General features: G+C 54.3%; 56 protein-coding genes (2 of these 56 only partly in view). 7 read left to right on the top strand and 49 right to left on the bottom strand.

The genetic code is table 11. The features are described from left to right. From ffh to JFN88_RS19205, 14 genes are all read right to left on the bottom strand, one after another. Window positions 1-1,113: the 5' portion of a signal recognition particle protein gene (gene ffh, locus JFN88_RS19270; protein WP_199020897.1), read on the bottom strand. It extends 255 nt beyond the left edge of the window; only the first 1,113 of its 1,368 coding nucleotides appear in the window; the start codon lies at window positions 1,111-1,113; its stop codon lies off the left edge, out of view. Further along, complete coding sequence (gene ylxM, locus JFN88_RS19265) at window positions 1,103-1,507, bottom strand: YlxM family DNA-binding protein (protein WP_199021322.1); 405 nt, start codon at window positions 1,505-1,507, stop codon at window positions 1,103-1,105. The genes ffh and ylxM overlap by 11 nt, the downstream gene beginning before the upstream one ends. Window positions 1,508-1,699: 192 nt before the next feature. After that, a complete protein-coding gene (ftsY, locus tag JFN88_RS19260; protein WP_199020896.1) occupies window positions 1,700-2,707 on the bottom strand; it encodes a signal recognition particle-docking protein FtsY in 1,008 nt (335 codons plus the stop codon). A gap of 69 nt (window positions 2,708-2,776) precedes the next feature. Further along, entirely contained in the window at window positions 2,777-6,352 is a 3,576-nt protein-coding gene (gene smc, locus JFN88_RS19255; RefSeq protein WP_199020895.1) for a chromosome segregation protein SMC, read from the bottom strand. Between the two features lie 368 nt (window positions 6,353-6,720). Then, complete coding sequence (rnc, locus tag JFN88_RS19250) at window positions 6,721-7,425, bottom strand: ribonuclease III (RefSeq protein ID WP_199020894.1); 705 nt, start codon at window positions 7,423-7,425, stop codon at window positions 6,721-6,723. Next, entirely contained in the window at window positions 7,415-8,656 is a 1,242-nt protein-coding gene (gene fabF, locus JFN88_RS19245; RefSeq protein ID WP_199020893.1) for a beta-ketoacyl-ACP synthase II, read from the bottom strand. Before fabF ends, rnc begins: the two co-directional genes overlap by 11 nt. 248 nt (window positions 8,657-8,904) lie before the next feature. Continuing rightward, window positions 8,905-9,138, bottom strand: coding sequence for an acyl carrier protein (gene acpP, locus JFN88_RS19240; protein ID WP_028561469.1), 234 nt, complete (start codon window positions 9,136-9,138; stop codon window positions 8,905-8,907). Window positions 9,139-9,216: 78 nt separating this feature from the next. After that, window positions 9,217-9,969 (bottom strand): 3-oxoacyl-[acyl-carrier-protein] reductase, encoded by a 753-nt coding sequence (gene fabG / locus JFN88_RS19235; protein WP_199020892.1) that lies wholly within the window; start codon window positions 9,967-9,969, stop codon window positions 9,217-9,219. A 60-nt stretch (window positions 9,970-10,029) separates the two neighbouring features. Then, window positions 10,030-10,959, bottom strand: a complete 930-nt coding sequence (gene fabD, locus JFN88_RS19230; RefSeq protein ID WP_199020891.1) for an ACP S-malonyltransferase — start codon at window positions 10,957-10,959, stop codon at window positions 10,030-10,032. Between the two features lie 30 nt (window positions 10,960-10,989). Further along, a complete protein-coding gene (locus JFN88_RS19225; protein ID WP_199020890.1) occupies window positions 10,990-11,973 on the bottom strand; it encodes a beta-ketoacyl-ACP synthase III in 984 nt (327 codons plus the stop codon). Between the two features lie 11 nt (window positions 11,974-11,984). Continuing rightward, window positions 11,985-12,974 carry a phosphate acyltransferase PlsX gene (gene plsX / locus JFN88_RS19220; RefSeq protein WP_199020889.1) on the bottom strand — a complete coding sequence of 330 codons (990 nt, stop codon included), beginning with the start codon at window positions 12,972-12,974 and terminating at the stop codon, window positions 11,985-11,987. Continuing rightward, a complete protein-coding gene (fapR, locus tag JFN88_RS19215; protein ID WP_199021321.1) occupies window positions 12,958-13,554 on the bottom strand; it encodes a transcription factor FapR in 597 nt (198 codons plus the stop codon). Before fapR ends, plsX begins: the two co-directional genes overlap by 17 nt. A 367-nt stretch (window positions 13,555-13,921) precedes the next feature. Further along, the gene (gene rpmF / locus JFN88_RS19210) at window positions 13,922-14,095 is read right to left on the bottom strand and encodes a 50S ribosomal protein L32 (protein ID WP_028561475.1); all 174 of its coding nucleotides are present in this window, start codon (window positions 14,093-14,095) and stop codon (window positions 13,922-13,924) included. Between the two features lie 32 nt (window positions 14,096-14,127). Further along, on the bottom strand, window positions 14,128-14,637 hold the full coding sequence (locus tag JFN88_RS19205) for a YceD family protein (protein WP_199020888.1): 510 nt from the start codon (window positions 14,635-14,637) through the stop codon (window positions 14,128-14,130). 159 nt (window positions 14,638-14,796) lie between these two features. Here JFN88_RS19205 and JFN88_RS19200 point away from each other — a divergent pair, with 159 nt between their 5' ends. After that, a complete protein-coding gene (locus tag JFN88_RS19200; RefSeq protein WP_199020887.1) occupies window positions 14,797-16,038 on the top strand; it encodes a nucleotidyltransferase in 1,242 nt (413 codons plus the stop codon). 60 nt (window positions 16,039-16,098) lie between these two features. Here JFN88_RS19200 and JFN88_RS19195 read toward each other — a convergent pair whose 3' ends face one another. Then, window positions 16,099-17,136, bottom strand: coding sequence for a YlbL family protein (locus JFN88_RS19195; RefSeq protein ID WP_199020886.1), 1,038 nt, complete (start codon window positions 17,134-17,136; stop codon window positions 16,099-16,101). A 110-nt stretch (window positions 17,137-17,246) separates the two neighbouring features. On the opposite strand from JFN88_RS19195, the gene JFN88_RS19190 reads away from it, so the two are divergent. After that, entirely contained in the window at window positions 17,247-18,458 is a 1,212-nt protein-coding gene (locus tag JFN88_RS19190) for a nucleoside recognition domain-containing protein (protein WP_199020885.1), read from the top strand. Between the two features lie 94 nt (window positions 18,459-18,552). Here the strand turns inward: JFN88_RS19190 and coaD are convergent, their stop codons facing one another. The 7 genes from coaD to JFN88_RS19155 all read right to left on the bottom strand — a co-directional run bounded on the left by coaD (window position 18,553) and on the right by JFN88_RS19155 (window position 22,658). Then, window positions 18,553-19,056 (bottom strand): pantetheine-phosphate adenylyltransferase, encoded by a 504-nt coding sequence (gene coaD, locus JFN88_RS19185; RefSeq protein WP_199020884.1) that lies wholly within the window; start codon window positions 19,054-19,056, stop codon window positions 18,553-18,555. 2 nt (window positions 19,057-19,058) lie between these two features. Further along, entirely contained in the window at window positions 19,059-19,637 is a 579-nt protein-coding gene (gene rsmD / locus JFN88_RS19180) for a 16S rRNA (guanine(966)-N(2))-methyltransferase RsmD (RefSeq protein ID WP_199020883.1), read from the bottom strand. 493 nt (window positions 19,638-20,130) lie between these two features. Further along, a complete protein-coding gene (locus JFN88_RS19175; protein WP_199020882.1) occupies window positions 20,131-20,889 on the bottom strand; it encodes an N-acetylmuramoyl-L-alanine amidase in 759 nt (252 codons plus the stop codon). Between the two features lie 119 nt (window positions 20,890-21,008). After that, complete coding sequence (locus JFN88_RS19170; RefSeq protein ID WP_199020881.1) at window positions 21,009-21,359, bottom strand: LytTR family DNA-binding domain-containing protein; 351 nt, start codon at window positions 21,357-21,359, stop codon at window positions 21,009-21,011. A gap of 16 nt (window positions 21,360-21,375) precedes the next feature. Continuing rightward, window positions 21,376-21,498 carry a cyclic lactone autoinducer peptide gene (locus tag JFN88_RS19165; RefSeq protein ID WP_199020880.1) on the bottom strand — a complete coding sequence of 41 codons (123 nt, stop codon included), beginning with the start codon at window positions 21,496-21,498 and terminating at the stop codon, window positions 21,376-21,378. Continuing rightward, a complete protein-coding gene (locus JFN88_RS19160) occupies window positions 21,479-22,030 on the bottom strand; it encodes an accessory gene regulator ArgB-like protein (RefSeq protein WP_199020879.1) in 552 nt (183 codons plus the stop codon). The genes JFN88_RS19165 and JFN88_RS19160 overlap by 20 nt, the downstream gene beginning before the upstream one ends. Next, a complete protein-coding gene (locus JFN88_RS19155) occupies window positions 21,990-22,658 on the bottom strand; it encodes a hypothetical protein (protein ID WP_199020878.1) in 669 nt (222 codons plus the stop codon). Before JFN88_RS19155 ends, JFN88_RS19160 begins: the two co-directional genes overlap by 41 nt. Window positions 22,659-22,790: 132 nt before the next feature. Here JFN88_RS19155 and JFN88_RS19150 point away from each other — a divergent pair, with 132 nt between their 5' ends. The 3 genes from JFN88_RS19150 (at window position 22,791) to JFN88_RS19140 (ending at window position 24,550) form a co-directional block, all read left to right on the top strand. After that, on the top strand, window positions 22,791-23,129 hold the full coding sequence (locus JFN88_RS19150) for a helix-turn-helix domain-containing protein (RefSeq protein WP_199020877.1): 339 nt from the start codon (window positions 22,791-22,793) through the stop codon (window positions 23,127-23,129). A gap of 192 nt (window positions 23,130-23,321) precedes the next feature. Then, window positions 23,322-23,708 carry a MerR family transcriptional regulator gene (locus tag JFN88_RS19145; RefSeq protein ID WP_199020876.1) on the top strand — a complete coding sequence of 129 codons (387 nt, stop codon included), beginning with the start codon at window positions 23,322-23,324 and terminating at the stop codon, window positions 23,706-23,708. Between the two features lie 107 nt (window positions 23,709-23,815). After that, window positions 23,816-24,550 carry an SDR family oxidoreductase gene (locus JFN88_RS19140; protein WP_199020875.1) on the top strand — a complete coding sequence of 245 codons (735 nt, stop codon included), beginning with the start codon at window positions 23,816-23,818 and terminating at the stop codon, window positions 24,548-24,550. Between the two features lie 14 nt (window positions 24,551-24,564). Here the strand turns inward: JFN88_RS19140 and JFN88_RS19135 are convergent, their stop codons facing one another. The 8 genes from JFN88_RS19135 to JFN88_RS19100 form a co-directional block, all read right to left on the bottom strand. After that, window positions 24,565-25,050, bottom strand: a complete 486-nt coding sequence (locus JFN88_RS19135; protein WP_199020874.1) for a YhjD family protein — start codon at window positions 25,048-25,050, stop codon at window positions 24,565-24,567. Continuing rightward, window positions 25,047-26,300: a DNA polymerase IV gene (locus tag JFN88_RS19130; protein WP_199020873.1), complete on the bottom strand. Its 1,254-nt coding sequence runs from the start codon at window positions 26,298-26,300 to the stop codon at window positions 25,047-25,049. Before JFN88_RS19130 ends, JFN88_RS19135 begins: the two co-directional genes overlap by 4 nt. 111 nt (window positions 26,301-26,411) lie before the next feature. Continuing rightward, window positions 26,412-27,965, bottom strand: coding sequence for a DUF2515 family protein (locus JFN88_RS19125; RefSeq protein ID WP_199020872.1), 1,554 nt, complete (start codon window positions 27,963-27,965; stop codon window positions 26,412-26,414). Window positions 27,966-28,102: 137 nt separating this feature from the next. Then, a complete protein-coding gene (locus tag JFN88_RS19120; protein ID WP_199020871.1) occupies window positions 28,103-28,390 on the bottom strand; it encodes a stage VI sporulation protein F in 288 nt (95 codons plus the stop codon). Between the two features lie 73 nt (window positions 28,391-28,463). Further along, a complete protein-coding gene (gene recG / locus JFN88_RS19115) occupies window positions 28,464-30,518 on the bottom strand; it encodes an ATP-dependent DNA helicase RecG (RefSeq protein ID WP_199020870.1) in 2,055 nt (684 codons plus the stop codon). Between the two features lie 10 nt (window positions 30,519-30,528). Beyond that, the gene (locus JFN88_RS19110) at window positions 30,529-31,386 is read right to left on the bottom strand and encodes a DegV family protein (protein ID WP_199020869.1); all 858 of its coding nucleotides are present in this window, start codon (window positions 31,384-31,386) and stop codon (window positions 30,529-30,531) included. 26 nt (window positions 31,387-31,412) lie between these two features. Further along, window positions 31,413-33,287 (bottom strand): DAK2 domain-containing protein, encoded by a 1,875-nt coding sequence (locus JFN88_RS19105; protein ID WP_199020868.1) that lies wholly within the window; start codon window positions 33,285-33,287, stop codon window positions 31,413-31,415. Window positions 33,288-33,301: 14 nt separating this feature from the next. Next, entirely contained in the window at window positions 33,302-33,661 is a 360-nt protein-coding gene (locus JFN88_RS19100) for an Asp23/Gls24 family envelope stress response protein (protein WP_199020867.1), read from the bottom strand. A gap of 448 nt (window positions 33,662-34,109) precedes the next feature. On the opposite strand from JFN88_RS19100, the gene rpmB reads away from it, so the two are divergent. Beyond that, entirely contained in the window at window positions 34,110-34,298 is a 189-nt protein-coding gene (gene rpmB / locus JFN88_RS19095; RefSeq protein WP_199020866.1) for a 50S ribosomal protein L28, read from the top strand. Between the two features lie 235 nt (window positions 34,299-34,533). On the opposite strand, the gene spoVM is transcribed toward rpmB, so the two are convergent. The 18 genes from spoVM to JFN88_RS19005 all read right to left on the bottom strand — a co-directional run bounded on the left by spoVM (window position 34,534) and on the right by JFN88_RS19005 (window position 55,295). Continuing rightward, window positions 34,534-34,614, bottom strand: a complete 81-nt coding sequence (gene spoVM / locus JFN88_RS19090; RefSeq protein WP_036709866.1) for a stage V sporulation protein SpoVM — start codon at window positions 34,612-34,614, stop codon at window positions 34,534-34,536. A gap of 134 nt (window positions 34,615-34,748) precedes the next feature. Then, entirely contained in the window at window positions 34,749-35,030 is a 282-nt protein-coding gene (locus JFN88_RS19085; protein ID WP_199020865.1) for a hypothetical protein, read from the bottom strand. After that, a complete protein-coding gene (gene rpe, locus JFN88_RS19080; RefSeq protein WP_199020864.1) occupies window positions 35,030-35,686 on the bottom strand; it encodes a ribulose-phosphate 3-epimerase in 657 nt (218 codons plus the stop codon). The genes JFN88_RS19085 and rpe overlap by 1 nt, the downstream gene beginning before the upstream one ends. A 3-nt stretch (window positions 35,687-35,689) precedes the next feature. Beyond that, window positions 35,690-36,619, bottom strand: coding sequence for a ribosome small subunit-dependent GTPase A (rsgA, locus tag JFN88_RS19075; protein ID WP_199020863.1), 930 nt, complete (start codon window positions 36,617-36,619; stop codon window positions 35,690-35,692). Then, window positions 36,609-38,741, bottom strand: a complete 2,133-nt coding sequence (gene pknB, locus JFN88_RS19070) for a Stk1 family PASTA domain-containing Ser/Thr kinase (protein ID WP_199020862.1) — start codon at window positions 38,739-38,741, stop codon at window positions 36,609-36,611. The genes rsgA and pknB overlap by 11 nt, the downstream gene beginning before the upstream one ends. After that, window positions 38,738-39,508 carry a Stp1/IreP family PP2C-type Ser/Thr phosphatase gene (locus tag JFN88_RS19065; protein ID WP_199020861.1) on the bottom strand — a complete coding sequence of 257 codons (771 nt, stop codon included), beginning with the start codon at window positions 39,506-39,508 and terminating at the stop codon, window positions 38,738-38,740. The genes pknB and JFN88_RS19065 overlap by 4 nt, the downstream gene beginning before the upstream one ends. A gap of 7 nt (window positions 39,509-39,515) precedes the next feature. Next, a complete protein-coding gene (rlmN, locus tag JFN88_RS19060) occupies window positions 39,516-40,562 on the bottom strand; it encodes a dual-specificity RNA methyltransferase RlmN (protein WP_199020860.1) in 1,047 nt (348 codons plus the stop codon). A gap of 110 nt (window positions 40,563-40,672) precedes the next feature. Continuing rightward, a complete protein-coding gene (rsmB, locus tag JFN88_RS19055) occupies window positions 40,673-42,079 on the bottom strand; it encodes a 16S rRNA (cytosine(967)-C(5))-methyltransferase RsmB (RefSeq protein ID WP_199020859.1) in 1,407 nt (468 codons plus the stop codon). Continuing rightward, a complete protein-coding gene (gene fmt / locus JFN88_RS19050; protein ID WP_199020858.1) occupies window positions 42,076-43,032 on the bottom strand; it encodes a methionyl-tRNA formyltransferase in 957 nt (318 codons plus the stop codon). The genes rsmB and fmt overlap by 4 nt, the downstream gene beginning before the upstream one ends. A 6-nt stretch (window positions 43,033-43,038) precedes the next feature. After that, window positions 43,039-43,524 carry a peptide deformylase gene (gene def, locus JFN88_RS19045; RefSeq protein ID WP_199020857.1) on the bottom strand — a complete coding sequence of 162 codons (486 nt, stop codon included), beginning with the start codon at window positions 43,522-43,524 and terminating at the stop codon, window positions 43,039-43,041. A gap of 159 nt (window positions 43,525-43,683) precedes the next feature. Continuing rightward, window positions 43,684-46,194, bottom strand: coding sequence for a primosomal protein N' (gene priA / locus JFN88_RS19040; RefSeq protein WP_199020856.1), 2,511 nt, complete (start codon window positions 46,192-46,194; stop codon window positions 43,684-43,686). After that, window positions 46,191-47,408, bottom strand: a complete 1,218-nt coding sequence (gene coaBC / locus JFN88_RS19035) for a bifunctional phosphopantothenoylcysteine decarboxylase/phosphopantothenate--cysteine ligase CoaBC (RefSeq protein ID WP_199021320.1) — start codon at window positions 47,406-47,408, stop codon at window positions 46,191-46,193. The genes priA and coaBC overlap by 4 nt, the downstream gene beginning before the upstream one ends. Before the next feature lie 461 nt (window positions 47,409-47,869). After that, window positions 47,870-48,079, bottom strand: a complete 210-nt coding sequence (rpoZ, locus tag JFN88_RS19030; protein WP_199020855.1) for a DNA-directed RNA polymerase subunit omega — start codon at window positions 48,077-48,079, stop codon at window positions 47,870-47,872. Window positions 48,080-48,094: 15 nt separating this feature from the next. Beyond that, window positions 48,095-48,712 carry a guanylate kinase gene (gene gmk, locus JFN88_RS19025; protein ID WP_199020854.1) on the bottom strand — a complete coding sequence of 206 codons (618 nt, stop codon included), beginning with the start codon at window positions 48,710-48,712 and terminating at the stop codon, window positions 48,095-48,097. 12 nt (window positions 48,713-48,724) lie between these two features. Next, window positions 48,725-48,985 (bottom strand): extracellular matrix/biofilm regulator RemA, encoded by a 261-nt coding sequence (remA, locus tag JFN88_RS19020; protein ID WP_005548256.1) that lies wholly within the window; start codon window positions 48,983-48,985, stop codon window positions 48,725-48,727. Window positions 48,986-49,291: 306 nt separating this feature from the next. Beyond that, window positions 49,292-51,193, bottom strand: coding sequence for a bifunctional homocysteine S-methyltransferase/methylenetetrahydrofolate reductase (locus JFN88_RS19015; RefSeq protein WP_199020853.1), 1,902 nt, complete (start codon window positions 51,191-51,193; stop codon window positions 49,292-49,294). A gap of 242 nt (window positions 51,194-51,435) precedes the next feature. Continuing rightward, a complete protein-coding gene (gene dapF / locus JFN88_RS19010) occupies window positions 51,436-52,266 on the bottom strand; it encodes a diaminopimelate epimerase (RefSeq protein WP_199020852.1) in 831 nt (276 codons plus the stop codon). Window positions 52,267-52,517: 251 nt separating this feature from the next. After that, entirely contained in the window at window positions 52,518-55,295 is a 2,778-nt protein-coding gene (locus tag JFN88_RS19005) for a calcium-translocating P-type ATPase, SERCA-type (RefSeq protein WP_199020851.1), read from the bottom strand. Between the two features lie 261 nt (window positions 55,296-55,556). On the opposite strand from JFN88_RS19005, the gene JFN88_RS19000 reads away from it, so the two are divergent. Beyond that, on the top strand, window positions 55,557-57,323 hold the full coding sequence (locus tag JFN88_RS19000) for an Rqc2 family fibronectin-binding protein (RefSeq protein ID WP_199020850.1): 1,767 nt from the start codon (window positions 55,557-55,559) through the stop codon (window positions 57,321-57,323). A gap of 85 nt (window positions 57,324-57,408) precedes the next feature. Here JFN88_RS19000 and JFN88_RS18995 read toward each other — a convergent pair whose 3' ends face one another. Further along, window positions 57,409-57,671 carry the 3' portion of a PHP domain-containing protein gene (locus JFN88_RS18995; RefSeq protein WP_199020849.1) on the bottom strand. Its footprint extends 592 nt past the window's final position, so the window shows 263 of its 855 coding nt (coding positions 593-855); the start codon falls outside the window, past its right edge; the stop codon is at window positions 57,409-57,411.

Below are 57,671 nucleotides of genomic sequence, written 5' to 3'. Positions count from 1 at the left end.
TTGACGCTCATCCACCTTCAGGTCTTTGAGACCTTTTACTTTATTCATCCCCGGCATCATATCAAGCAATTGGTCCAGGGGCCCCATCTTGCGAACCTGAGCCATCTGCTCCAGGAAATCATCGAAGGTGAACTCCGCATTGCGCATCTTGCGCTCGAGATCAGCCGCTTTCTCAGCATCAATGTTGGATTGCGCCTTCTCGATCAGCGAGAGCATGTCCCCCATGCCCAGAATCCGGGATGCCATCCGGTTCGGATGGAACGGTTCAAGCGAATCGATCTTCTCGCCCATCGCCGCAAATTTAATCGGGCAGCCCGTGACCGCTTTAACGGAAATCGCAGCACCGCCGCGCGTATCGCCATCGAGCTTCGTCAGAACGACCCCTGTCAGCTCAAGCTGCTTATGGAAGCTCTCCGCTACATTGACCGCGTCCTGCCCCGTCATGGCATCGACAACGAGCAGCACTTCATCGGGCTTTGCCAGCTCATGAATCTGCTTCAGTTCTTCCATCAACGCTTCATCAATATGAAGACGTCCAGCGGTATCGATAATGACATAGTCATTATGATTATCCTTCGCATACTGCAAGGCGTTGCGCGTAATCTCTACCGGGCTGACGCCATCGCCCATAGAGAATACCGGAGCGCCAACCTGCTCCCCGAGCACCTGCAACTGCTTGATTGCAGCCGGACGGTAAATATCACAGGCAACCAATAGCGGCTTATGGTTGCTCTTCAGCAGCAGTTTTGCCAGCTTGCCGGAGGTTGTCGTCTTACCCGCCCCCTGCAAACCCGCCATCATAATAACGGTTGGCGGCTTCGATGCCTTGGCCAGCTTGCTCTGGGTACCGCCCATCAGTTCGGTCAGCTCTTTATTAACAATATCGATGATGACCATGCCCGGAGTGAAGCTGCTCATCACTTCCTGGCCGACCGCCTTCTCCTTCACCTTCGAGATGAATTCTTTGACGACCTTAAAGTTAACGTCCGCCTCCAGAAGCGCCAGTCTGACTTCGCGCATCGCCTCAGCAACATCATCCTCGCTGACTTTTCCTTTGCCCCGAAGCTTGCTGAATACACTCTGCAGCCGGTTAGCCAATCCTTCAAACGCCATCTCCCGTCACCTCCCTGTTAGGATTTACATCTATCAAGTTCTCCGTTTGACGGATATCTTCAAGCACGCTCTGAAGCGCTGCGCGTTCCGCACTGCCAACCGGCAATTCCAGGCCGATCGCTTCCAGCCGGGCCAGTTGTTCTTGCAGCACTTCATGCCGACTCAGAAGTCCCAGCTTTTGCTCATAGCCTTCCAATGCTTGTTCCGCGCGCTTCACGTGCTCATAGACCGCCTGACGGCTAATGTCAAATTCGGCAGCAATTTCACCAAGCGAATAATCATCATGAAAATAGTATTTTAAAAATGTACGCTGCTTCTCTGTCAGCAGCGTCTCATAGAAATCAAAGAGCAAATTGATTCGGGTTGTCTTCCCGAGGGCATCCGGTTCGTTCATACTCATTCCAGCCGCCTCCTCCCGTTACCAACGCTACTTATATTATCCTAAAGGAAAACGACTGTCAAGTATTTTACCTTGTCAGTCATACCATCCAATTGGAAACGTATAAACAAACGGCTGCCTGCTTCCACGCAAGCGGCAGCCGGAAAGTCTTGAGGGACGATGTTGTAGATTACAACGAATCGGAAGCTAGTTAGCTTCCGCCTCCGCTTCCTGCTGCTCTTCCTTGAGAATCAGGCCTGCGAACAGGGCATGAACGAACTGCTCGGAATCGAACTCCTGCAGATCGCCCATCTTCTCGCCGAGCCCGACGAATTTCACCGGCAGATTAAGCTCGTTGCGAATGGCAATGACAATTCCTCCCTTGGCCGTACCATCGAGCTTGGTAAGCACAAGGCCGGTCACCCCGCTCTTCTCGCCGAACAGACGCGCCTGACTGAGCGCATTCTGCCCGGTCGTCGCGTCCAGTACCAACAGCACCTCATGCGGAGCAGTCGGAACCTCACGCTGAATTACGCGGAAGATCTTGTTCAGTTCCTCCATCAGATTACTCTTGTTCTGGAGACGGCCTGCTGTATCGCACAGCAATACATCAACGCCGCGTTGCTTGGCGGCGTGAACGGCATCGTACATCACCGCCGCCGGGTCTGAGCCTGCCTGCTGCTTGATAACGTCTACACCTACGCGCTGCCCCCATACTTCCAGTTGCTCGATCGCGCCCGCGCGGAACGTATCGCCCGCAGCCAGCATTACTTTCTTGCCCTCGCTCTTGAAGCGGTGCGCCAGCTTGCCGATCGTGGTGGTCTTGCCGACCCCGTTGACTCCTACGAACAAAATAACGGTCATGCCGCTCTCTGCCATGTTCAAACCTGGATTCTCACTGCCGTTAAGCAGCTCCACCAGTTTCTCGGAGAGGATAGGCTGCAGTTCTGCCGCATCCTCAATCTTCCGCTTCTTCACCTCGGCGCGCAATTCCTCGATCAGTTTCATAACCGTCGTCACCCCAACGTCGGCGCCGATCAAAATTTCCTCCAGCTCTTCATAAAAATCTTCGTCGATTTTTTTGCGGCGGAGAATCAGTTCCTCCACCTTTTCGACAAGCGCGGTTCTTGTTTTTTGCAGCCCTTCCTTAAATACCGATGTGACCGCTTCGGTTTTGGCTGCGATACTTTCCTTCAGCTTTTTAAAGAAACTCATGCTTTGTCTACCTTCCTTCACCATAGCTTGCCTTTATTTTACTGCTATCCGTATCCGGTTCCGGCGTTCCTATGCGGACACGGCTTCCTCGTCCTCCAGCCGCACCGATACCAGCTTGGAGACGCCGCCCTCTTCCATCGTCACGCCGTAGAGCACGTCGGCCTCTTCCATCGTTCCCTTGCGGTGGGAGACGACGATAAACTGCGTCAGCTCCGAGAATTCACGCAAGTACTGGGCAAATCGGGTTACGTTCGCTTCGTCCAGCGCTGCCTCAACCTCGTCAAGCACACAGAACGGCACCGGCTTCACCTGCAAGATGGCGAATAATAGCGCAATCGCCGTCAGCGCCCGCTCTCCTCCGGAGAGAAGCTGCAGGTTTTGCAGCTTCTTGCCTGGAGGCTGCGCCACAATATCGATTCCCGTATCCAGTACGGAGCCTGGGTCTGCCATAATGAGATCCGCCCGTCCGCCGCCGAACAGCTTCGAGAACACAACGCCGAAGTGCCCGCGAATCGCCTCGAATGTCTGACGGAAGCGTCTGGACATCTCGTCGTCCATCTCCCGGATGACCTCATAGAGCGCAGTTTTCGCTTCAACCAGATCATTTTTCTGGTCGTCAAGGAACAGGTAGCGTTCCTTGACGCGCTCATACTCATCAATCGCGCCCAGATTCACCTCGCCCAGCAGTGTAATGCGGCGCTTCAGATCACGCACCTCATTTTGTGTGGCTGGCACATCCTCCGGCACCGGGTAACGCTCCTTCGCCAGTTCGAAGCTCAGCTCATATTCCTCGCTCAGTTTGCGCAGCAGATTGTCCAGCTCGACATCGAGCCGGTTCACCGCAATCTCGGTCTGACGAATGCGCTCCTCGACCTGGCGAAGCTGAATGCGCTGCTCCTTCGTCTCGCTCTCACCCTCTTCAAGCTGCCTCAGCACCTGCGAACGCTCGGCCCGTTTGAAGTCCGTCTGCTCGCTGCATTCCTGCTTCTTCAGCCGGTAGTGGTTCAAATCCTCCAGCTGCTTGACGCTCTGCTCAGCATGGGCATCCTGTTCCGCCTGCTGCTGTTCCAGCAAACTGCGCAGCCCGGAGAGTTCCTGCTTCGAACGATTCATGTCGGCGCGGATGCGCCCAGCTTGATCCTCAAAGGATTGCTTCTCCTGCTCCGCCTTGGCAACGTGAATTTTCAGATCGGTCAGTTGGCCCTGCAGCTGTTCCTTGGCCGTCTCGCTCAGCTTGCGCCGCTCCTCCGCAGACTGAATCTCCCGCTGCAGCTTCGATTCCCGGGCAGTAAGCTCCGTAAGCCGCTCCTCGGCTTCTGTCGCAGCAGTCGAAAGATCGGTCTGCTCTGCCGCATGGCCGGTACGGTTCTCCTCGAACAGCTGGCGCTGCTCGTCCAGATGGCGGCCCTCATGCTCCAGCCTGCCAAGCTCGCCTTGCAACTGCTGCTCTGCAAGACGCAGCCGCTCGTTCTTCTCGCGCAGCTCTTCCTTGTTCTGGGTACGGATGGACAACTCCTTGCGGATATCCTGCAGTTTGTCGCGCAACTTGCCAAGCTGCTGTTCCGCCTCCTTGATCTCCTGATCAAGCGATTCAATTTGCCGGGTTCTCCCGAGCAGATTGGCCCCTTTCTTCTGCAAGCTTCCCCCTGTCATCGAACCGCCCGCATTGACGATATCGCCGTCCAGCGTCACGACGCGGTATCTGTACTGGCAGCGTGAAGCAATACGGTTCGCTTGCTCCAACGTCTCGGCAATTAGCACGCTGCCGAGCAAATTGCGGACAATCGCCTGGTACCGCTCATCGAAGGACACCAGCTCGCTGGCAACGCCGACGAAGCCTTCCATCGATTCGAACTGCCGCCGATCCTGTTCCGGAACATAGCGCGGCTTAATGACATCCAGCGGGAGAAATGTCGCCCGCCCGAGCTGACGCTGCTTCAGGAATGCAATCGCCTGCCGCGCCGAGCGCTCGTCCTCCATGACGACATGCTGGAGCGCGCCGCCAAGCGCAGTTTCAACCGCAACCTCGATCTTCTCCGGCACTCGCATCAGTTCGGCTACTGCCCCGTGTACGCCTGCAAGTCCGCCGGAAGGCTTGCGGGACGCCTTGAGCACCTCGCGCACGCCAAGCATGAAGCCGTCGAGATCTTCCTGCATCTCCTTCATCGTATCTCGCCGCGAAGTGATCGCGTCATAACGCTGCTCCCATTTGCGCAGCGTCGCCTGCACTTCCTCCTGGAGCTTGCCGAGCGATTGGAGATGCTCGCTCTCTTCCAGATATCGGGCCTGCACCTTCTCCAGTTCCGCCCGTTGTTGCTTCAACTCGCCCGTCAGTTCCTCGCGGCGAGCCTCCAGCTCCTCAAGCTGCGTGCGCCACTTGGCCTCGTCATCGCCCAGCCGCTCCATGCGCCGTTGCACCGCCTCTTGCTGCTGAACGGCATAACGAATTTCATTGCGGGCCTGGGCCATCGCGCTCAGCACCTCAAGAAGCTCTCCCTTAAGCTGCTCCTCCTCTGTGCTGCCGGCTTCCCCGGACACGCCGATCAAATTCACTTCTTCATACGAGAGACGATTGCGGAGAATCCCCAGGTCGTTATTCAGCGTAGCCGCTTTCCCTCTGAGCTCCGCTTCCTCGGTTGCCAGCGTCGCAATGCGCTCGTCCATCGCCGCTATGGAGTCTTCGAGCTGCCGACGGTTCTGCTCCAGATTGCGCTTGCGCTCCTTGAGCACCTCGCCGTAGCCCTCGCATTTTTCATACTCCTCGCTGTAGACAAGCATCGCTTCATGGAGTTTCTCGATCGCCCCCTCCAGCTCGCGGAGCTGTTGCCGCTCCTTCTCCAGATGGGCGTCATGCTTGCTGACGACAGCCGAAAGCTTGAGTTCTTCTTCCTTGAGTCCTGCCAGCTTGGTATTGGCTTCCTCCCACGAGGTATGTACCTGTTCAATCTGGTGGACGTACATGGCAATTTCCTTTTGTTTGAGCTGCTCCTTCAACTCCTTGAACAAAAGCGCCTTTTCCGACTGCTGGCGCAGCGGCTCCACCTGATCCTCCAGCTCGGAGACCAGATCGTGAATACGAAGCAAATTTTGCTCCGTATCATCCAGCTTTTTCTGTGCCTCGCGCTTGCGCGATTTATATTTAACAATGCCGGAAGCTTCCTCGAAGATGCCCCTGCGGTCCTCGGAACGCGTGCTCAAAATTTCCTCAATGCGTCCTTGTCCGATAATGGAATAAGCTTCCTTGCCGATTCCCGTATCCATGAACAGCTCGGTAATATCCTTAAGTCTGCATGCCTGCTTGTTGATCATATATTCACTTTCTCCGCTGCGATGAACACGCCTCGTCACCGTCACCTCGTTAAAATCAAGCGACAGCGCCTGATCGCTGTTATCCAGCGTCAAAGAGACCTCACCGTAGTTCATCGCCTTGCGCGTATCGCTGCCGGCAAAAATAATATCCTCCATCTTGCCGCCGCGCAAGCTTTTCGCGCTTTGTTCACCCAGCACCCAGCGGATGCTGTCTGAAATATTGCTCTTCCCGCTCCCGTTCGGGCCGACAACCGCCGTGATCCCACGCACGAATTCAAGTTCCGTCCGGTCTGCGAAAGATTTAAAACCCGATAAGTCAATTCGTTTAAGGAACATAAGCGCACCTTCACCTCAACGATATTGTACCATATGCAAAAAGCAATTCACACCGGGCTTCTGGAACCCGGCAGCCTGCCAGGACCAAGCCGGAATTTTATACATTTTTGTGTTAGAAAAAAGGAAGATTCCAATGCCCGAGCAGCAGTTGAAATCCTCCCTTATTCATCTATAGCCCTTCCAGCCGTGCTCAAGCGGAATTCCCTTGCCGAAGGGCAAGCGAGCTGCACGAGGAAGGCAAGCTTTTTTAAATGCCAGCATCATCGCTTTATAACTCTTCAAAAAAATCCAAACTCGTATACGCCTTTGCCTATGAGGTTATATGAGCTTGGATTTCACTGCGAATCCGGCTTCTCCCTTGCGCCGTTTCACCCCTGGGACTCCTTGAGAAGCTTGCGCCAGGCTTCCGAAGCCGCCTGCTGTTCCGCTTCCTTCTTCGTCCGACCGCTGCCGCGTCCCCAGCATTCTTCGCCAAGGCTGACCTCTACGACAAATTCCCGATCATGCGCCGGTCCGCGTTCTTCTACGACGCGGTATTCGACCGTGCCCAGCGAGCTGTGTTGTACACGCTCCTGCAGCTTGGATTTGAAATCCTTCACCAGCATCGGGCCGTCGTTCTCAATATGCGGGAATACGCGTGTGGACAAGAACTGTCGTACCTGTTCCAGCCCCTGATCCAAATACAACGCGCCGATGAAGGATTCGAACAAGTCGGCCAGCAACGCCGGTCGGGCCCGCCCTCCGAGCTGCTCTTCTCCCCGGCCCAGCAGAACATAAGCGCCAAAGTTCAGCAGTTCCGCAAATCTGGCAAGAGACGGCTCGCATACAATCGATGCGCGCATTCGGGTCAGTTCGCCCTCCGGACGCTGCGGGTAGGTCACATACAAATACTCGGACACGAGCAATTGCAGGACAGCATCACCCAAAAATTCAAGCCTTTCGTTATCTTCCACATGACCGTGCCGATGTTCATTGACATAGGAAGTATGCGTGAAGGCCTGTCTCAACAAAGCATATTGCTGAAAACGCAGCCCCAGCCTCTGCTGGAGCTCGTTAAATCGGTTAAGCTTCATACTTCCTCATAATGATCGTCGCGTTATGCCCCCCGAATCCGAAGGAATTGGACATCGCGGTCTTAACCGTCGTCTTCCGGGCAACATTCGGCACGTAATCCAGGTCGCATTCAGGGTCCTGGTCATCCAAATTAATCGTTGGAGCAATTACATCATTAGCCAGCGTAAGTCCTACAATGACTGCCTCTACTCCGCCTGCCGCGCCAAGCAAATGACCCGTCATTGATTTCGTGGAGCTGACGGCCAGCTTGTAAGCATGCTCGCCAAACGCTTTCTTGACCGCAGTCGTCTCCGACAAGTCACCTACCGGCGTTGACGTGCCGTGCGCATTGATATAATCCACTTCTTCCGGCGCAATATCCGCATCCTTGATGGCGCGTATCATACAGCGTGCAGCCCCTTCAGGATCAGGCTCGGTCATATGATGAGCGTCTCCGCTCATTCCGTAGCCGATTACCTCAGCGTAAATCTTGGCGCCGCGCCGCTGCGCATGCTCCAGCGATTCCAGAATAAGAATCCCCGAGCCTTCACCCATAACGAATCCATCACGTCCTGTATCGAACGGACGGCTCGCCTTCTCCGGCTCCTCATTGCGGGTGGACATTGCTCTCATCGAGCAGAATCCTGCCATTCCAGTCGGACGGATCGTCGCTTCAGCGCCGCCGCAGATCATTGCATCGGCTTCACCGCGCTGAATCAATTTGAAGGAATCGCCAATCGAATGGGTTCCGGTTGCGCAAGCGGTAACTGCTGTGCTGTTCGGCCCTTTGGCGCCTGTCATAATCGATACTTGACCCGAAGCCATATTGGCAATCATCATCGGGATAAAGAACGGACTGACCCGCTTTGGCCCTTTCTCCAGCAGGATGTTATGCTGATCCTCCCAGGTACCAAGTCCGCCGATACCGGAACCGATCATAATGCCTACGCGTTCCGCATCCACATTTTCACCGATTTGCAGGTCCGCATCCTTGATTGCATTCTGGCTGGCCACGGCGGCGAACTGCACAAAGCGGTCCATCCGGCGGGCTTCCTTCTTGTCAATGCCGAACTTCTCTGGATCGAAGTTCTTGATTTCCGCGGCAATGCGCGTTGGATAAGCGGACACATCGAATGCATCGATCAGGGAGATACCCGACTTGCCCTCCAACAGGCTTCCCCAAAATTCATTCAGATCATGGCCTAGCGAGGTCATGACTCCCATGCCGGTAACTACAACTCTTTGCTTCATACCCAATCACCTCTACGGACAGCAAAATGGTGTACACTATGCCAGCAATTTTTTATTAAAACCGGGCATATTGTTTGTGAACAACTGTGGCTGGCCGACAGTACCCGCCATGCCTCTCACGGCATTTTGCTTCTAAAATTCAAAGCATACAATCTTTTATCATCTATTTCATTCCGTTCATCGGCAATACGGCTCAACTGCTTGGAATGGAGAGAAGTCCCGTTATGTTAACGGGACTTTGCAAAACCTTACGTATGAGATTGTATGTAATTGACTACTTCTCCCACAGTGGTGATTTTCTCTGCATCCTCATCAGAGATTTCCAAGTCGAACTCGTCTTCCAACTCCATGACCAATTCAACGACATCGAGAGAATCAGCGCCAAGATCATCCTTGAAAGATGCTTCCAGCGATACTTCAGCTTCGTCTACGCCAAGGCGGTCAACGACGATGCGTTTTACACGTTCCACTACGTCTGACATCTATGTTCACCTCCTTTTGGTATTATACGAGAATCAAGGACAAATTGCCATAGCCCAAAAACAGCTGACGCAAAACCGTTATCCCATGTACATGCCGCCGTCTACATGCAGCGTCTGACCGGTCATATAGGACGATGCATCGGAAGCCAGGAATCTCACAGCCGACGCAATATCCTCCGGCCGGCCGAGCTTCGCGAGCGGAATCTGGCTTGAAAGCTGCGATTTCATGTCCTCCGAAAGCTTGTCTGTCATATCCGTCTGAATAAAGCCGGGAGCGATACAATTCACCGTAATGCCGCGAGAAGCGAGCTCGCGCGCCGACGATTTGGTCAGGCCGATAACGCCTGCTTTGGCAGCGACATAGTTCGCTTGTCCCGGGTTGCCAAGAGCACCCACTACGGAAGAAATATTGATGATGCGGCCGGAGCGCTGCTTCATCATCGGGCGTGTAACGGCTTTGATCCCGTTGAATACGCCCTTGAGATTGGTCTCAATGACCTCATCGAATTCCTCTTCCTTCATGCGCATAATGAGATTGTCTCTCGTAATGCCGGCATTGTTGACGAGAATGTCCAGCGTGCCCCATTCACTGATTACCTGGGATACCATCGCATCGAATTCCGCTGATTTGCCGACATTGCCCCGGATGACCAGCGCGCGGCGGCCCAGCGCTTCAATTGTGGCGGCAGTCTCTGCGGCAGCGGCCTCGCTGCCGGAATAGTTGACGGCTACATCAGCTCCGCCCTCAGCCAAAGCAATTGCAATCGCCCGGCCGATGCCGCGGGATGCTCCGGTAACAAGCGCCTTTTTACCTGTCAAATCTCCAAACATGCACATTCTCCTCCCGCTCACTTTATGTATATGAAGTTGAACAAATGAATGTCAATCAAGCTATTCGCCGCCCAGCTTCTCCAGCGCTTCAACGCTGTTTACGGACACGGTGGAGACGGATTTGTCGATTTTTTTGATCAGCCCTGCCAGTACGGTTCCCGAACCGATCTCGATAAACGTATCAACGCCCCGGTCGATCATCGTCCGAACGCTGTCTTCCCACAATACCGGAGAAACGACTTGCTGCACCAGCAACGAGCGGATTTCCTCTGCGGATTCGGTCTGTTCCGCCGTTACATTCGCAAGTACCGGAACAGACGCATCTTGAAGCTCTACGCCTTCCAGCACTTCAGCCAAGCCATCAGCCGCGGGCTGCATCAGCGAGGAGTGGAACGGCCCGCTTACTTCCAGCGGAAGCACGCGCTTGGCGCCAATCTCCTTCCCACGGCTTACAACTTCATTAACACCAGCCGCTGAACCGGAAACAACGATTTGACCCGGACAATTGACATTTGCCAGTTCAACCGGGCCAACGGAAGCGCTGATTTCCTGGCACAGTGCTGTCAGCGCCTCACGCTCCGCACCAAGTACTGCTGCCATGGCGCCTTGCCCGCCCGGAACTGCCTGCTCCATCAGTTGGCCGCGCGCCCGTACCGTACGGACTGCATCCTCAAAGCCGATCACACCGGAGGCCACCAAGGCGCTGTACTCGCCCAGGCTGTGACCCGCCGTGAAGTCCGGCTGAATATTTTTTTCTCTGAGCGCTTCGAGTATGGCTACACTGACTGCAAGCAGAGCCGGTTGCGTATTGATCGTCTGCTTAAGCTCATCGCCCGGTCCGTTAAAAATAATTTCGCTTAGCGAAAAGCCCAGCGCCGCATCAGCCCGCTCAATAATTGCGCGGGAGGCCGGATACTGATCATAGAAATCCTTGCCCATGCCAACCGCTTGCGCTCCCTGACCGGGAAAAACAAAAGCTATTTTACCCATATGCTGTACTCCTCCTGTCTTGGATCGCTCCTACCAAATCAGTGTAGAAGCTCCCCAGGTAAGTCCGCCGCCGAATCCGACAAGCACGAGAGTGTCTCCTTCTTTGACACGGCCTTGTTCAACCGCTTCAGCCAGGGCAATCGGAATAGAGCCTGCTGACACGTTGCCGTACTTGTCCAGATTGATCATGCATTTTTCCTCTGGCAGCTCCAGCCGGTTCAATGCAGACTGGATAATCCGAATGTTGGCCTGATGCGGGATCAACAAATCGATATCCGCCTTGCCCAGTCCCGCTTTCTCCAACGCTTCCTCTGCTGCCCCGCCCATAATGCGGACAGCAAACTTGAACACCTCGCTGCCGGCCATCTGGATGAAGTTCCCCTTCACAGCCTCAGCGCTTTCCGGCGACAGGCGTGAACCGCCGCCGCTTACCTTAAGCAGTTCGCCCCCGGAGCCGTCAGCCCCAAGCTGGAAGGAACGGAATCCTCGACCTTCAGGCACGCGCCCGAGCACGACCGCTCCAGCACCGTCACCGAACAGAATGCATGTGTTGCGATCCGTATAATCCGTAATGCGGGAGAGGCATTCTGCGCCAACGACCAGCACATGCTTGTACATGCCGGAAGCAATCATGCCGGACGCTGTCGCCAGCCCATAGATAAAGCCGGAGCATGCGGCGGACAGATCGAAGGCTGCCGCCTTGCTTGCGCCGAGCTTGTTCTGCAGGAGGCAGGCAGTTGACGGGAAGGCGGTATCCGGCGTGATCGTCGCGACGATAATCAGGTCCAGCTCTTCTGCCGAAATTCCGGCTTTCTCCAGCGCCCCGAGCGAGGCTTCATAGGCCAGATCCGAAGTTGCCTGCTCCGGGGCGGCAATCCGGCGCTCCCGTATGCCTGTCCGCGTAACAATCCACTCGTCGCTCGTCTCCACCATTTGTTCCAGCTCTTGATTGGTCAAAATGCGCTCAGGAACGTATTTTCCGGTTCCGATAATTCCGACAGTGTGCAAATTCATAGAGGTTACTCTCACTTCCCGCTTATTTCCGACGTAATAGATGGGATCAGATTGCCCTGCAGCGCAATACGGGCTTGACGCACCGCATTCCTTACCGCCATAGCGTCCGATGATCCGTGACATTTCATAATAAGTCCGTTGACGCCCAGCAGCGGCGCGGCGCCATGCTCCTTGTAATCCATCTTCCGCCTAAGTCCCTTCAGGCCCGGCATCATGATCGCCGCTGCAATCTTGGTCAGCAATGAACGGCTGAATTCTTCCTTCAGCGTCTTCATGAGAAAGCCCGCCGTTCCCTCCATCGTTTTCAGCAAAATATTGCCGACAAAGCCGTCGCAGATGAGAATATCGCAGTTGCGGTCGAGCACATCCCGTGCCTCGACATTGCCAACAAAGTTCAGAGAAGATTGCTCGATCAGATCGAAGGCCGCCTTGGTCAGCTCATTGCCTTTTCTGGCTTCCGTACCAACATTGAGCAGTCCGACGCGCGGATTTTTCATCCCGTGAACCTTCTCCCTGTAAATGCTCCCCATCAGCGCATATTGGAGCAGGTGCTCCGGCTTGGCATCCATATTCGCTCCAAGGTCCAATGCAAGCACGCCCAAGTCGTCCCTGGTCGGCATCATCGGAGCCAGCGCCGGTCGCTCGATGCCTTCGATGCGCCCGACAACGAGCAGCCCCGCTGTCATCAGCGCTCCGGTATTGCCTGCCGAAATCATCCCGTCGGCCTCGCCCTCGCGCACGAGACGGCCGGCTACCACCATCGATGAATCCTTCTTGCGGCGAATCGCCTTCACCGGCTCCTCATCCGCCTCAATCTTCTCGGCAGCATGCCTGATTTCCAAATTTGCGGGCTTCCCGCCTGCGAGCAGCGGTTCGATGACAGCCGTATCGCCAACCAGCACAATATGTGTATCCGTCCAGTCCTGCGCTGCTTTCAGCGCTCCTGCTACAAGGGCTGACGGAGCATTGTCGCCGCCCATTGCATCAATTGCGATCCGCATGTTCGTCTCCTCCTTCGAGTTTTTCGTCCCCTGCGGATCGATAGATGACAAAATGTCCTTGAAACACCATTTCCTCGCCGACATACGTAAATACATCCACTTTAGCTTTGCTGCGCCCTCCTGAGATGGAGTTGACATAAGCCTTTGCAATACACTTTTCTCCCAGCCCGACCGACCGGACGAACCGGATGTCCGCAGACGCTGTCAGCGCGATCTCGTCATTAATAACGGCTACCGCAAGCGAATTGGCTTGTGCAAATACATGATGTCCGCGGGCGATACCAGTCCGGGAGAATACATGTTCCTCCCGAATTTCAAAGATCGAGATTCCGCTCTTATCCAGTTGCAGATCAATAATGTCCCCTATCACCTCATGCAGAGGCAATGACCGGACCGAATCATAGGAGCGCTCAGCCATCAGCTTGACTCGCTCCCTAAGCTCGGGAATTCCCAGCTCCAGACGGTCCAGTCTTATCGTTTGTATACTAACTTTAAGCAGCCTGTTCAGTTCTCTGTCCGTCATGAACGGGTTCTCCTCAATCAGTCTGGAGAGCTGCTGCTGCCGTTGACGCTTGGGCAGACGCTCGATTGTCCGCACCACCTTTATACAATTATAGTAAGTGATTGACCCCGATATACACCGCTTCACCCCTGAAATCAGGCAACATAAAGCGGCCCCGCCAGGGGTGTCTTCATGCTGCGCACAGGAAGTGTCAGAGCAGGGCCGGATTCGAGCCGCGGGACTTGTCTGCCTGTGCAACTTGAAAAGGTGTGTCTATCAGCTGTTATCACCTGGTACTAATTTAGTATAAAGAAAAATGCGGCGGGAAGCAATGCCCGCCGCAGGGAATGCTTTACCGACAGCCGCTTGATGAAACAAACCAGGGCGGCTGCGGACAAAAAAATAGCACCTCACCATGGATGAAGTACTACTTTATTCGTGTCAACTACTGCTTGATGATTTCTCTTGATTTATACGTTCCGCATACTTTACATACACGGTGAGACAATTTCAACTCTCCGCATTGGTCGCATTTAACCATACCCGGCACAGCCAGTTTGAAATGCGTACGGCGTTTGTCACGGCGAGTTTTGGATGTTCTTCTTTGTGGTACTGCCATCTTTCCCACCTCCTTCACAAAATTGCATCCGGCTATTGGTCCTTGAACAGGTCCTTTAGCGCAGCAAATCGCGGATCAATCGCTTCATTCGAACACCCGCATTCCTTCTCGTTTCTGTTGCTTCCGCATTGCGGACATAGCCCCTGGCAGTCCTCCTTGCAGAGCGGCACAAAAGGCATATAAAGCAGTACAGATTCCTCGACATAAGGCGTCAAATTCAGCTTGTCTTCCTCTACAGGGATAATATCCTCATTCTCCGGCCGTTCTTCATAGGTTGCCGACGTCTGGAACTTCTCGTAAAAAGGAATCGACAGATGCTCCCTGGTGGGCTCCAGGCACCGTGAGCAGGACAATTCAACATCCAGCTCCAGTTTCCCTTCCACCACGACAACCTTGTCCTCGGCATGGGATGAAAGCTCAACAGTGACAGGACTTGCTCCCCTGACATCCTTGTTATTTCGTAAAAGCTCATCGACATTCATTGACGTATGAAACGGGACCTTAATCCCCTTAGTTAACACATCCTGCATTTTGAGCAGCATAAGATCACTCCAAACAAACAAAGATTATTATATCGACCCGCCCGGCATCTTGTCAACATTTCACACGGAACAAAACGGTAAAATTGACCGAATTCGCCTCATACGCCCCGAACATGCTATATTTTAGAAAAACAAAATTCAGCTTGGAGGAAAGGCGTTATGCGCACCGTCGGCGTCATTGTTGAATACAATCCGTTTCATAACGGACATCTCTATCATTTGCAGCAGTCGCTTGCCGTAACCGGGGCCGATGCTGTCGTCGCCGTCATGAGCGGGAATTTCCTGCAACGCGGCGAGCCGGCAATGTTCGGCAAGCGGGCGCGAACTGAAATGGCGCTTGCGGGCGGCTGCGATCTCGTCATTGAGCTGCCGGTCGCATACGCCACGCAGGCGGCCGAATGGTTCGCCTATGGCGCCGTATCATTGCTGCAGGCCACAGGCATAGTTGATGCGCTGTGCTTCGGCAGCGAGAATGGCGATCTGGACAGCCTCCGCGCTATCGCCGCCAGCCTGGCTCATGAGCCTGAAGCGTTCCGGCTCATGCTGCGTGGAGAGCTTGACCGCGGCGCAAGCTATCCGTCCGCTTACAGCAGCGCTGTACGGCATTATATGGAGACAATTGGAAACCAGCGAGCGGCGAGCCTGCCTCTGGCTCGTCCCAACAATACGCTTGGTCTTCATTATCTGCTTGCCCTGGAGCGGCTGGGCAGCTCCATTGAGCCCTTCACCATTATACGCGAGAAAGCGGAATACAATCAAAGCACCATTACCGATCAACAGATTGCCAGTGCCACCGCAATCCGCAGCGTCATTGCGGGCGGCGGCGGGATGGAGCAAATCGCCGGAGTAATTCCACGCTCCACCTACACGATCATCGCCCGCGAGTTGGCTGCCGGGCGAAAGCCTGTAAGCTGGGACAACTTCTATTCGAAGCTGTTTCATCAGCTGTTATCGCAATCGCCGCAGCAGTTGAGCGGCTATTACGAGATGAGCGAAGGGCTGGAGCATCGGCTGCATCAAGCGCTGCCTGTGCTAGAGAAACCGGATTTTGAAACGCTGATTGGCGCCTTGAAGACGCGACGCTATACCCGCACAAAGCTTCAGCGCGTGCTCCTTTCCGTACTGCTCAATCATCAGAAGGAGCAGCTTGCGCCACCGCTGCTTGCTTCCGGAATTGACTATATCCGGGTACTCGGTTTCACTGCCAAGGGCCGGGAACTGCTCAAGCGGATGAAGAGGACCGCAGGTGTTCCCATTCTGCTCAGCGCCGCCCGGAGCCAAGGCAAGCATCGCTATCTGGAGCTGGATGTCAGAGCTTCCTCCCTCTACGAACTGGCCTATCCGGATGCAGGCCCGAAAGAATTGTTCCGCGACTACTATGAGCCGCCTGTCATCATGTAACAGTTCCCCGTGAGACGAAGCTTTTGTTCGTCACAAGGCCGCAAAGCCGTTTAAGCTGCGCTATCCTGTTAAGGAGCCGTTTTGCAGCATCACGACAGCATCATGGAGTGTCGCTATCGGGACAATGCGCATCGGGGTGCCCAGCGCCTTAGCCTTCGCCCTTGCCTCTTGCGCATTGCCCGGCGGCACAAGGAATAGCTCGGCGCCGCTCCGGTGAGCGGCTGTGACCTTGAAAGCGACTCCGCCGATTGCCCCGACTTTGCCGTCCGAACTGATCGTCCCCGTCCCCGCAATGCGAAGGCCATTTGTCAAGTCGCCCTCAGTCAGAGCATCGAACGTCTGCAGGGCAAACATCAAGCCCGCCGAAGGGCCGCCAATGTCACCAGCGGCAATCGATACCTTAAATTGGTCCTGCCGGGGCGCAAGATCGCGAATTTCAGCAAGCACGATGCCGCCGAGCGCCTGCGGCAGATCCTTTCCGGTCTCGTCCTGCGGCAGCGCCTTTAGCGGAATCTTGAGCGTCAGTTCCTTCCCCTGGCGAATAATCGTCCAATCGAGTTCATCACCCGGAGCCTGCTCCCTAAGCAAAACGGCCAAAGACCGGGCCGTACTTGCCTTCTTGCCCTGCACAGCTTTGATGCTGTCGCCGGGCCGAAACCCTTCCTGATGAGGCGGCACATCCGTGACGACCAGCTCTTTGGCAGCAACTTCATAGGGAATCTTGGCTTCCTTGTATGCTGCCTCGATGGCATTGCTCTGCGAATTTTGCATGATATACAAAAGCCTTGCGGCATATTCGGATTGGCTTTTGTCTCCGAGCAGATCCTTTTTTTTCAACAACTCCAGATCATCATCCCAGACCGAACGCAGTACCGCCCAGTAGTTGGCATACGTCATCTTGACCGTTGTCAGCATAAAAACCCCTTTCCCCGGCGGGTCTCCTGCAACCACCTTGACCATCGGCGTGACAGGCTCTACAATTCCCGGTTCATATGCGGCGTAAGGGGTCGGAATGTAGAGCAGCACAATCATGACCATTGCCGCAGCCAGTGCAGGCCGGATTATGCCGCCTGCCATGCTTTTGGATGTATTCGACATTTAAACCTCCTCTGGGATTGGATAAGCAGTGGTCTAACCTTCCGCCTGCCCGCGTACATTGTAATGTCTGTCCCGTTTTACACAGAGCATCAAGGAGGCGTCAGAGCATTATGCTGAGAACTATCATACTAGGCGTTATTTCGCTGTGGCTTGTTACCTCGATTGTCAGACAGCCGGACGGGGCTTTCCAGGCCGCTCTCCAGGGCTTGTCTGTCTGGTGGAATATTGTGTTTCCCGGCCTGCTGCCCTTCCTTGTACTGTCTGAGCTAATGCTTGCCTTCGGCGTGGTCCATGCACTGAGTTCACTGCTTGATCCCGTTATGCGCCGCGGCGCAGGTATGCCTGGAATAGCCGCCTGGCCAGTCGTCTTAGGCTGGACAGCGGGCTATACGGCTGGTGCTGAAGCTACCGCCTCGCTCCGCAAACAGCAGGCCATCAGCCGTCGGGAGGGACAATGGCTGCTGGCGGTTTCCTATATGCCAAATCCGATGTTCATGTTTATCGTAATCGGCGCGGGTTTTTTCCACCATCCGTATCTCGGCGCCTTTATTGCACTTGCCGTCTGGCTGTCCGGCATTGTAAATGGGGTCCTGCTGCGCTTGATGCCATTTGGATCAGCAGCGCAGGACGACCGGAGCAACAAAGCGGAACCCAAAAGCCGCAGCACTCTCCAGAAAGCCGGTATAGCACTAATGCAAGGGCACCGCGAGGATGGCCGCAGCTTCGGCAAAGTGCTGGGGGATTCGGTGTCAGCCGGCATTCAGAAGCTGATGCTGGTAGGCGGCTTCATTATCTTTTCCGCGCTCCTCGCCCGACTGATCGCCGCCTCGCTCCCTGACAGCTTGTCTATTCTGGCGTTCACCGGCATCTACGAAAGCCATCTCGGCGCTTATTCCGCCAGTCTCCTGCAGTCCGAGCTTGGCCTGGCAACGTGCATCGCTCTGATTTCAGCCGTACTGTGTTGGGGGGGCTTGAGCGGACTGCTGCAGGTTCGCAGCGTCATTTCAGAATCGGACTTGAAGTTCCTGCCCTTCCTGCTGGCCAAACTGCTGCATGCCCTGCTGGCCTTTGGGCTGACGCTGCTGCTATGGGAACCTTTTCATAATTGGCTTCAACATTCAGCGTCCGGCTTTCATGAGGAAGCCTTCTCTACCCCGTTTGACAACGGCCTGACTCTGCTTCCCTTCCCGATTTCCGTCCATGATCTGCCGTCGCTGTGGCAGCATATCCCAACGGTGATCGGCATTCTCGGCGCTTCCATGATGGTTCTAGTCATCATTTCCTATTTCGTTTGGATTTTCGGCAAGCGTCCGGGCAAATGATGGACCGATGGAAAATATGAAGCTGCTCTCAAGATTATCCTTCCGGTTAACCTTGGAGCAGCCATACCGGTTAGATGATCTGTCCAGTTTTCATTTATACACGGGCAAATTTGACTCTGAGCGCCTGTTCCACCTCATGCGGCACCAGATCATGAATATTGCCGCCGAACTGGGCAATTTCCTTGACAATGCTGGAGCTTAAGTATGAATATTTCGGATTGGTCATCATGAAGATCGTCTCAATGCTGTCATCCAGATGCTGATTGGTTGAGGCGAGTTGCAGCTCATACTCGAAATCCGTCACTGAGCGAATGCCCCGGACAATGACCTGGGCGTTTTTTGAGTTCATATACCGCACCAGCAAATCACGGAAGCTGTCCACTTCCACATTCGGTAGATGGCCGGTCGCCTGTCTGAGCAATTCCTTACGCTCCTCGATGGAAAAGAGCGGGTTCTTGCTTGTATTATTCAGTACGGCCACAACCAGCCGGTCAAATTGTTTCGCTGCACGCTGAATAATATCCAGATGCCCCAGCGTGACCGGATCAAAGCTGCCCGGGTATACTGCGATTTTTTCTACTCGTTCTCCGTATGGCATGCTCACGCGCCTCCTGCGTCTTGATCGTTGGGCCGATAACAGTAAATGGAAACAGTGGTTTCCCCGTATTCCGCCCGTTTAAGCTGTATGTATGCACCGGTCTGCTCCGGGTAGTGATAGCCGGATTCATGCTCCACCATAATAATGGCTTCCGGCTCGACAAGCCGTCTTTCTGCCAGCTCGTTCATTAAAACATCGGCGTCCTTCATTCGGTATGGCGGATCGAGAAATACGAGCCGAAATGCAAGATTGCGCTTCTCGAGCAGCTTAATCGCCCGTCTCGCATCATTTTTATAAATCTCCGCACGGTCCTCCATGTGCGCGGCCGCTACATTTTTGCGGATAATGTCGATGCTTTGTCGCTCCAAATCGACAAAAACGGCCCTCTCCATGCCCCGACTGATCGCCTCAATCCCGAGTCCCCCGGTTCCCGCAAACAAATCCAGCGCCCATCCTCCATCAAAAAAAGGACCGATCATGCTGAATATCGCTTCCTTCACCTTGTCGGTGGTCGGTCTTGTCTGATTGCCGGGCACAGCCTTGAGCGGCCTCCCCTTTGCTTCGCCTGCGATCACTCTCAATACTGCTTTCCCCTTCCATATATAAGACCGGCCAAATGCCCGCTTTGAACAGGAATCAGCTTGGCCGATTCCAAGCCTGCCGCCGCTTTGGCCCGCGCGTCCCGAGCCGGGAGGCGCTTTAACTTCTGCTATCGTACCACAATTTATTCAAGTTGAAAAAGGATATAGGTTACCAAAAATTTGTTTGCCACCGGAGTATATTATTCCCTGCAAGCGGACATCATGTAGGTATGGCACCGGCGAGGTGCCGTAAGACAACCGCGGAGAAGACTTACGTTTCCCCATAAGCTCTTCGTCCGGTTTCTCCTCTCCCATATTAGACCATCCCCTTAAGGGGATGGTCGCTTTTATTTGGCATCAGCTTCTGGATGCTGGCTGACACCGAATCTCCCAGTACTTTGCCGAAGTAGTCAAAGGAAAAAAAGGTCCGCTGCTCAAAGCGCACCCCTTATCTAAAAGGCGATTCATCTGGAGGAAGATTTCCGTTCAACGTTTATTTTTTCTCCTCCAACAACCCCAAACGATCCAGAATCACCGCCAGCTGTTCTCTTGCCACCGGTTGCCCCAGCCCAAACTCTTCATTAGAAATCCCTTTTATGATGCCGGTATCCGCCGCCTTCTTAATCGCTCCTGCAGCCCAATGGTCTTGGGGCACATCCTTGAATCCGCTCACTCCCGTTCCCCCTCCCGGCTTCGGCTTCAGGCCGTACACCCCTACCGTTCCGGCAATGATTGCCGAGGCGCATTGTCTCCGGTAGCCGTCCGACTTTAACAACTCCGCTTCTTCCCGGTTCGTCATGAACCCGCACTCTACCAGTATGGACGGCATTTTCGTCTCCCTCAGCACGTGAAAATCGGCTGTCTTTACCCCGCGATCTCTCCGCGCGGTTTGCCGAATGAGTTGACGTTGAACCGCTTCAGCCAGCTTCAGTGCCTCCGGTGATGGGCGGGTATGCACAAATGTCTCGATTCCTTCAGCCTGATTCCAGTCACTCCCGTTCGCATTGGCGTGAATCGAGATATAGGCACTTGCCCCCCACGCATTCGCTCTATCCGTCCGCTCCTTGAGCGGTACATCCCGGCTTCCGTCCTCTGCATGAACGAATAGAATTTCTACAGCCTCATAGTTTTCCAGACCGCTGCGCACATAAGCAGCCACTGCACGGTTGAACTGAAACTCGCGGAGAGACCCGTCCGGTGTGCGCTTCCCGGCTGTTTCAGGCCCATGTCCGGCATCGATGGCAATCTTCATGCCACATCCCTCCCTCTTCAGCAGTATATTCACGGCAGGGTTTCCTCATCGCGGCTCGTACCATGGACAAACAGATTTTGGGTGCCTACACGACAAGTCCCGCGCAGGGATGCGCGGGACTACTTTAAATCTTTGATTTTTTTAGCTATAATGCGATAGTTGCTGCGTGCGACATTACAGGGCTTGCCAGTTATCGATGGATCATCATGGAAGTACAGCTTGCTCCATTTCGGGTCCAACCGCTTTACCTTGGAGAGGTTGGCAATGTAAGACCTATCCACTAGCTCGAAGTGCCGCCCCATGGTCTGGAAAGCGTTCCGCCATCGCTCAAGCGTATTGGCGACATAGTAAACCGAGTCTGTCGTGTGCACCAGTATTCGGTTTTGCAGCGTCTCCAGAAACAGAATATCATCGATGTGAATATTCTCCAGACCATGGCCTTCCTTCTCTTTTGTTACGGCCAAGTACATGATTCCACTCCAAACATTATGTCAATAATTCTTTCGGTACTTCCGGCTGATTGCCCCACAGAAAGCTGGCGGTCGTCACGGACAGTAAAGCTGTAAAACTCAGCATGGTCGCGAAGGCGCTAAGCGCTCTTTTGCTCATTGGTTTTCACCTCCTTCCATTGCTTGACAGGAACCAGGGATATCGCTTGCACAAACCAGCTGACCGCAAGCAAGGATGAATGAATATGAAGGTTCGTGAGGACGATCAGCAGAGCAGCTATTTTAAGCATCGGAAAACACCGTTTTGGAATTCGGGTTTGGCGTTCGATTCCTGAAGGCGCGTAGATCACTACCAGAACAGCATTGATTGCGTTTAATGTGAACAAGGTGTATGCGTCCAACACAACGAATGACAGGCTAACCGCCACTATGGACGAAACAACCACGCAGAGCAGCCCGGATTTGAAATGGTAGCCGCCCGACAGCACCCGTAGCAGCGCGAAACCGAACAGAACCACCATCGTCTCCGGAAGCCGCCCGGCTGCGATTCCGAGGATCATACTGAGCACAATTGTACATACGGTGTTGAAGACTATATTCAACCCGTATCTCAATACGGCTTCGCTGACCGGATGATCAGGGAGAGCTTGTTTAATCGTACCTGCGAGTTGCCTGGAAAAGGCTTCTAACATGGCGCTGTTCCTTTCTGTTTAATATATAGAGCAGCAGCAATAAAATAAGAAAGAAAACGGCGGCCGCCGCATACACCCGGGAATGCAGCAGCGAAACACCTGTGACGAAGATAAAAGCGACGCTCAGGGATGATAAAAGAAGAGTGTTCCCTTCCTTCACTTCAACCCATGAGAGCGGGAATGTAAACCCAAAGCCTTTGCGGTACAGGGTGTAGCTTAGAGCAAACAACAACAGGGAATTAACCGATTGCATCAGGTAGGTATCACTCGTATTGCCCTGTATCCGTTCCATCCGGATCAGAAACCCCACTTCAAGGGCGTACACGACAAGCGACTGAAGCATGCCGAAAAAAAAGTACCCGGTCAAGGCCATCAACATGGCCGCCATGGGGGACAACCTGTAGCGTACAAGCACAGACAGCGAGAACAGAAGGGCTGACAGCACCGGCACATACTCAGACGCTCCGCTAATCTGCCACATCCAGTAACTTGCACCCGACATGAGAATGGACAGCACCACATAATACTGAAAATACTCGGTAATTCGGTACCTGAACAACGACAACATGATTGAGAACAGAGACATGCCTTCTATTGTTGAAAACAACATAAAGTACAGAGCGCTCACCATGTCCCACCTTTTAATGAACCAATAGGTTAATTGTGAATATTATACCATTTTTAACTTATAGGTTCAACTTGAATTTTCGTCTATGTAGCATTCGCAGCCCGATTGATATATTCATATTAGGTGATAGAGATGAGCTTTGATTACACATTAATCGGAAAACGGATACGGAAGGCTCGGGAGAGCAAAGGTCTGACGCAGGAGAGGCTTGCCGAGCAGTTGGATGTATCCAACGCATACATAAGCAAAATTGAACGCGGCCGCACACCCGTCAACCTGGACAGACTCTCCGAGATTTGTGTTGTGCTTGAGGAGACCCCGGAATATATTCTGGGCGGCACGAACAGCGCAGCCAATGACTTTCTTCGCAACGAAATTATCGATCTGATTGAAGGTTGTCCTCCGGGCAAGATCAAGCTGATTGCCCAGATTGTGAAGCATATTGTCGAATATGACGATAAACAATCCTAGTTTTTCAAATGGTTCCTATGAACAGCCGGTAATGGATGAGACATGTATATATACTCTGGCGCAGACGCGGCTCCCTGGTCGGAGCAGTGTCTGCGCTTTGTATATTGGCGATACGCCTGTAAAACAGGATTGACAAGAAACAGCAAACTTTCTATAATACCATTAACGTTAACGTCATGGTTGGAGGTACATATGAATCAGAAAATGTTGATCGGCGAGCTGGCTGAACGAGCAGGTGTTACGGCCCGTACCATTCGCCACTATCAACAGTTGGGACTGTTGGGTGAAGTTGAGCAGGAGAGTAACGGATTCCATTATTATTCGGAGCAAGCTCTGGAGCGTCTGCTGAAAATCAATGTTCTCAAGCGCATCGGCCTGAGCCTGGATGAAATTCAGTCGGTTATTGATCTTTACTTCGAAGAACCGACCATGATCAAAGGCAAACGGAAAGTCATAGAGATTCTGGCCGGTCACCTGAAAGAAACCGATCAGAAGCTGGAGGATTTATCCCAATTCAGACTGGAAATCATAGGGAATATGGAAAGATTGCAGCGTATCATCGACGACATGACGCCATGATGAACATGGCGTCTCCTCACCAGCTTCCGCCTTGGCACGCCTAATCCATGACGTTTACGTTAACGTTAATTTTTCATACAGAAATCTATGGGAGGAGAAATTCGCTTATGAGCACACCGAATTCTTTGAATGGACAGCGTGTCATTATTATCGGGGGAGGGTCGGGGATCGGGCTTGCCGCTGCAAAACAAGCGTCCGGCCTTGGAGCCGAGATCGTCCTTGCCGGACGCTCCCCGGAGCGCCTGGAGCAGGCAAAGGCAGCCATCCCTGGCGCCGTAAGCACAGCAGCCCTTGATTTTCGCAACGAGGATGAAGTGAAGGCCTTCTTTGAAGAAACAGGAGAATTTGATCATCTAGTCGTTACCGCTGGCGAACTCAAGCACGGCTCCGGCAAACTCGCCGACCTGGATACCGCAAGCTCCCGCGAGCAGTTCGAGAGTCGGTTCTGGGGTCCTTATCTGGCTGTACGTTACGGCTCCCCGCTTATCCGCCAGTCCGGCTCCATTACCTTGACATCGGGATTTTTCGGAGACAAGGCAATTCCCGGCGCTTCCGTTCCTTCCGCAGTACATGGAGCTATTGAAAATCTTGGCCGCGTACTCGCTTTCGAGCTCGCCCCTTTACGGGTCAATGTGATTTCACCCGGCTATGCCGACACACCGCTGCATGACGGGCTGCCGCCTGAGCAGAAGCAGGCGTGGTTTGACCAGACAGCCCCTACCTTGCCGGTCCGACGCATCGCTTCGGCCGACGACATTGCCGGCGGCATTCTGTTCCTGATTGGCAACGGCTATACCACAGGTCTGACCTTGACCGTTGACGGCGGAGCCAGGCTGGTATAATCTCAACCGAGACTTCAACCTGCTGTCAGCGCAGCCGTCATTTCCTGAATATATTTCGTCATCCGCACGCTCATCTCCGTGCGGATGACGTCACGCAACATCGCGAACTGATTCTCATACCCGCGGCATACAAAATGGTAATGCAGCGCACTGTCCACACGTTCATCCTCAAACACCTTAATGCTGCGATTTCTAAGCTCCCGCTTTACTCTCGCCAAATCCCGATGAATGCGATTCAGCAGCACATTCGTTGCCACCATATAAAGCCGTTTCAAAGAGGAAGTGGAGGCTTCCATTTCACGGTAATTTTTATCTACCACGCTAAGCATCATCGGCAGCAATACAGCGTCGCGTATCAGCTCCAGTTCCTCGCGTGTCGGTATTTGAGCCCGAGGCTGCTCCGACTGCGCTGCCTTCATCTGCAAATATTGTTCCCGGTGCTCGGGAAGCATCATCCGGCTCGACTCCCAGCGTCCATTGCCCTCCAGCTTTTTACTCATTTATAGTGCCCTCCAATCTTCGTTCCTCTCTCCTTGGCCTGAGCAGCCTCCAGCAATGATGAGGCCCGCAGCAGCGCCGTGTTCCCGAAGCGCGCTTTTATTTCATCCGTTGTCCGTCCCAGCTTGCGTTTGCGATCCCGTTCGCCAAACAGCGTGAGCTGATAGTCGCTATCTGCGCTCAGTCCCGTCAAGGTTACGCCAATCCGGCGGATAGGCTGGCCGTCCCAATGCCTATAAAAGAGCTTGCGTGCCGCTTCATAAATCTCGTCCGTAATATTCGTCGGGTCCAGCAACGTGCTCTGCCCGGAGAAGCTGGCCGGATGGCCATAATCAGCCCCTTGCGCCCCGATTCCGATGACCCGCCCCATGAAGCCCCTGGCCCGGGCGCGCCGGCACACCTCCTCGCTAAGCTCAAGCAGGATGACATTGATATCCGCAGGCTCGTCATAATCACGGGGCAGTGTCATCTGATGCCCGACAGCCTGTTGCTGGTCATGCGTGGACAGCCTGACCGGACTGGGGTCTATGCCCCTGGCTGTCTGCCAGTACAGCTCCGCCTGAATATCGCTGTTGCGGCCCATGCGCAGGCGCATCCGCCGCTTGAGTTCGGGAAGCGGGAGCCGTGCCAGTTCCCCGATCGTCAGGATGCCCATCCGCTCAAAATGCGCGGCCATGCGCGAGCCGACCCCGAATAGCTGACGGATCGGCTTTGGCCAGAGCAGCTGCTCCACCCGCTCCGCAGGCAGCGTGAAAATCCCTTCCGGTTTCTTCTTCGCCCAAATATCCGCCGCCATCTTGGCCAGCACCTTGTTGGGACCGATACCGAATCTGGTCCAAACCCCGGTATTGAGCCAAATATGATGCTGAAGCTGACTCGCAATCTCTTGGGGCGTGCCAAAATAGCGCAACGACCCTGTCACATCCAAAAATTGCTCGTCAATCGAATACGGCTCCACCAGATCCGTAAACCTCTGATAAATCTCGGTAATCAGCAGCGAGACATGAATATAAGTCTGCATGCGGGGCCGAATAATGATCAGCTCCGGACACCTCCCCAGCGCTTCGCCAAGCCGCTGGGCCGTCGTTACCCCCCGCTGCTTGGCGATCGGACAGGCAGCCAGAATAATGCCTGAGCGCCGGGCCGGATCTCCTGCCACAGCCAGCGGCATGTCCTTATATTCAGGATGCGCCGCTTTCTCCACAGATGCGTAAAACGTCTGGCAATCCGCAAGTATAATGACACGCTCCATCCCTATCCCCCCATCAAGGCCAAAGCGTCAAGCGACGCTTGCAACCTGATCGAATATATGTTCTCATTCATTATATACCGAACATACATTCGTTATGCAACAGGAAATTATTTACGTGGGGCCCGGCCTCCCCGCTACGCTCAGGGCAGCCAACGCCGCCGCCTCGATTTTATGAAGGCCGAATTCATATTCATTCGTCATTTCAAATGAAGGCGGCAATGGCAGGCCCGCAAAGTACCGCTCGACATCGGCAGCGTTGCGGAACCAGTCCCCTTCTTCAGGCTGTACGAGCGGTTGATCCACCCAGGCATCCGACAGGCCGGGACTGAAGATCAGCGGCCTGGTATCGTCCGTATGCGTATGATCCCCTGCAGCCGACTCAGCCTTGTAGCTGAACGGCGAATGATGATTGGCTCCATCGCTTGCACCATGCAATCTGTCATTCTTGCTGGCGAAAAGCTGCGGCGCATAATCCGCTCTTGACCCGGTATGCCGCACCGTCCGCGCAAAATTCACCACGCCGCCGTAAATATCCGGGATACGAAACAGCATCGCATACAGACGCTTGCCGAATTCAATTCGTTCCTGCACATCGCTGAAATCCTCCAGTATAAGGCCGGCCAGCTTGGTTCGTTCAGCGTGAAGCGCATAAGGAAAAACAACCTGATTCAACTGCAGCAGCGACTGGAGCTTAAAGAAGGGAGCTTCCAGCACCTTTTGCCTGATTTCGGGAGAACGAACTACCCGATTCTCAATATAGTGCTGCTCGTTGACAATCAGTGCAACCGTCAGCAGCGCTGAATCCCGCCCGCGCCAGAATACCCGCCACGCCGGAGTCATAAACCGCGAGACCTGGAACGCCGGCAGCAGATAAGACAGATCATGCCCCTCCCTCTTGCCTGCTTCGTACAGCAGAAGCTGCGGGTAAGCATCCCCGAATATAAAAGCATTGGCCCGCTCCAAAAAGCAAAAGACCTCCCGGCGCTGCTCCTGATCCAGTATCGCGGGAAGCAAGCCGCCCTGAAGATCCGTCATGTTCCACCCCCCATTGCGGGACACCATATGAGCCAGCAGCGCCCAATGAACTTCGGGATGGCGACGGTAAAAATCCCAATATGCCTGTGTCCTTGTCCGGTTATTGCGGTTCCATCGCCGCGTTCGCTCCACAATACGGCCAATCAGCCGCTTTTCCCACTCGCTGCAGTTCTTCAGCTCCCGCTTCATCCGATTGATCGTACCGCTCTCCGGCGATAATAACGGCTGGACAGGCCAAATCATGTCTACCGACTGTTCAAGTCGCCCCATGGATGTGGACAATTTGCCCACAGCACGCGGGAATTCCCCTAGTTCGACAGCCGCTTCCATTATGGATACAGCAGCAGGTTGCCAGACCTCGTCGCCTCTCTCCCCCATCTCGCCGTCCGCACGTGCAGTCATCCGCTGCCAGGATCGCCGCAACAGTGCAAGCGAAGCCCCATGAATCGCCAGTCTCCCGGCACGACGCGCCATTCGCCTGGATTGCAGTACTCCGCGCCGCTTGGCAGCAAAATAACGAACGGCGCGACCTGGTATATGGAGCAGATAGCCGGAGCGCTGAAGCGCCCCCTTCAGCCAATACAGTATCCTGGCAATCCGCTTCTTCCACCGCTTCGAGTCTCTCATCATAAACCCATTCTCCTTTGCCGATACTTAATCCCTTGTTACCAGTATCGGCCTACGGCAGACTGTTTCATTCCAGCTTCAAAAAAACAACATTTGATTGATGAGCTTACGATTTTCAAAAAAAAACGCTGACCTAAAGGTCAGCGGAACATGCCCCACAGCTTGATAAGGTGGAACGTATTTTTGGGATCAATCTTTTGTGCTAGAACGAAGGCTGTCAGCTGCTCTTCCTGCGTATCGGTAAGCGGCTCCTTCAAAATGCTGGCCGCCGATTTCACGAGCCGTCTTACCTTGCTGCGGTCCTGCAAATCATGCTTGCTCACACCCGAGATCAGCAGCTTGATGCGCTCCTTTGTGGGTGTATGTTTCATTTTTGCTTTTACGCGCTCAACCAGTTCCGGCCGAATGCCGAAATTTTTGTAGCTCACTTCCGGGCACCTCCATGTTAAGACCTAAGGCTAGCAATTCTTTACTATATGCCCAGCGGTCCCGGAAGTTGCTTTAGTCCAGCAAATCTCCCTGGAAAATCTGTTCCCGCACCAGTCTCTCGCGCAGCGGCTCGTACTCCGGCAGCTTCCAGAAATCCTCGCCTGCTACCAGTTCGGCCGCATCATCACGGGCCTGCTCCAGCACGGCAAAATCACTCGCCATATCCGCAAGCTTGAATTCGGGCAATCCACTCTGCTTCGTGCCAAAAAAGTCTCCCGGACCCCGCAGCTCCAGATCGCGCCGCGCCACCTCAAAGCCGTCATCGGTCTCCGTCATGACCTTCATCCGCTCCTGCCCCGTCTCCGATTTGGGATCGGCAATCAAGATGCAGTAGGACTGGTGCTCCCCACGGCCTACACGCCCACGCAGCTGATGAAGCTGAGAAAGTCCGAAACGCTCGGCATCCATAACAACCATCAGCGTCGCATTCGGCACATCCACCCCAACCTCGACAACCGTCGTCGATACAAGCACCTGCGTCTCGTTGATCCCGAACTGGCGCATCACCTCATCCTTTTCCGCAGCCGGCAGCCGGCCGTGCAGCAAGCTCACCTTGTAATCCGGGAACGCCTGCTGCATCTGAATATGGAGATCAATCGCATTTTGCACGTCCAACTTCTCGGACTCCTCAATCAAGGGGCAGATCACATAGGCCTGGCGGCCTGCCGATACCTCCCTGCGAATAAAACCAAGCACCCGCTCCAGCAACTCATGCTTGACCCAGTAGCTTTTGATCGCCTTGCGGCCTTTCGGGCGCTCGCGCAGCGTCGAGACATCCATATCGCCAAACGCAGTAATCGCCAGTGTACGCGGAATCGGCGTCGCCGTCATCGTGAGTACATCTGGATTCATCCCTTTGCGGCGCAGTACACTGCGCTGATTCACCCCGAAGCGGTGCTGTTCATCCGTCACCACAACCCCAAGATTGCGGAAGACGACACTATCCTGAATAAGCGCATGCGTACCAACCGCGATCTGGACAAGCCCCATCTGCAAGCCGCCCAGCACATCCCGCCGCTGGCGTTCCGTCATGCTCCCCGTCAGCAGGCCTACCTGAATATTGTACGGTTCAAACATCCGTTGAAGCGAGCGCAAATGCTGCTCCGCCAATATTTCGGTCGGCACCATCAAAGCTCCCTGGTGACCGGATGTTACAGCCGCGTACAAGGCAATCGCGGCAACCACCGTTTTCCCTGAGCCGACATCGCCCTGGAGAAGCCGATTCATGCAGTAGGGCTGACGCATGTCATGCAAAATTTCATTTGTGACCTTCTTCTGCGAATCCGTCAGCGCGAAGGGAAGCTGCCGGACAAACGCAAGCACCGCCTCATTATCGATCTTGTGGCTGACCCCGTCCTTTCGCTCGCGATTCCAGGCCCGATATGCATGAAGCTTCAGTTGAAACAGGAACAACTCCTCATACACCATGCGGCGGCGAGCCTCCTGACCCTCGCGCGTATCCTCGGGATGATGAATCCGCATAATCGCCTCGCGCCTTGGCATCAGTTCGTGCTGCGCCACCAGTTCGCGAGGCAGCACCTCTTCAACCATCATGCCATACTGCACCAGCGCCTGCTGTACCGTTTTGCGCATCCATTGCTGGGTAATTGAGCCGCCCACCGAATAGACTGGCTGGAGTGTGCCCGATTTGGCAGACTTGCTGCCCGGAAACTCCGATTCCGACACCGTAAGCTGAAGACGTCGCTGGTCCCATTTGCCCGTCAATACAATTTCGCGCCCTGGCTCCAGCTGATCCTTCAAATAGTGGCGATTAAAAAATACACCCGTCACCAGCCACTGGCCAACCGCCACCTTGCAGGACAAGCGAGATTTGGAACGACCGTAGCGCTGCAACACCGGCTCGCCCATAATTTTGCCCTGCACGGTAATCTTCTCGCCATCCTTTACCGCAGACAGCTCGCGAATCCGGTAGTCCTCATAACGAAACGGATAATATTCCAGCAAATCCCCGACCGTATGAACGCCAAAGGCGTGGAGCTCCGGTTCTTTGGGAGCACTCACGCCTTTAACTTGCCGGACGGAAATCTGATTAATATGCAATGTCATGATTTCAACCTCACGCTCTTGTCATAAAAATTGCCGATGTTCCCGGGCCGACATGCGTGCCAATTACGGCGCCAAGCGTCGCATAGCTGACCTGCCGGACATCAAAATGCGCTTTCGCCAGTTCGTACAGCTCCATGGCATTGCCCTGATGATACGCCCAGGCCATTGAAATATTGACAGGTACGCCATCAAAATCCTGCTTCAGCAGTTCCATAATCCGGACCATCGCCTTGCGCTGGCCGCGCACCTTGTCAACAGGCGCCACCGTTCCTTCACGGTCGACGGTCAGAATCGGCTTAATATTCAGAATGGAGCCGAACAAGGCCGCAGCCTTGCCGATCCGACCGCCTTTTTGCAAATATTCCAGCGTATCCACCAGAAAATAAAACCGGATATCATCGAGCAGACGAGTAATCTCGGCCAGAATTTCCTCCTTCGCAGCGCCTTCGCTGGCCATCCTTGCAGCCGCTATGACCGGAAGGCCGAAGCCGTTGGAAGCCGACTTCGAATCCAGAATTGTAATCTCGTCCTCCCGATCCATCAGCGAGCGTGCGAGAATAGCCGACTGATACGTACCGCTTAAAGCCGACGACAGATGAAGCGATATAATATGCGCACCTGGATTCTCCTCCAGCAAGCGCTCATAAATTTCCATGAAATCAGCCGGTGAAGGCTGTGATGTGGTCGGCAACTGGTGTGAAGCAGCCAGCTTCTCAAAAAATTCATCCGACTCGATTGTAACTGAATCCAAATAAACATCTTGGCCAAAATGAACCTTGAGCGGCACCAACACGATGCCAAGCTCCTCCCGAATCTCAGGGGAAATATCCGCCGTGCTGTCTGTAACTATAATAATCTTTGCTCCCATTATCCGTCACGCCCTTTCCTTTCACGTTATTCTACGGCAAAAAGGTACGGATATAACGGCTGTCCGCCGCTGTGTACTTCAAGTTCAATCTCGGGATATGTCTCCCTGAGCCAATCCGTAAGCTCCTCTGTCGTCGCCTGCGAGGCGTCTTCCCCTGTCAGAACGGTCACCAACTCACCGCTGTCTCCAATCATCCTGGCGAGCAATTCCCTGCATGTCTGCTGCAAATCGGGCGAAGCGGAGACAATCGCCTTCTCCTGAATGCCGATAAAATCGCCCTCGGCAATAGTCAGATCGTCAATCACCGTATCACGAACTGCATGTGTCACCTGACCCGACTGCACGCTGCCGGCTGCATCCTCCATGAACGCCTCGTTGCGTTGCGGCGTCTCATGATCCTTGAACGCCAGCAGCGCCGCAAGTCCCTGCGGGATGGAACGCGTCGGCAAAACGGATACACTGCGCTCGCTCAATTCGGCGGCCTGTTGGGCAGCCAAAATGATATTGCCGTTGTTCGGCAGGATGAAAATATGCTCGGCCGACAGCGAATGAATCGCCTGGACAAAATCCTCTGCGCTCGGATTCATTGTCTGCCCGCCGGAAAGTACGATGTCTACATGATTATCGAGGAAAATACTCGCGATTCCTTCCCCCATTGCAACGCTAATAATGCCGTACGGCGCCAGCTCATGCACTTCCTCAGGCACAGTAGACGGCGCGGCTGCCCCTGTCAGCACTTCCGGCATAGCTGCAGCAAGCTCCTCGTCCTCCTGGTTGACATACCCGTTCCAGGCCGACGCCGTCTCGCTGGACTCATCATATACCGTACCGTCATGAAGCAGATTGCGGTGCTGCTCCCGCATATTCAAAATTTGAATATCCGTCAGTTCCCCGAAAGGCAGCGCCAGATTCAGCACATCGCCCGGCTTGCGCGAATGAACATGCACCTTGATGATATCCTCTTCCACAATTACCAGAATGGAGTCGCCATCTTGCGCCAACGCCCGCTTGAAGGCAGCCTCATCGAATTTTTTCCCTAAAGCCGCGCCCATCGTCCGGTGAATAAAAAATTCCATATCGTATAAAAATTCAATCGTTTCCGTAGCAAGCTGCGACTGCGCCGCTGCAGACGCAAAAGATACCGGCGCCGGAACGGACCCAGGTACTGCTCCAGCAGCTGTTCCCCTGGAAGGCTTGCCAGACGCAGGCCTGACCGCTCCGGTCCCGCCGGCCGCTCCGCCATCCCATACAGCAGAAGCTGGCCCGCTGCCGGCGCCTCCTGATAACAAACGAAGCCTTTGCAGGAAGCCCTCATAAATATAGACAAGACCTTGTCCGCCTGAATCTACCACGCCAACTTGCTTGAGTACGGGCAGCAAATCCGGAGTTCTTGCAAGCGCCTCATTTGCCTTGCTGCATACCTCTTCCAGCAATTCGGTCATATCCTGGGTGCGGCGCGCATAGTACACCGCATGCTTGGCGGCTTCCTTGGCTACCGTCAGTATAGTGCCTTCAACCGGCTTGACCACGGCCCGGTAGGCCGTATCCACTCCCTGCTGGAGCGCGGCGGCGAATTGCACGGTCCCTACCTGCTCCAAACCAGCCACACCACGGGAGAAGCCGCGGAACAGCTGAGACAAAATCACGCCGGAATTGCCTCGCGCGCCCATCAACAGCCCTTTTGACAGCGCCTCCGTAGCTTTCGACAGCAGGTCCGAAGGCTTGCCTCGCAGCTCCTGCACACCGGCTCCCATCGTCAAATTCATATTGGTTCCCGTATCTCCATCAGGAACCGGGAACACATTCAGCGCATTCACATGGTCAACATGCCGCTGCAAATTATCTGCTCCTGCAAAAACCATTTCAGTAAAGTCGCTTCCGTTAATAAAGCGCTTACTCATATAGAGACCCCTCCCTACCGAGATACGCGTACGCCCTGGACAAAAACATGAACATGATCGGCACGGATACCGACAACCTCGTTCAGCACATATTTGACCTTGGATTGGATGTTATGCGCCACTTCGGAAATTTTTATGCCGTAGCTTACGATGATGTATAAATCAATATGCAATAATTCATTCTCCCTCCGAATCTCTACGCCCCGGGACAGATTTTCCCGTCCGAGCAGTTCGGAAATGCCGTCCTTCAATTGCTTGCGGGATGCCATGCCTACCAGCCCATAGCATTCCATAGCTGCAGAACCGGCAATAACAGATATAACTTCATCGGCAATGTAGATGTTTCCGGATTCATTATTCATCTGAATAGGCACGGTGCTTCGCTCCCTCTTGTTCCGTTTCTTGTGTTCAACTTATTCACAGTATGCTCGTTCAAATCGTTTATTTGGAATATTCAGTCCTGCAGCAAGCTGGTATGTAAGGCTGTTTGAATGATATCGCCCTGCATGAAGGACTTGAAGGACTAATCAACATTGTACTATAAAAAAAAGGGATATAGAAGACAACAAGTTGAAATTCATCATCAAATCGCGTATTATCTGCTCTTTTCTTAATTTTAAGGGCGTTTTTGCAGCTTTGCGAAGCATACCACCCGACAAGCAATAGGATAACCAAATTAAAGCGAAACGAAGCAAGCTTGGGGACTAGATTTCAATTGGGGTTTATGCTATGATATTTTAGTGTTTATTTGCAGCGGTATGTAATGGAATGAAATTCCAATGATTTAGTTGTACTAGCAGTTCTTGAAGGAGGTGTATCTCAATGTCTCGCAAATGCTTTATTACAGGCAAAGGCCCAAGCACTGGCAACCACGTTTCTCATGCCAACAACAAAAACAAACGCACCTGGGGCGCTAACGTTCAAAAAGTTCGCATCCTCGTTGACGGCAAGCCAAAGCGTGTTTACGTCAGCACACGCGCGCTGAAATCCGGCAAAATTACCCGCGTTTAAGATCACACATTCAAAAAGCACCTGATTATTCAGGTGCTTTTTTATCGTTTCACGACGTTTCCATCCGCTATGCTTCACTTGCCAGAGCATGAGCCTCGTCCTTCAAGACGGCGAACCTGGCGCAAGCCTCCGCCGCCGATTATGCGCTTAAACGACTGATGAACCCGCGCGTGCAGAAGCCTGATCCGGTATACGTATGTTATTGACGTTTCGTTCGACAGCGGACACATCGGAACTAGTTTTTTTGGAAGGTGTTCAGGACTGCTTTTACAAATCCCCCCAAAAATTTCGGCAACTTGATCGTGTAAAATTTCATGCTCCATCCCTCCTCAGTCACGCTCATCGAATTCGATTTATTATATTCAGGACCACATAAAAAAGGTTACACGAGAATCAATTTTCTCATGTAACCATCCTATGCGCCGCGAGGCTGTCCTATTCCATGTCCGATTAAGGCTGAACAGGCAAAAGCTCCGGCTTCACAGCATATAAATAAACGGTCAAAATAACAATCACGATCAGGTAAAAGACCAGCGAAGTGAGAACAAAGGCAATACGAACCGCCCAGCGCTCAAAGGTTCTGAAAAAACGCAACCCGAGCAAAAACGCTCCCAGAGAAAAAAGAAATTTAAATATTCCAAGCCCCGGGAACATCGAGAATAACGTCAACAGGGTACCGCAGGCAAAGCCGTATAAAACAACCGCCCAAAAAGTCCGCCAACGCTCGCTCATCAAGCGCCTCCCGGTCGCAGCGCAGCAATAGCCGCGGCTCTGTCCGACTCATTGAACACCGCGCTTCCAGCTACAAGAACACCCGCTCCTGCCTCGCGTACCCATGCCGCTGTCTGAGTATTAACGCCGCCATCAACCTGAATCAGCACATCGCTTCTGCCGCGCTGCACAAGCATTTCCTTCAGGCGGGCAATCTTGGACAGGGCGCTATGAATGAATTTCTGTCCGCCAAAGCCGGGATTGACTGTCATAATAAGCACCAGATCCAGATCATCTACGACCTCCTCGATCGCCGACAGCGGTGTCCCCGGATTGAGGGCCACGCCTGCCGGCAGACCCTGCTCGCGAATCATATGCAGGACACGATGCAGATGCACGCAAGCTTCGGCATGGACCGTGATGCGGTCGGCTCCGGCACGGACATAATCGTTGATATACTGATCAGGGTTGGAAATCATCAAGTGAACGTCAAAGATAAGCTTCGAATGCGGACGGATGGCACCGACAATCGGAGCGCCAAATGTCAGATTCGGCACGAAGTGGCCGTCCATGACATCAATATGGAGCCAGTCCGCTCCCTTGCTCTCCACATCTGCGATCTCCTCAGCAAGACGTGAAAAATCAGCCGACAACATCGATGGTGCAATTATGGACATCGATCAGTACCTCCGCTTTCTATCTTTCATCTCTTCCATAAACAATGTGTAATTCCGGTGACGGCTGGACTCGATGCTGCCTTCCTCAAGCGCCTCCAGCACAGCACAGCCCGGCTCATGGATATGGGTGCAGCCCCGGAATTTGCAGGAAGGCGCCATCTCCCTCATTTCAAGGAAACAGTCGCCCAGTTGTTCGATGCCAAGCTCTGTAAAATCAAGCTGGCTAAAGCCCGGCGTATCGGCGACATAACCGCCGCCGCCCACTTCAATCAGCTCCACATGGCGTGTCGTATGCTTGCCCCGTCCAAGCCGATTGCTGATTGCAGCCGTCTCCAGCCCAAGGCCCGGCACAATTGCATTCAGCAGAGAAGATTTGCCTACCCCGGACTGCCCGGAGAACACGCTCAGATGGCCCTGCAGCCGCTCGTGCAGCTCGGCAATCCCTTCATGGCTCTGCGAGCTGGTATTGAAGACTTCATAGCCGATAGGCCGGTATATACGCTCTACCGCCACCATAGCAGCGGCTGCCTCCTCGGAGAGTTCCTCATTTTCAGTCAGGTCCCCTTTACTCAGACACAGTACCGCTTCAATCCCCGCATGCTCAATATGAACCAGGAATTTGTCCAGAAGCTGCAAATTAAGAACCGGCTCCGATACGGAGAATACGAGCACCGCAAGATCGACATTTGCAACGGGCGGACGAATCAGCTCCGAGGTGCGCGGACGCACCTCATCCACCGTCCCCTCACCGTTCTCCGTCAGCGTATATACGACACGGTCGCCGACGAGCGGAGAAAGCCCTTTTTTCTTGAAGATGCCGCGCGCGCGGCATTGAATCACGCCTGAAGCATCCTTGGAATCATCAGGCATGACATAATAGTATCCACTAAGAGCTTTCACAATCCGGCCCTCGCCCGACTTGTTATTCGTCATGATTGCCTTCGTGATTCTGGTTGCCCCCTTGATTGACATGTTCATTGTCGACTTCATGATTTACCTCAGGCTGCTCCTCCGGTGCCGGATCTGGAGGCGGAGCCATTCCCGGCACATTCTCGCCCTGGGAGCCCCCTGCCTGAACTTGCTCGTACGTTCTCGTAAAGGTGTCGACAAATTGATTATCCCGGTGTACCATAACGACCGCTTCCTTGCCAGGGGCCAGAATGACCTTGACAGGAATCGTCGTCCAATCGGAAATCTTTTGACTGCAGCATTCTATATTTTGCCCCGTCGCGTCCGAATAGACAATGCGCACTTCGCTCGTACTGCCGATCCGTGCCGGCGCAACGTTAATATTGAAAGTGAACGCCTTTGCATCAGCAGGCAGCCCTGAGCTGACGGTAATCGTAATTTCAGTTCCTACAGTCACTTGAGCTCCCGCTTCGTGAGGGAACTGCTCCAGCACTTCCCCGACAGGGCGATAGCTTGGCTCCTGTACAATCCCGTTGCCCGGCCCAAGCTTCAGCTTGTTGTCGCTAATTTTTTTGATCGCTTCCTTTTGAGTAAGACCGACCAGATTCGGCATATCAAAGGTTTCAAGTCCCTTGCTGACCTGGAAACTTACCGTTACTTTCTCGACCTCGAACTGCTCGCCCTTCATCGGCGTCTGGGAGAGAATCGTACCCGGAGGCTTATCCGAGAATATCTCCTCCTTCTTGATCTGGTCATCCGTCAGACCAAGGTTCAGCAGACTCGTCCTGGCATCACTAAACTGCTGGTCGACATAATCCAGCATCTCTTCAAGCTCCGGTCCGGTGCTGACATAGATCCTCACATAAGAACCGGTCTTCACAATCATATTCTGCTTGGACTGCTGGAACACCTGATCCTTGGGCACATCAGGCCTCGCTTCATAAATGATCGGGTCCTCAACTAGAAGCCCGACCGCCTGAAGCTCCGCTTTGGCCTCCGCCTCCGTCTTGCCTACTACATAAGGGACAGGGACCTCCTCGGTCTCCAGATCACTCAGGAATGCGCGCAGCCCCCAGAACAGCAAAGCCAGTACCAGCAAGGTTCCACCGAAAATAATAACCGGCTTCACCCACTTTTTTCCGCCGCCAGGCCGCCCCTCTTGTCTGCGGTCTGCACCTGCCGACGCGCTCGCGCTATTGTAACCCGAGAATTCCCGCTCCCGGTCATGATCCGGCTCCGAGGCGTATACAGCGCCTCCCCGAATGGCCGGCATGACGCGAGTAGCCTCCATATCATCGTCAAATTGCACCCTATCCTCGTCCAGCCGTTCAGACGAAAGACAGGTTTCCAGATCGCGCAGCATTTCAGCCGCGGAGACATAGCGCTCCGACGGATTTTTGCGCATCGACCGCAGAATAATATTTTCGACGCTTTGCGGAATATGCCGGTTCACAGCACGCGGCTCTTCAAAATGATCCTGTAAATGCTTGAGCGCTACACTGATTGGACTTTCACCCAAAAACGGCAGCTTTGCTGTCAGCATCTGATAAAGCACAATACCAAGCGAATAGAGGTCGGACTTCTCCCCTGTAATGACTCCCTTGGCGTGCTCCGGAGAGAAATAGTGTACAGAACCGACTACCGAACCGGTTTGCGTAATCGTAGAGGAAGTAACAGCGCGGGCAATCCCGAAATCAGTCACTTTGACTCTTCCGTTTTTGCCGATCAGAATATTATGCGGCTTAATATCGCGATGAATGATTTGATTATGATGGGCATGTTCCAGCGCATCGCAAATTTGGGTAGCAATTTTTACAGCCTCTTCTACCTGCAAAGGAGCGCGCTGCGAGATAATCTCATTCAAGTTGCTGCCTTCCACATATTCCATAACAATATAATGCGTATCATCCTCTTGTCCGACATCATAGATGCTGACAACGTTAGGATGAGATAAAGCTGCGGCAGATTGGGCCTCGCGGCGGAAACGGCGAATAAATTCCTCGTCATGAACAAACTGTTGACGAAGTACCTTGACTGCCACATTCCGTCCGAGCAAAATATCATGCGCCTTGAACACCAGCGCCATGCCGCCCTCGCCGATCCGTGCGAGAATCTCATAACGGCCGCCTAATTCATGTCCGATCATGTTATCCTCACCTCTTGCTCCTTGCTTGTATCGGCATCATTGTACAACAGCACTACGGTAATGTTGTCGTCCCCGCCCGCCCGCAAAGCCAGCTCGACAAGTTGCTCCGCCTTGGCGTCGAGATTCAGACCGCCCGCCTGCACCGTATCTACCATCTGCTGCTCACTGACCATATTGCTGAGTCCGTCACTGCACAGCAACAGCGTCTCGCCCGGCGCCCATTCCAGCGTCTGAACGTCCACTTCTACCTCTTTATCAGTCCCCAGCGCCCGCGTCAGTACATTGCGGCGAGGATGATTGGCCGCTTCTTCGGCACTGATCTGCCCGGTCTTGGCCAACTCGTTAACGAGTGTATGATCATTCGTAAGCTGGGTAATATCGCGATTCTTGATCTTGTAAGCCCGGCTGTCGCCGATGTGCGCAATAACAGCCCGCTGCTTGTCGGCAACAGCTGCAACGACGGTTGTTCCCATATTATGGTACTGCTCATTTTGCGCAGCCATATCATAGACAACCGCATTCGCCTGATGGATCGCCCGCACGACATGATGTGCCGCCTCGCCGTCATCAATGACCAGTTCTCTGCCGGCAAGCGCCTCGCGGAAGGTTTGCACCGCAAGCTGACTGGCTACGTCTCCCGCCTGATGTCCGCCCATGCCGTCCGCCACGATCGCAATCGCGATCGTACCGTCCTGCTGACCGACCCAAGCCTGATCCTCATTGACCAGCCGGATACGGCCGATATCACTTCGATTCGCCGTAATCAAACTCGTATCACCTCGCCTGAGATTCCATATGTTTGGCCCGCAATTGTCCGCATGCCGCGGCAATGTCATGGCCTTGCTCCCTGCGGATGGTCGCATTGACTTTCTTGCGCTCCAGAATGCGCTGGAATTCGAAAATATCCTCCCGCGGCGTGCGCACATATTTGCGCTCCGGCACGTGATTGACCGGTATCAGATTGACGTGACAGAGCAAGTCCTGAAGCACATCCGCCAGTTCCTCGGCATGTTCCGGGCGGTCATTGACGCCGCCGATCAACGCGTATTCAAAGGTAATGCGCCGTCCGGTCTTCGCCAGATAATACCGGCAAGCTTCCATCACTTCCTCGAACGGGAAGCGACGGTTGACCGGCATCAGCTTGGAACGAAGCATATCGTTCGGGGCATGAATCGAAATCGCCAGATTGATCTGCGTATTTTCCTCTGCGAACTTGTAGATGCTTGGCACAATTCCGCTTGTGGATACCGTAATGTGACGCTGACCGATATGGAGCCCCTTCTCATGAATCATAATCCGCAAGAAATCCATCGTTGCCTCATAATTTTCAAACGGCTCTCCAGAACCCATAATGACGATGCTGGAGATGCGCTCTCCGGTAGCATCAAGCATCTGTTGAGCGGTTACCACCTGGGCGACGATCTCGCCGGCGGTCAGATTGCGCTTCAGACCGCCGAGCGTCGAAGCGCAAAACGTGCAGCCGATCCGGCAGCCGACCTGAGTGGTTACACAAATGCTGTTGCCGTAGTTATGCCGCATGACCACCGTCTCAATCGCGTGGTTGTCATGCAATCCGAACAGGAACTTGACCGTCCCGTCCTTCGATTCGAACTTCGTAATCTCTTCCAGCGTAACAAAAGCAAACTGCTCATCCAGCTTCTCGCGAAGCTGCTTGGGCAAATTCGTCATCTCCTCAAAGCCTTTGACACGTTTTACATAAAGCCAGTCAAAAAGCTGGGCCGCGCGGAAAGTCGGCTCTGAATTGTCCTTCATCCATTGCTGGATTTGCTCCAGCGTGTAGTCGTATATGAACGGTTTCATTTTAATATCAACACCTGTTTCTATTAGCTGTCGTCGGCCTCATGCCGCAATCCGGCCGTGCCACGCCTATTTTACCATAAACGCCCCCGGCAATACTACCGAGTCTGTCTTTATCCCCGCCTGCGCAGGCGGGCAATAAAAAAGCCGTCGCTTCCGGCCTGATGCGGCAGAAGCTGCACCATGCCGCCAAAATCATCGCCAATAGCCCCCTTGGCTTTCAAGGATGCCAGCACCGCCTCCGGCCACTGTGTATCCAGTTCAAATTCACTATAATCCTGCAGGAAGCGCTCGACCTGTTCCTCATTTTCTTTCCGTTCTACCGTACAAGTGCTGTATACCAGCACACCGCCGGGACGGACCAGCTTCGAGCATGAACCGAGCAGACGGTGCTGAATGTTGGCAATCGCCGCAATATCCTTTGGCGTCTTGTTCCACTTCAACTCCGGCTTGCGCCGAATGACGCCAAGTCCCGAGCAAGGGGCATCCAGCAGGACAACATCCATCGAGCCCGGAGCAAAATGTTCTGCCAGCTCTCCGGCATCGCCGCTCATGGTGCGGATACAGGAGAGGCCGAGCCGCTCCGCCTGCTCCTCAATCAGCTTAAGCTTGTGCGGATGAAGATCATTGGCGAATACGCGGCCTTCATCGTTCATCTTCTCCGCGAGATGCGTCGTCTTCCCTCCCGGAGCCGCGCAGCAGTCGAGCACCTGCATCCCCGGCTGCGGATCAGCAGCTTCGGCAACCAGCATCGAGCTCTCATCCTGAACGGTCCACAGGCCATCGCGGAAGGATGGCGTATCGGCCAGATTACCCCCTCGCTCGACCACGATCCCTTGCGGGGCAAGCTCGGACGGCGATGCCGACAACTCCTGCTCCCGCAGTCGGGCAAGCAACTCTTCACGGGTTGCACGGAGACGGTTCACGCGAATGCTGGCATGCGGCGGCTCATTGTCCGACGCGCACATCGCCTCCGTCGTCTCCTCGCCGTATGCGCGAATCCAGCGCTCGACAAGCCACTTGGGATGCGAATATTCAAGCACCATACGGTCAGCCGGAGCGAGACCTTCCGGGATGACCAGTTCATTACGCCTGCGCAGCATATTGCGGAGCACGCCGTTGACCATCCCGGCAATTCCGGCATGTCCGCGACGCTTGGCAATCTGGACTGCTTCATTGACGGCCGCATGCGGCGGAATGCGGTCCAGGTAGACGAGTTGATAGACACTCATCCGCAGCAGCTGCCGAACCCAGGGCTCCAGCTTGTCCAGCCCTTTGGCCACAAATTTGCCCAGCCAGTAATCGAGCGTGCCCTGGCGCTGAATAGTCCCGTACACAAGCTCGGTTGCCAGACCGGCATCGGCACGTGACAATTGGGCTTCCTGCAACGCACGGTTTAACTGCAAGTTGCTGTATGCCTGGTCCGTCTCCACCCGGCGCAACGTATCAAGCGCGATATCCCGCGCTCCCAGAGGACGGCTTGCCGAAGGACGCTTGCCTTGTTTGCCTTGCTGCGTCATTGCTCCTCACCGCCAAGCACGGCATCCTCAGGAATTCGTGCTCCTTTCAGCCAATCTGATGCAGGCATCGCCTTCTTGCCTGCCGGCTGAATCGTCGTCAGCTCCAGCAAGCCGTCCCCTGTCTGAACAACTAATTTCCCGTCCGAAGCTGCCAGTGTCCCCGGCGTCTTCCGCCCAAGGCCGGCATTCGCCTCCGGACCTGCAATTACCCGGCACTCCCTGACCTTGAACACCTCTCCCTGGAAGAAGGTGAAAGCTCCGGCCATGGGTGAAAGCCCCCGGACCTGGTTGTCAATTTGAACAGCGCTGCGGTTCCAGTCGATCCGCTCATCCTCCCGTGTCAGGTTCGGCGCATAGGTCGCCTCCGCCTCGTTCTGGGGAACAGCTTCAGCCGTTCCGTCGATAATGGAAGGGATCGTACGACCGAGCAACTCCGCGCCGGCTGCGCTCAGCTTGGCGAACAAGGCGCCCGATGTATCCTCCGGCCCGATCGGAACCTCCACACGGCTGATCATATCCCCGGTGTCCAATCCTTCAGCCATATACATGATCGTCACGCCTGTCACCGTCTCGCCATTGATAACCGCCCGCTGAATCGGGGCGCCGCCGCGATATTTGGGCAGCAGTGAGCCGTGAACATTGATACAGCCCAGACGAGGCAGCTCCAGTACGCCGACCGGGAGGATTTGCCCGTAAGCGGCGGTTACAATAAGATCGGGCTTGTACGCCGCGACCTCGGCTACCGCCTCGGGGCGGCGCATTCTCTCCGGCTGCAGCACTGGCAGGCCGCGCTGCAGCGCGGCCTCTTTGACAGGCGGCGGCGTCAACGTCTTCTTCCGGCCCTTCGGACGGTCGGGCTGTGTCACCACAGCCACCACATCATAGCCGCTGTCGAGCAGCAAATTCAAAGAAGGGACGGCAAATTCAGGCGTCCCCATAAATACAATGCGCATAATCGGTTACCCTCCGTTCGAGCGGGGCCTTGCTGTAATGTCATAGACATTCTCCGCCAAATCCGTGAACAGAACGCCGTTCAGATGATCGATCTCATGCTGGAAAGCACGGGCCAGATAATCGGAGGCCTCGACGATAATTGCATTGCCGTCGCGGTCCTGTCCCTTCACCTTGATATCCTTGTACCGCAGCACATCGCCATTAATATTCGGGATGCTCAGACAGCCCTCCGGCCCAAGCTGCTCACCGTTTTTCTCGATAAGCTCCGGATTGACCATCTCGATCAGGCCGCGCTCATCCCCGACATCTACAACAATGACACGCTTCAAAATACCGATTTGCGGCGCAGCCAGGCCCACGCCCTCCGCATCATACATCGTCTCTGCCATATCGCGGAGCAACTTGTGCAGATTGGAATTGAATTTCGTGACTTCTTTGGCACGCTCCCGCAGTACCGGATCTGGATCTTTCACAATAATACGAATAGACACGGCTATTCCCTGCCTTTATCTTAATTTTTAATGCGGCTCAATACCGGCTCATGTCAAGCCCTGCTTTGATGCTGAGCCTTTTATGGTTGATAGTTATGATAAGCCAGCGCGTTGTATCACTCTAGACCGGCTATCAAAGTGAAAATTTATAACTGCAACTTACATAATAACCTGCGGATCAACATCGACGCTGAACTGCACCTTGCCCTGCTGCGAACCCTCCTGCAGCGGAGCCAGCGCCTGCCGGATCAGTCCGACAGCATCGACGCTCCCCCGATATTTTATCATACATTGAAAACGGTAGCGATCCTTCAGCCTTGGGATGGGCGAGGCGACAGGTCCGAGAATGCCCATGACCCGCTCTTGCCTGCCGCCAAGGTCGCCCAGCACGCCCTGCCTTGCCGCCAGTTCGCGCAGCGCCTCGGCAAATTGCTCTCCCTGCTGGACGAGCAGCGGCAGCTGCTCATGGGACATCGTCACCAGCACGAGCCGACAAAACGGCGGATAGGACAGCAGACGCCGATGCTTCAGCTCCGCCTCCAAAAACGCATCATAATCATGATGCTTCGCCGTCTGAATCGAGTAGTGCTCCGGCGTATACGATTGAATCACAACCTGACCGGGGAGATGATGGCGTCCGGCTCGGCCCGCTACTTGGGTAAGCAATTGGAAGGTCTTTTCCGCCGCGCGGAAATCCGGGAGATTGAGACTCGAATCCGCAGCGATGACCCCGACCAGCGTCACAAGGGGAAAATCCAGTCCCTTGGCGACCATTTGCGTACCAAGCAGCACATCGGCCTTATGCTGGCCGAATTCGGTCAGCCATTTCTCATGCGAACCCTTCTCGGTCGTCGTGTCCACGTCCATTCGGATGACCCGAATGCCGGGAAACAGCTTGACGAGTTCCTCCTCGACCCGCTGCGTGCCCGTTCCGAAGAAACGAATATGCTCGCTTCCGCAGTCCGGACATGCTTCCGGTGAACGCTCCGCATGTCCGCAATAATGGCATCTCAGCATCCGGGTTCGCTGATGATAGGTCAGCGAAATATCACAGTGCGGACACCCGGCCGTATATCCGCAGGAGCGGCACATGACGAAAGTCGAATATCCGCGGCGGTTGAGCAGCAGTACCGCCTGCTCCCCCCGCTCCAGACACTGCAAGAGCCCGGCGTGCAGACGGCGGCTGAACATGGAGCGATTGCCGTCTTTCAGCTCTTCTCGCATATCGATTACCTCGACAGGAGGCAACGGTCGTCCGAGCGCCCGCTCAGGCAGCGGCAACAGTGCGCCGCCGCCGAGCTGGAGCGAGGCCCGCCGGGCTGCCATGAAGCTCTCCAGCGAAGGCGTCGCCGAGCCAAGCACAACCACCGCGCCATGCTGACGGGCCCGCTTGACCGCAACCTCGCGCGCATGATATTTAGGCGTTTCCTCCTGCTTGTAGGAGGACTCATGCTCTTCGTCTATAATGATCAGCCCGATATGCTCGAATGGCGCAAAAATCGCCGAGCGAGCGCCGATTGCGACCTTGACCCGGCGCTCCTTGATCTTGCGCCACTCATCATAGCGCTCCCCGCCGGACAGCCTGCTGTGAAGCACCGCTACCGCGTTGCCGAAGCGGGATTTGAACCGCTCCACCATTTGCGGCGTCAGCGAGATTTCCGGCACCAGCACGATCGCCTGACGGCCCTGCTCAATACAACGGGCTATTGACTGCAAGTAGACTTCCGTCTTACCGCTTCCGGTCACCCCTTGCAAGAGAAAGACTTTGGACTCGCGCGCTGCAACTGTCTTTGTTATCGTCTCATATACATCCGCCTGCCCCGGCGTCAACGGAAGCGGCTCCGATACGCCAAAATCACGACCAGCATACGGGTCACGATCCTGCTGCACCTCGCGCAGATCAAGCAGGCCCTTATCCGCCAGCGCACGCACGCTCTGAGCCGAGCCGCCGGCCTGCGCCAGCAGTTGCTGGAGCGCAATCCCTTCTGCAACACCCGCTACCGTCACAAGCAGCTCCCGCTGCTTGGCGGCGCGTGCCGGCAGCTTGGCGAGTTCTTCCTTAAGCGACTCTTCCTCAAGCACAGGAAATACAGTCAGCACCTTCTTCACCGCAAGACGGTCCTTGACGGCTACTATCTCCGTCAATTCCCCGCTACGCAGCGCCGCAGCAAGCAGCAGCGTCCATTGCGGGAAGCGCGACTGGAGTGAGTCAAGCTTGACCTTTCCTTGACGGGCAATAAATTCGCGCAGCTCATCAGGCAACATAGAACTTTCCTCGCCAGCATCACTGCCCGCCGGAACGTTTCCGGACTGATAACCAAGAGCGATGTAGCGCTCAGTCTTGCCTTTCAGCGCGGAAGGAATCATCGCCTGCAGAGCGGAAATCCAGGTGCAGCAATATTTATCGCTGATCCATTGCGCCAGCTCAATCAAATCCGGGGATAACGGGGGCACAGGGTCCAGCAGTTCGGCAATAGGCTTCAGACGGCCGCCGGATACTTCGGATTCATCCGTAAGCGCGACTACAAAGCCCTGCAGCGTCCGACCGCCGAAGGGTACGCCGACGCGACTGCCAATCCCGATCCAGCTTTCGAGCGACGCGGGGATCTCATAATCGAAGGGACGATCGGTCTGCCTGCTCGGCACATCGACGATGACACGCGCAATCATTGTCCGGCAGCTCCCTTGGCTCCAGGCAGCCGCTCCGCAGCAAGCATCATCAGCTGTTCGGCAACCTCGCGCTTGGACAATATCGGCCAGGAAGCAACTTCACCCTCCGCATCGAAGATTTGCACAATATTCGTATCCCCGTGAAAGCCCGCGCCTTCCTGCGAAACATTATTGCCGACGATCAGATCACAGTTTTTGCGCCGCAGCTTGTCCATGGCGTAATGCTCCAGATTCGACGTCTCCGCGGCGAAGCCGATCAGAAATTGGCCCGTCTTGCGTCGTCCCAGCGTCTCCAGTATGTCCGGCGTCTTCTCCAACTCAAGGACAAGCGTACCGCCAGTCTTTTTCAGCTTTTCGCCAAATGCGGCAGCAGGTCGGTAATCGGCAACTGCAGCCGCCTTGACCACAATATCTGTCTCAGTAAACCGGCTCAGCACCTCATCCAGCATTTGCTCGGCTGATTCTACCTGCACCAGTTCTACATCCGCCGGCGGCTGTGCAAAGGTTCTGGCGGCCACGATTGTCACCTTGGCTCCCAGCTCCCTGGCTGCGGCTGCGATTGCAAAGCCCATTTTCCCCGAGGAATCATTGGTCAAGTAGCGAACCGGATCGATTCTCTCCATCGTTCCGCCGGCGGTCACCAGCACCTTTTTTCCCTTGAGCGCCTCAGACCGCTGAAAAAATTGCACGACGGCCTCTGCAATCTCCTCCGGCTCCGCCAGCCGGCCCTTCCCTACGTAGCCGCAAGCCAGCAGCCCGACGCCGGGCTCGACGAAACGAACGCCCCGAGACGCCAGCAGCTTCATATTATGGATAACAGCCGGATGCTCGTACATATGGACATTCATCGCCGGGGCGACAAGCACAGGCGCCGTTGCCGCGAGCAGCGTGGTGCTCAGCATATCATCCGCCAACCCGTGCGCCATCTTGGCAATCACATTGGCTGTGGCCGGCGCAACAATAATGAGATCCGCACTATCCGCCAGGTCAATATGCGAGACGACAGACGGGTCCTGCTCATCAAATGTATCGGTATAAACAGAATGGCGGGAGAGTACTTGCAGAGTCAGCGGCGTAATGAATTTCACCGCCGATTCCGTCATAATGACCCGCACATCCGCACCGAGCTTCACGAGCTTGCTGCACAGCGCGGCGGCCTTGTAAGCGGCAATCCCCCCTGTAATGCCCAGCACAATGGTTTTTCCCTTCAGCATCATCGAAGCCACTCCTCCTTCTCTCGAAAGACCGGCCTTCATAGCTCCGGCCTAAGCGTTAGCCATGTTGCGTCCGTAGAGACTATCGATAGAATGGCCTTTTTTTCAGGCATCCCATAAGCTCTTGATACGCAATCTCTTTCAAAAAACGCGCCCTGAAAGGCAAAAAACTGCACTGATGCAGTTATGAACTCTTGCTGTGTATAAATGCTTATATTTTAAAAAAATAACAACCGCTGGGGTTGTCACTGTAGTCCTAACCATTCAATTGTCGCATCTTGGACCGCCTGCTGAACGCCATTACGTACGCCCCAAGGCAAAATATATAGACCATGCTTGAACAAGAGGCCTATATATTTTCATTGGATGACTTCACCCCGGACCTGCATGTAAAGACTGTCCTTAACGCCGCAGAAATGCAGCAGCTATGGCCAGAATCGCAGACAGAGTAGCTTATGCTCCTAGTTCTTAATATCCGGGTTGGATTCAACCTGAATATAATCGTGATAAATCTCTTCCAGCGCAACGCCGACAAATTTGTGGGATTTCGGAGATTTCAACTCGGACTTTTCGCCATCCCGCAGCATGCGGGCACGCCGTGAGGCAGCAACTACCAAAGAATATTTGCTGTCAACCTTCTTCACCATTTCATCAATCGATGGATACAACATATTACTTCACCTCGTTCACGCTTTTTCCGATGCGGTCTGCATCCGGTTAATCTCATTCACATAACGCGATCTCTTGCAGTGCTCGGCAGTAACGATACTCTCAATCCGGTGGCAGGCTGCATCCAGATCATCATTGACAACCGCATAATCGTAATGCTGCAGCAGGTTCATCTCTTCCACCGCAACATTCATCCGGTTCTGGATCAAATCCTCTGTCTCTGTGCCGCGCCCTGTGATCCGCTCTTTGAGCACATCGAGAGAAGGCGGCAAGAGGAAAATAAAAATTCCTTCCGCAAACTTCTCCTTCACCTTCAAAGCGCCCTGGACCTCAATTTCAAGAATGATGTCCTTGCCGCTCTCGAGAGTGCGCTCCACAAAATCGCGCGGCGTGCCGTAATAATTGCCGACGTACTCCGCATATTCCAGCAGCGCATCGCGCGCGATCATGTCTTTGAACTGCTCTTTAGTTTTGAAAAAATAATTGACTCCGTCCAGTTCCCCTTGTCTAGGCAAGCGCGTAGTCGCGGAAACCGAATACACCAGCTCCGGCATCTTCTGCCGGAGTACGGAGCAGACGGTTCCCTTGCCCACGCCAGAAGGACCGGACAATACAAATAAAAGTCCTTTTCTCATGATACTCCCCATCTATTCGTCGTTGTCGTCATCCTTCGTCGATAGGCGATGCGCCACCGTCTCGGGTTGAACAGCCGAAAGGATAACATGGTCGCTGTCCGTAATAATAACAGCTCTTGTGCGTCGTCCGTAAGTCGCATCAATCAGCATGTGACGGTCGCGGGCCTCCTGAATAATCCGTTTGATCGGTGCCGATTCAGGACTGACGATTGAAATAATGCGATTCGCAGATACAATATTACCAAATCCGATATTAATTAATTTAATCGCCATTGCAGGCTTCCCCTCCGGTCTTCCTTGTAGCAATTCCCCTGAAAGAAAAAAATGAATAATCGATGCCAATAATTGGCCGGGTAATTGCTAGCGGATTGCACTATTCTTGACGAAAAACGCCTGGTGCATACGTTCCGTTATTCGCCTGCCCCTGCCGCATCCATGATCACAAGCCTGTCCTGCACAAACCAAGACAACTGCTGCTGTCGTCAGCGGGGGGATGGCAAACACATCCATGTTCCTATTCTAATTCATTTTGCAAACAGGAACAAGAGAAAAAGCCTTCGCCTTGAAAATCGGTCTAATTTAATGAACAAGAGGCTGCGAGCGCCCTGTCTTCTTCCAGACATAATCGGTCAGGCTGACCGACATCTCGTAGAACATAAACGGTGTAATCAAATAGATGCCATTGAAATGCTCCATTGCTGTATCGAGCAGCTCCCGGGCAATCCGCACACCCTCTGCGCGCCCTTCTTCCCCTTCAAGCCCCGCCATTCTCCGGCGAACCTCATCCGAGAGTTGAATCCCCGGCACCTCATTGTGCAAATACTCCGCATTGCGACCGCTAGCCAGCGGCATGATGCCGACGAACACGGGGACGGATAAATGCTTGGTTCCTTCAGCCATCCGCTTGATCAAATCCGGGTCATAAACAGGCTGGGTCATAATATAGTCCGCTCCGGAATCAATCTTGCGCTCCAGGCGTTGAATTGCTTTGTCCAGATGTTTCACATTTGGGTTAAATGCCGCGCCGACGACGAAATTCGCTTTTTGCTTAAGCGGTTTTCCGGAGAAAGCCGTCCCTTCATTCAACTGCTTGATCATGCGGATCATCTCAAAGGATGTCAGATCGTAGACCGAGCTGGAATCCGGCAAATCTCCGAACCGCGCCGGGTCGCCTGTTACAGCCAGCACATGATCGATGTCGAGCGCATCGAGTCCCATCATATGCGACTGGGTGCCGATCAGATTGCGGTCCCGGCAGGCGATATGAACCAACGGACGCAGACCAACCTGTTCCTTGATCACCGCAGCCAAAGCCAGATTGCTCATGCGCGTAACCGCCAGCGAGTTGTCCGCCAGCGTCACAGCGTCTGCCTTCACTGTCTGCAGGGCAGCGCAGCCGACCATAAATTTGCGAATATCCAGGTCACGCGGCGGGTCCAGTTCGACAATGACCGTGTGCCGTTCCTTCACGATGTCTACAAGACTCGGCTCCTTCTCTGCCGGAGCTTGCTTGTTCACCTCAGCCACGACAACGGAGCCAGCATTGCTGCCAACTGGCGCAGACGCAGGCTCCAGATTCTCGGGAAGCACAGCGCCCGGTTCAAATAGCGACGGCTGATAATTGGCAAGGGCCGATGCAATCGCCGCAATATGCTCCGGCGTTGTCCCGCAGCAGCCGCCGATAATCCGCGCGCCCCGATCGGCGAAACGGATTGCAGCGTCAGCAAAATATTCCGGTGTTGCCGCATACGTATATTTTCCATCCACATAGTCGGGAAAACCCGCGTTAGGGAACACGGAGAGCGGCAGTTCCACCGGCTCGCTCATCGTATTCAAAGCCCGTAAAATCCCCGCCGGACCGCTGCGGCAGTTCAATCCAACAACGTCCGCCCCTTCCGCTGCGAGCAGGCCAAAAGCCTCATTCAGGCTATACCCGTCCTGCGTCCGGCCCACATCCTCAACAGCGAACTGGCAGATGACCGGAATTTCGGACGCTTTCCGCACAAGCCGCAGCGCGAGCAGCATTTCCTCCAAATCATAGAAGGTTTCCAGCAGGATGCCGTCTACGCCTTCATCAATCAGAATGCCAAGCTGCTGATCAAAAGCCTTCTTGACCTTGGACATGTTGATATTGCGCTTCTTGCCTGCCCGGATTGAACCGACCGCGCCAACCACATAAGCGTCACTGCCCACCGACGAGCGGGCAATTCGCACGCCTGCGCGGTTAATCGCCTCTACTTCGCTCTCCAGACCGTATTTATACATGTTCTCGTAGTTCGCCGTGAACGTATTCGTCTCTATGATACGGGCGCCAGCTTCATAATAAAGCCTGTGAACACCCTCTACCAGCTCCGGACGGAGCACGTTAAATTCCTCATAAGATACATTGACAGGGAAGCCCTGCTGATGGAGAAATGTCCCCATCGCACCGTCACCGGTCAACCAGGTTGTCTGTAATGCTTGCCGCAAACTTAGTTTCATCGAAACTCTCCACCTCCACAAGCGTAAATTCCCGGGCCCGCTACAAGCCAGTACATCCGGTCATTCCGCAGTAGAACTGCAAATACAATTCAAACCGGAAAACGGCTTCCCCCTCTCTCAAAAGGAAGCGATTTTCCGGCGACTATTGCAAGTCTATAAAACTATTATACTCGATTTGCGGTCAATTGTGTTCATTTTCACAATTGTTGCGGCTATCCCTTTACAGGAAATGTTTCATAAGATTACAAGGTTCCCCGGTAGACGACTGCTGCCGGACCCGTCATATAGACATGATTGTCTTCCTCACTCCACTCGATCAGCAGATCGCCGCCCTTCAGCGATACCGTAGCCTTGCGGTCCGTCAAACCGTTAAGCACCGAGGATACAACCGTTGCACAAGCGCCCGTGCCGCAGGCAAGCGTCGGTCCGGCGCCGCGCTCCCAGACGCGCATGTCTGTATGCGTACGGGAATTGACCGTAACAAATTCAACATTGATTTTGCGAGGAAACAACGGATGAGTCTCCAACTTCGGTCCCCATGTCGCCAGATCGAATTCCGCTGCATTGTCTACATAGATGACGCAGTGTGGATTGCCCATCGATACCGCTGTGAAAGAAAATTCGCGGCCGTCTACCTCAATGGGGTGAGCGACAATCTGTTCGGCCTCAATGGTCGTCGGTACCTTCAAGCCTTCCAGTACAGGCGCGCCCATATCGACGCGAACCAGCGCCACACTTCCCTCTTCCACTGTCAGCTGCACCTTTTGCACGCCCGCGCCAAGCGTTTCAATGGTAATCTCTTTCTCATCCGTCAGACCGTTATCGTACACATATTTGCTCACGCAGCGGATCGCATTGCCGCACTGCTCGGCCTCCGAGCCGTCCGAATTTATAATTCGCATGCGAAAATCAGCCTGCTCCGACGGCAAAATGTAAACCAGCCCGTCCGCTCCAATTCCGAAGAAGCGATTGCACAAGGATACCGCCAGTTCGCTTGCATTTCCCGGAAGCTCCTGCTCGCCGTAAACAATGATAAAGTCATTTCCAAGTCCGTGCATTTTCGTAAATTCCATCTCTAACAACTCCCTTATCCTGTAGCTCTATTGCTATTAGCATAGTGGAAAAAGGGCGTGGGACGGAATTCACATTTTGTAGCATTATTTGCACTATTGCGCTACTTGCTCCAATCACTCGCGGGAAATCCGAGCCTATGGCTGCAAGCACGTATCAAACAAAAGCTTACCGAAGCGGTTGACCGGCCAAAACACCAAAGCGGCCGCCCAGAGGTCTCCCCGGGCAGCCGCACAAACTTTATGGACTATAATTATCTTGCGACAGGATGCGAACCGCTCAAGGTAAGCCGCTTCTTCGTCTTTTTGCCGCCGGGCGTGCCTAGCACGCTGCCGATGCCCATTACGAAGGTCGGAATGCCTGCTGCGACAAATACAAGACACCAGGAACGGAAATCAAGCGGCACCGTCTTGAAGATCGGCTGCAGCGCCTCAATATACACAACGCCCAGCATCAGCACAAGCGAGGACAGTACAGCCAATACCAGATAACGGTTCTGGAAGGGATTGCGGTGAAAAATCGACCTGGAGCTGCGGCAGTCAAATACGTGAATCAGCTGCGCCAGCACAAGCGTTGCAAAAGCAACGGTCTGCGCCTCGATCAGCTCTGCTCCCGAACGCAGCGTAATCCAGAAGGCAGCCAGCGTGCAAACGCCGATCAGAATTCCACGGCTAATAATTTTCCAGCCGAGCCGGCGGGCAAATATATTTTCCTTCGCGGCGCGCGGCTTCTGCTGCATCAGATCCTTCTCGGACTGGTCCACGCCAAGCGCCATCGCAGGCAGGCCGTCGGTAACGAGATTGACCCACAAAATCTGGATCGGCACAAGCGGCAGCGGCAATCCGGCCATTACCGCCAGGAACATGGTCAAAATTTCGCCGACATTGGACGCCAGCAGGTAACGGATAAATTTACGGATATTTTCATAAATGCTCCGCCCTTCCTCAATCGCCGCCACAATCGAAGCGAAGTTGTCATCGCTCAGCACAAGCGCAGACGCTTCCTTGGCAACATCAGTTCCGGTAATGCCCATTGAGATGCCGATATCCGCTGCCTTGATTGCAGGGGCATCATTCACGCCGTCTCCGGTCATGGCGACGACATGTCCTTTGCGCTGCAGCGCTTTGACGATACGCAGCTTATGTTCGGGCGATACCCGCGCATAGACGTAGACATTCTCCACGCATCCATCCAGCTCTTCGTCCGTCATCGCCGCCAGTTCCCGGCCGTTAACCGTTTTGCCGCCGCGCGGTGTAATGCCGAGCTGCCCGGCAATCGCTTCAGCTGTCAGCTGATGGTCGCCGGTAATCATAACCGTCTTGATGCCGGCTCTGCGGCAGGTTGCAATCGCGTCGCGCACCTCGCGTCGCGGCGGATCAATCATCCCGGTCAGGCCAACGAATGTCAGTCGGCTCTCTGTCTCCTGCTCCGTCTCGCAAGCGTCATGCGGCCGCAGATCACGGTAGGCCATCCCGAGCACCCGCAGTGCGCCCGCAGCCATCTGCTCGGCGCTAGCGGCTACCTTTTGCCTAAGGCTCCCGCTCAGCGGCACAACCTTGCCGTCCCACAAAATATAGCTGCACTGCTCCAGCAGTAAATCCGGCGCCCCCTTCGTACAGAGCAGCCTTCCGCCCTGGTGGTGAACCAGCACCGACATCCTTTTGCGCTCGGAATCAAACGGCAGCTCTTTGACCCGCTTGTAGATGCCCTCCAGCGATTTCGCCGATACGCCCAACTTGGCCGCCAGCACGGCAAGCGCTCCTTCCGTCGGGTCTCCCTGCAGCACCCATTCCTCCGCAGTTTCTTCTTTGCCTTTGCGCCGTTTGTCCGTCTCCACAGGCTGTTTGTACAACGAGGCGTTGTTGCACAGTGCCGCCACTTGCAGGAGGCGGCGCAAATGCTGGTCGTTTTTCAGATCAGCGGCAACCCCGCCTTCGATGACTTCCCCGGTCGGCTCGTAACCCTCGCCGCTTACATCCAGCCATCTGCCGCCAAGCCATAGCTTCGTGACCGTCATTTTATTTTGCGTCAGCGTGCCTGTTTTATCCGAGCAAATAACCGATGCGCAGCCGAGCGTTTCGACTGAAGGCAGCTTGCGTATAATTGCTTTGCGTTTGATCATACGCTGCACGCCGAGCGCCAGCGCAATGGTCACAATCGCCGGCAATCCCTCCGGAATCGCAGCTACGGCAAGACTGACCCCTGCAAGGAACATCCCGTATGCGGGTTGTCCATGCAAAATACCTGCCACCACTACGAGAATGGTCAGGCCGACTGCAACGCCGATCAGAATCTTGCCCAGTTGCTCCAGACGGTGCTGCAGCGGCGTCTCCACAGAATCGGTCTGCGAGATCAGATCGGCGATTTTGCCCATTTCCGTATTCATCCCCGTACGCACGACAACTGCTTTGGCCGTGCCCCGGGTAACCATCGTCCCCATAAAGCCGAGATTACGCTGGTCGCCGAGCGGCAGATCGCTCTCTGCGATTGCTGACGATACTTTGCCTACGGGGACGGATTCTCCGGTCAGCGCCGATTCTTCAGCGTAGAAGCTGTTCGTCTCCAGGAAGCGTACATCAGCCGGCAGCCGGTCTCCCGATTCCAGCACGATGATATCTCCCGGCACCAGTTCCACGGCCGGGACAACTGCCGATTGGCCATCCCGGATGACATGGGCGGTGGGCGCCGACAGTTCCTTCAATGCGCGCAGCGAGCGCTCTGCCCGAAATTCCTGTATAAATCCAAGCACCCCATTAATGATAATAATAGCGATTATCGTGAGCGCGTCCAAATATTCGCCGAGCAGACCAGATATTAGAGTTGCGCCTACGAGAACGAGCACCATGAAATCTTTGAATTGATTCAGCAGCAGGACCAGAGGTGAAATCCGCTTCCCCTCGGACAACTCATTGCGGCCAAACCTGGCTAGCCGCTCCGACGCTTCCTTTGAGGCCAAACCCTGCTCAGGTACGAGTCCAAGTTTCTCCGACAGCTCTCCTGAATCCATCTGGTACCATTGTTTCTGTTCCATTGTTTTAGTCTCCCTCCGCTTCACGCCGCCTTTGTCGTTCCCGGCCGCTCCAGATTCGCAGGCACGGACCGGACAGCCCCTTATGCCTAAATGTATTCGGACAAACTGGAAAATATCCCAGGGAGGGACTTAAGTTTTTGTCCTGACTATGGCATGATAGAAGATAGAGCGGTTCCGGTCGCCTTACCGCCATGCAACTGGATTTATTGATCTGCTGCCTTATACCGATACCAACTATGATCTTTGAAGGAGACACAAACTATGGCCCTTGACGGCATCGTAACAAGCGCAATAGCCGAAGAGCTGAAGCCGCTCATCGGCGCGCGTATTCATAAAATTCATCAGCCCAACCCTCGCGATCTGGTGCTTCAGATTCGGGGAAACGGCGGTCAAGCCAAGCTGCTGCTGTCCGCCAACCCGACCTATCCGCGAGCGCATCTGACACAGCAAAGCTTCACCAATCCCTTGGAAGCCCCGATGTTCTGCATGCTGCTTCGCAAGTATTGCGAGGGCGGCGTTATCGAAAATATCGAGCAGACCGATCGAGAGCGGATTCTTCGTCTTTCCATCAGACGGAGGGATGAGCTCGGCGATGTATCCTTGAAGACCATCGTGGTCGAGATTATGGGACGCCACAGCAATATTATTTTGCTTGATCCCGCTACCCAGACCATCCATGACGGCATCCATCATGTAACGCCAGCTATCAGCAGTTACCGGATTATTATGCCGGGCAGCCAGTATACCGCCCCGCCTGAGCAGCATAAGGCCGATCCGGTGTACATTACAGATAAGGCCGCATTCGAAGCCGCCCTCTCCGCAGCCGCCAAGGAAGAACCCTTATCTGCCGAGAAACGGCTGGTCGACGCCTTTAGCGGGATCAGTCCGCTGCTCGCCAAGGAGATCGCCTACCGCAGCATACAAACTGCGAGTGCCAATCAGCCTGAAGAGCATGGAATTGACGCGCTCTGGCTTAGCTTCAACGAGGTCATGCAGCAGGTACGGAACAACAATTACACGCCGGTCATCGCTACCAGCCCGGAAGGGAAATCGCATTTTTCCATTACATCGCTCACGCATCTGAACGCTGCCGAGGTGCAGAGTTACGAAACCATCAGCGCATGTCTGGAGGCATTTTACGGAGACAAGGCCGAGCGGGATACCGTCAAGCAGCGCGCGAATGATCTTGTCCGTTTTGTGCAAAACGAAAAAAATAAAAATGTGAAAAAAATAGAGAAGCTGAAAAATACGCTGGAAGAAGCAAAGGATGCGGATAAATACAGGGTGCTCGGAGAGCTTTTGACAACCTGCATGCACCAGATTGAACGGGGACAAAAAAGCGTAGAGGTCATCAATTACTACGAGGAGGAGCAGCCGCTTATTACAGTTGCGCTTGATCCTCAGTTGACGCCTTCCGAAAATGCGCAGCGGTATTTCAAAACATATACCAAAAGCAAAAATAGCGTCGTTGCCGTTCATGAACAGATTCAGGGCGCCGAGAACGATATTGTCTATTTCGACTCCCTGCTCCAGCAGCTTGAGAGCGCGGCGCTGTCCGATCTGGATGAAATTCGTGACGAACTGGTCGAGCAAAGCTATCTGAAAGCGCGCAGCCGCAAGGGACCCAAGAAGAAAAAAGCCGCCAAACCTTCTCTGCTGCACTACACTTCCTCTGAGGGCATTGCGATTCTGGTCGGAAAAAATAATACCCAAAATGAATATTTGACCAATCGGCTCGCCGCTTCGTCCGAGACCTGGCTGCACACGAAAGATATCCCGGGTTCGCATGTCGTAATTCGTGAAACCAACTTCGGAGACCCGACGCTTGAGGAAGCCGCCATGCTCGCTGCCTACTACAGCCAGGCCAAATCCTCCAGCATGGTACCGGTGGATTATACCCTGATCCGTCACGTGCGCAAGCCTAGCGGCGCCAAACCCGGCTTTGTCACCTACGACCATCAGAAGACATTGTTCATCACACCGGATGAACAGCGGATCAAGGCGCTGCCTTGTCAGGTCAAAACCTAAGGCGCTCCGCAACATTAAGCAGCAGCCAAACAAAGCCGGGAGGACCCCTTATAAAAAGGTAGATCCTCCCGGCCTCTTAGTTCCGTTATTGGCTATCTGTCCGACTGGCGATCTGCAATTGCTCCAGCAGCTTCACATCGACGGTGCGGCTGCCAAGGTCCCCATGGAAAACAACACCCTGGCGTTCCCCGTGATAGTCTGAGCCTGCGGTCTCCAGCAGACCGTAGCGCCTTGCCAATGCCGCATAGCGCGCTTCATCCTCTGCGGTGTGGTCGGAATGGAAGACTTCAATGCCGTTCACCCCGTGAAGGATGATCTCTTCAACCAGCTTGTCGTCATGGTACAAGC

It is taken from the genome of Paenibacillus roseus, from assembly GCF_016424485.1.
Classification (GTDB): domain Bacteria; phylum Bacillota; class Bacilli; order Paenibacillales; family Paenibacillaceae; genus Paenibacillus_D; species Paenibacillus_D roseus.
The sequence above is the reverse complement of the archived record's forward strand: the minus strand, read 5'-3'. Positions and strand labels throughout refer to the sequence as shown.

What these genes read in the sequence shown, in the direction of transcription:
- ylxM (WP_199021322.1), bottom strand. Translation starts at nt 1,507, where the DNA reads ATGAACGAACCGGATGCCCTCGGGAAGACAACCCGAATCAATTTGCTC.
- ftsY (WP_199020896.1), bottom strand. Translation starts at nt 2,707, where the DNA reads ATGAGTTTCTTTAAAAAGCTGAAGGAAAGTATCGCAGCCAAAACCGAA.
- smc (WP_199020895.1), bottom strand. Translation starts at nt 6,352, where the DNA reads ATGTTCCTTAAACGAATTGACTTATCGGGTTTTAAATCTTTCGCAGAC.
- rnc (WP_199020894.1), bottom strand. Translation starts at nt 7,425, where the DNA reads ATGAAGCTTAACCGATTTAACGAGCTCCAGCAGAGGCTGGGGCTGCGT.
- fabF (WP_199020893.1), bottom strand. Translation starts at nt 8,656, where the DNA reads ATGAAGCAAAGAGTTGTAGTTACCGGCATGGGAGTCATGACCTCGCTA.
- acpP (WP_028561469.1), bottom strand. Translation starts at nt 9,138, where the DNA reads ATGTCAGACGTAGTGGAACGTGTAAAACGCATCGTCGTTGACCGCCTT.
- fabG (WP_199020892.1), bottom strand. Translation starts at nt 9,969, where the DNA reads ATGTTTGGAGATTTGACAGGTAAAAAGGCGCTTGTTACCGGAGCATCC.
- fabD (WP_199020891.1), bottom strand. Translation starts at nt 10,959, where the DNA reads ATGGGTAAAATAGCTTTTGTTTTTCCCGGTCAGGGAGCGCAAGCGGTT.
- JFN88_RS19225 (WP_199020890.1), bottom strand. Translation starts at nt 11,973, where the DNA reads ATGAATTTGCACACTGTCGGAATTATCGGAACCGGAAAATACGTTCCT.
- plsX (WP_199020889.1), bottom strand. Translation starts at nt 12,974, where the DNA reads ATGCGGATCGCAATTGATGCAATGGGCGGCGACAATGCTCCGTCAGCC.
- rpmF (WP_028561475.1), bottom strand. Translation starts at nt 14,095, where the DNA reads ATGGCAGTACCACAAAGAAGAACATCCAAAACTCGCCGTGACAAACGC.
- JFN88_RS19205 (WP_199020888.1), bottom strand. Translation starts at nt 14,637, where the DNA reads ATGCTGCTCAAAATGCAGGATGTGTTAACTAAGGGGATTAAGGTCCCG.
- JFN88_RS19200 (WP_199020887.1), top strand. Translation starts at nt 14,797, where the DNA reads ATGCGCACCGTCGGCGTCATTGTTGAATACAATCCGTTTCATAACGGA.
- JFN88_RS19195 (WP_199020886.1), bottom strand. Translation starts at nt 17,136, where the DNA reads ATGTCGAATACATCCAAAAGCATGGCAGGCGGCATAATCCGGCCTGCA.
- JFN88_RS19190 (WP_199020885.1), top strand. Translation starts at nt 17,247, where the DNA reads ATGCTGAGAACTATCATACTAGGCGTTATTTCGCTGTGGCTTGTTACC.
- coaD (WP_199020884.1), bottom strand. Translation starts at nt 19,056, where the DNA reads ATGCCATACGGAGAACGAGTAGAAAAAATCGCAGTATACCCGGGCAGC.
- JFN88_RS19175 (WP_199020882.1), bottom strand. Translation starts at nt 20,889, where the DNA reads ATGAAGATTGCCATCGATGCCGGACATGGGCCTGAAACAGCCGGGAAG.
- JFN88_RS19170 (WP_199020881.1), bottom strand. Translation starts at nt 21,359, where the DNA reads ATGTACTTGGCCGTAACAAAAGAGAAGGAAGGCCATGGTCTGGAGAAT.
- JFN88_RS19165 (WP_199020880.1), bottom strand. Translation starts at nt 21,498, where the DNA reads ATGAGCAAAAGAGCGCTTAGCGCCTTCGCGACCATGCTGAGTTTTACA.
- JFN88_RS19160 (WP_199020879.1), bottom strand. Translation starts at nt 22,030, where the DNA reads ATGTTAGAAGCCTTTTCCAGGCAACTCGCAGGTACGATTAAACAAGCT.
- JFN88_RS19150 (WP_199020877.1), top strand. Translation starts at nt 22,791, where the DNA reads ATGAGCTTTGATTACACATTAATCGGAAAACGGATACGGAAGGCTCGG.
- JFN88_RS19145 (WP_199020876.1), top strand. Translation starts at nt 23,322, where the DNA reads ATGAATCAGAAAATGTTGATCGGCGAGCTGGCTGAACGAGCAGGTGTT.
- JFN88_RS19140 (WP_199020875.1), top strand. Translation starts at nt 23,816, where the DNA reads ATGAGCACACCGAATTCTTTGAATGGACAGCGTGTCATTATTATCGGG.
- JFN88_RS19135 (WP_199020874.1), bottom strand. Translation starts at nt 25,050, where the DNA reads ATGAGTAAAAAGCTGGAGGGCAATGGACGCTGGGAGTCGAGCCGGATG.
- JFN88_RS19130 (WP_199020873.1), bottom strand. Translation starts at nt 26,300, where the DNA reads ATGGAGCGTGTCATTATACTTGCGGATTGCCAGACGTTTTACGCATCT.
- JFN88_RS19125 (WP_199020872.1), bottom strand. Translation starts at nt 27,965, where the DNA reads ATGATGAGAGACTCGAAGCGGTGGAAGAAGCGGATTGCCAGGATACTG.
- recG (WP_199020870.1), bottom strand. Translation starts at nt 30,518, where the DNA reads ATGACATTGCATATTAATCAGATTTCCGTCCGGCAAGTTAAAGGCGTG.
- JFN88_RS19110 (WP_199020869.1), bottom strand. Translation starts at nt 31,386, where the DNA reads ATGGGAGCAAAGATTATTATAGTTACAGACAGCACGGCGGATATTTCC.
- JFN88_RS19105 (WP_199020868.1), bottom strand. Translation starts at nt 33,287, where the DNA reads ATGAGTAAGCGCTTTATTAACGGAAGCGACTTTACTGAAATGGTTTTT.
- rpmB (WP_199020866.1), top strand. Translation starts at nt 34,110, where the DNA reads ATGTCTCGCAAATGCTTTATTACAGGCAAAGGCCCAAGCACTGGCAAC.
- spoVM (WP_036709866.1), bottom strand. Translation starts at nt 34,614, where the DNA reads ATGAAATTTTACACGATCAAGTTGCCGAAATTTTTGGGGGGATTTGTA.
- JFN88_RS19085 (WP_199020865.1), bottom strand. Translation starts at nt 35,030, where the DNA reads ATGAGCGAGCGTTGGCGGACTTTTTGGGCGGTTGTTTTATACGGCTTT.
- rpe (WP_199020864.1), bottom strand. Translation starts at nt 35,686, where the DNA reads ATGTCCATAATTGCACCATCGATGTTGTCGGCTGATTTTTCACGTCTT.
- rsgA (WP_199020863.1), bottom strand. Translation starts at nt 36,619, where the DNA reads ATGACGAATAACAAGTCGGGCGAGGGCCGGATTGTGAAAGCTCTTAGT.
- pknB (WP_199020862.1), bottom strand. Translation starts at nt 38,741, where the DNA reads ATGATCGGACATGAATTAGGCGGCCGTTATGAGATTCTCGCACGGATC.
- rlmN (WP_199020860.1), bottom strand. Translation starts at nt 40,562, where the DNA reads ATGAAACCGTTCATATACGACTACACGCTGGAGCAAATCCAGCAATGG.
- rsmB (WP_199020859.1), bottom strand. Translation starts at nt 42,079, where the DNA reads ATGACGCAGCAAGGCAAACAAGGCAAGCGTCCTTCGGCAAGCCGTCCT.
- fmt (WP_199020858.1), bottom strand. Translation starts at nt 43,032, where the DNA reads ATGCGCATTGTATTTATGGGGACGCCTGAATTTGCCGTCCCTTCTTTG.
- priA (WP_199020856.1), bottom strand. Translation starts at nt 46,194, where the DNA reads ATGATTGCGCGTGTCATCGTCGATGTGCCGAGCAGGCAGACCGATCGT.
- coaBC (WP_199021320.1), bottom strand. Translation starts at nt 47,408, where the DNA reads ATGCTGAAGGGAAAAACCATTGTGCTGGGCATTACAGGGGGGATTGCC.
- rpoZ (WP_199020855.1), bottom strand. Translation starts at nt 48,079, where the DNA reads ATGTTGTATCCATCGATTGATGAAATGGTGAAGAAGGTTGACAGCAAA.
- gmk (WP_199020854.1), bottom strand. Translation starts at nt 48,712, where the DNA reads ATGAGAAAAGGACTTTTATTTGTATTGTCCGGTCCTTCTGGCGTGGGC.
- remA (WP_005548256.1), bottom strand. Translation starts at nt 48,985, where the DNA reads ATGGCGATTAAATTAATTAATATCGGATTTGGTAATATTGTATCTGCG.
- JFN88_RS19015 (WP_199020853.1), bottom strand. Translation starts at nt 51,193, where the DNA reads ATGAAACTAAGTTTGCGGCAAGCATTACAGACAACCTGGTTGACCGGT.
- dapF (WP_199020852.1), bottom strand. Translation starts at nt 52,266, where the DNA reads ATGGAATTTACGAAAATGCACGGACTTGGAAATGACTTTATCATTGTT.
- JFN88_RS19005 (WP_199020851.1), bottom strand. Translation starts at nt 55,295, where the DNA reads ATGGAACAGAAACAATGGTACCAGATGGATTCAGGAGAGCTGTCGGAG.
- JFN88_RS19000 (WP_199020850.1), top strand. Translation starts at nt 55,557, where the DNA reads ATGGCCCTTGACGGCATCGTAACAAGCGCAATAGCCGAAGAGCTGAAG.